At 63.6% G+C, this 55699-nt stretch carries 51 protein-coding genes; 27 read left to right on the forward strand and 24 right to left on the reverse strand.

What is annotated here, in order from left to right:
• On the forward strand, nt 1-316 hold a 316-nt coding region (locus tag DOM57_RS13475), incomplete at its 5' end, for a Spy/CpxP family protein refolding chaperone (protein ID WP_110649720.1).
• A gap of 220 nt (nt 317-536) precedes the next feature.
• Here the strand turns inward: DOM57_RS13475 and mqo are convergent.
• Nucleotides 537-2141, reverse strand: a complete 1605-nt coding sequence (gene mqo, locus DOM57_RS13485; protein ID WP_110649722.1) for a malate dehydrogenase (quinone) — start codon at nt 2139-2141, stop codon at nt 537-539.
• A gap of 298 nt (nt 2142-2439) precedes the next feature.
• On the opposite strand from mqo, the gene DOM57_RS21825 reads away from it, so the two are divergent.
• The 7 genes from DOM57_RS21825 (at nt 2440) to ku (DOM57_RS13515) (ending at nt 9185) form a co-directional block, all read left to right on the forward strand.
• Nucleotides 2440-2616 carry a hypothetical protein gene (locus DOM57_RS21825; protein ID WP_162619539.1) on the forward strand — a complete coding sequence of 59 codons (177 nt, stop codon included), beginning with the start codon at nt 2440-2442 and terminating at the stop codon, nt 2614-2616.
• Nucleotides 2617-2735: 119 nt separating this feature from the next.
• Complete coding sequence (locus tag DOM57_RS13490; protein ID WP_110649723.1) at nt 2736-3272, forward strand: gamma carbonic anhydrase family protein; 537 nt, start codon at nt 2736-2738, stop codon at nt 3270-3272.
• 73 nt (nt 3273-3345) lie between these two features.
• A complete protein-coding gene (locus DOM57_RS13495) occupies nt 3346-3672 on the forward strand; it encodes a thioredoxin family protein (RefSeq protein WP_110649724.1) in 327 nt (108 codons plus the stop codon).
• Between the two features lie 39 nt (nt 3673-3711).
• Nucleotides 3712-4644, forward strand: coding sequence for a DUF808 domain-containing protein (locus DOM57_RS13500; RefSeq protein ID WP_110649725.1), 933 nt, complete (start codon nt 3712-3714; stop codon nt 4642-4644).
• A 104-nt stretch (nt 4645-4748) separates the two neighbouring features.
• The gene (ligD, locus tag DOM57_RS13505; RefSeq protein WP_110649726.1) at nt 4749-7346 is read left to right on the forward strand and encodes a DNA ligase D; all 2598 of its coding nucleotides are present in this window, start codon (nt 4749-4751) and stop codon (nt 7344-7346) included.
• Between the two features lie 2 nt (nt 7347-7348).
• Entirely contained in the window at nt 7349-8125 is a 777-nt protein-coding gene (ku, locus tag DOM57_RS13510) for a non-homologous end joining protein Ku (RefSeq protein WP_110649727.1), read from the forward strand.
• Nucleotides 8118-9185: a non-homologous end joining protein Ku gene (gene ku, locus DOM57_RS13515; RefSeq protein ID WP_110649728.1), complete on the forward strand. Its 1068-nt coding sequence runs from the start codon at nt 8118-8120 to the stop codon at nt 9183-9185. The genes ku (DOM57_RS13510) and ku (DOM57_RS13515) overlap by 8 nt, the downstream gene beginning before the upstream one ends.
• Here ku (DOM57_RS13515) and DOM57_RS13520 read toward each other — a convergent pair.
• Nucleotides 9179-9751, reverse strand: a complete 573-nt coding sequence (locus DOM57_RS13520; protein WP_110649729.1) for a gamma-glutamylcyclotransferase — start codon at nt 9749-9751, stop codon at nt 9179-9181. The genes ku (DOM57_RS13515) and DOM57_RS13520 overlap by 7 nt on opposite strands.
• Before the next feature lie 151 nt (nt 9752-9902).
• On the opposite strand from DOM57_RS13520, the gene DOM57_RS13525 reads away from it, so the two are divergent.
• Nucleotides 9903-10553 (forward strand): hypothetical protein, encoded by a 651-nt coding sequence (locus DOM57_RS13525; protein ID WP_110649730.1) that lies wholly within the window; start codon nt 9903-9905, stop codon nt 10551-10553.
• A gap of 24 nt (nt 10554-10577) precedes the next feature.
• Here the strand turns inward: DOM57_RS13525 and DOM57_RS13530 are convergent, their stop codons facing one another.
• Nucleotides 10578-11801 (reverse strand): uracil-xanthine permease family protein, encoded by a 1224-nt coding sequence (locus DOM57_RS13530; protein ID WP_239496226.1) that lies wholly within the window; start codon nt 11799-11801, stop codon nt 10578-10580.
• Between the two features lie 248 nt (nt 11802-12049).
• Nucleotides 12050-12481: a YkvA family protein gene (locus tag DOM57_RS13535; protein ID WP_110649732.1), complete on the reverse strand. Its 432-nt coding sequence runs from the start codon at nt 12479-12481 to the stop codon at nt 12050-12052.
• Between the two features lie 469 nt (nt 12482-12950).
• On the opposite strand from DOM57_RS13535, the gene DOM57_RS13540 reads away from it, so the two are divergent.
• Both DOM57_RS13540 and DOM57_RS13545 read left to right on the forward strand, forming a co-directional pair.
• Entirely contained in the window at nt 12951-14225 is a 1275-nt protein-coding gene (locus DOM57_RS13540) for a Zn-dependent hydrolase (protein WP_110649733.1), read from the forward strand.
• 2 nt (nt 14226-14227) lie between these two features.
• Nucleotides 14228-15643 (forward strand): amidase, encoded by a 1416-nt coding sequence (locus DOM57_RS13545; RefSeq protein WP_110649734.1) that lies wholly within the window; start codon nt 14228-14230, stop codon nt 15641-15643.
• Nucleotides 15644-15699: 56 nt separating this feature from the next.
• On the opposite strand, the gene DOM57_RS13550 is transcribed toward DOM57_RS13545, so the two are convergent.
• The 3 genes from DOM57_RS13550 to DOM57_RS13560 are packed head-to-tail and all read right to left on the reverse strand — an operon-like array spanning nt 15700 to nt 18770.
• The gene (locus tag DOM57_RS13550; RefSeq protein ID WP_110649735.1) at nt 15700-17268 is read right to left on the reverse strand and encodes a DHA2 family efflux MFS transporter permease subunit; all 1569 of its coding nucleotides are present in this window, start codon (nt 17266-17268) and stop codon (nt 15700-15702) included.
• A complete protein-coding gene (locus DOM57_RS13555; RefSeq protein WP_162619540.1) occupies nt 17255-18406 on the reverse strand; it encodes an HlyD family secretion protein in 1152 nt (383 codons plus the stop codon). The genes DOM57_RS13550 and DOM57_RS13555 overlap by 14 nt, the downstream gene beginning before the upstream one ends.
• Nucleotides 18399-18770: a MarR family winged helix-turn-helix transcriptional regulator gene (locus DOM57_RS13560; protein WP_204352973.1), complete on the reverse strand. Its 372-nt coding sequence runs from the start codon at nt 18768-18770 to the stop codon at nt 18399-18401. Before DOM57_RS13560 ends, DOM57_RS13555 begins: the two co-directional genes overlap by 8 nt.
• Nucleotides 18771-19330: 560 nt before the next feature.
• Between DOM57_RS13560 and DOM57_RS13565 the strand changes: the two genes are divergently transcribed.
• Together DOM57_RS13565 and DOM57_RS13570 are read left to right on the forward strand one after the other, a co-directional pair.
• Nucleotides 19331-20617, forward strand: coding sequence for a 2-hydroxycarboxylate transporter family protein (locus DOM57_RS13565; RefSeq protein ID WP_110649738.1), 1287 nt, complete (start codon nt 19331-19333; stop codon nt 20615-20617).
• A 36-nt stretch (nt 20618-20653) separates the two neighbouring features.
• Nucleotides 20654-21841, forward strand: a complete 1188-nt coding sequence (locus DOM57_RS13570) for a mandelate racemase/muconate lactonizing enzyme family protein (protein WP_110649739.1) — start codon at nt 20654-20656, stop codon at nt 21839-21841.
• A 17-nt stretch (nt 21842-21858) separates the two neighbouring features.
• Here DOM57_RS13570 and DOM57_RS13575 read toward each other — a convergent pair whose 3' ends face one another.
• A complete protein-coding gene (locus tag DOM57_RS13575; protein WP_162619541.1) occupies nt 21859-22860 on the reverse strand; it encodes a LacI family DNA-binding transcriptional regulator in 1002 nt (333 codons plus the stop codon).
• Nucleotides 22861-23167: 307 nt separating this feature from the next.
• Between DOM57_RS13575 and DOM57_RS13580 the strand changes: the two genes are divergently transcribed.
• The 3 genes from DOM57_RS13580 (at nt 23168) to DOM57_RS13590 (ending at nt 25153) form a co-directional block, all read left to right on the forward strand.
• On the forward strand, nt 23168-23731 hold the full coding sequence (locus tag DOM57_RS13580; RefSeq protein ID WP_110649741.1) for an isochorismatase family protein: 564 nt from the start codon (nt 23168-23170) through the stop codon (nt 23729-23731).
• Nucleotides 23731-24690 (forward strand): GlxA family transcriptional regulator, encoded by a 960-nt coding sequence (locus tag DOM57_RS13585; protein WP_110649742.1) that lies wholly within the window; start codon nt 23731-23733, stop codon nt 24688-24690. Before DOM57_RS13580 ends, DOM57_RS13585 begins: the two co-directional genes overlap by 1 nt.
• A gap of 121 nt (nt 24691-24811) precedes the next feature.
• On the forward strand, nt 24812-25153 hold the full coding sequence (locus DOM57_RS13590) for an antibiotic biosynthesis monooxygenase family protein (protein WP_110649743.1): 342 nt from the start codon (nt 24812-24814) through the stop codon (nt 25151-25153).
• A gap of 92 nt (nt 25154-25245) precedes the next feature.
• Here the strand turns inward: DOM57_RS13590 and DOM57_RS13595 are convergent, their stop codons facing one another.
• From DOM57_RS13595 to DOM57_RS13605, 3 genes are all read right to left on the reverse strand, one after another.
• Entirely contained in the window at nt 25246-26325 is a 1080-nt protein-coding gene (locus DOM57_RS13595) for an alpha-hydroxy acid oxidase (RefSeq protein ID WP_110649744.1), read from the reverse strand.
• Between the two features lie 122 nt (nt 26326-26447).
• Nucleotides 26448-27551: an NAD(P)/FAD-dependent oxidoreductase gene (locus DOM57_RS13600; protein WP_110649745.1), complete on the reverse strand. Its 1104-nt coding sequence runs from the start codon at nt 27549-27551 to the stop codon at nt 26448-26450.
• A gap of 64 nt (nt 27552-27615) precedes the next feature.
• A complete protein-coding gene (locus DOM57_RS13605) occupies nt 27616-29223 on the reverse strand; it encodes an ABC transporter substrate-binding protein (protein WP_110649746.1) in 1608 nt (535 codons plus the stop codon).
• Between the two features lie 426 nt (nt 29224-29649).
• Here DOM57_RS13605 and pgm point away from each other — a divergent pair, with 426 nt between their 5' ends.
• Nucleotides 29650-31314, forward strand: a complete 1665-nt coding sequence (gene pgm, locus DOM57_RS13610) for a phosphoglucomutase (alpha-D-glucose-1,6-bisphosphate-dependent) (protein WP_110649747.1) — start codon at nt 29650-29652, stop codon at nt 31312-31314.
• 6 nt (nt 31315-31320) lie between these two features.
• Here the strand turns inward: pgm and DOM57_RS13615 are convergent, their stop codons facing one another.
• From DOM57_RS13615 to DOM57_RS13625, 3 genes are read right to left on the reverse strand one after another with little or no spacing between them, the layout of a single operon-like run.
• The gene (locus DOM57_RS13615; protein ID WP_110649748.1) at nt 31321-32769 is read right to left on the reverse strand and encodes an NAD-dependent succinate-semialdehyde dehydrogenase; all 1449 of its coding nucleotides are present in this window, start codon (nt 32767-32769) and stop codon (nt 31321-31323) included.
• 45 nt (nt 32770-32814) lie between these two features.
• The gene (gene stpA, locus DOM57_RS13620; RefSeq protein WP_239496227.1) at nt 32815-34155 is read right to left on the reverse strand and encodes a glucosylglycerol 3-phosphatase; all 1341 of its coding nucleotides are present in this window, start codon (nt 34153-34155) and stop codon (nt 32815-32817) included.
• Nucleotides 34156-34206: 51 nt separating this feature from the next.
• Complete coding sequence (locus DOM57_RS13625; protein ID WP_110649750.1) at nt 34207-34821, reverse strand: deoxynucleoside kinase; 615 nt, start codon at nt 34819-34821, stop codon at nt 34207-34209.
• Nucleotides 34822-35042: 221 nt separating this feature from the next.
• Here DOM57_RS13625 and DOM57_RS13630 point away from each other — a divergent pair, with 221 nt between their 5' ends.
• Nucleotides 35043-36062, forward strand: a complete 1020-nt coding sequence (locus tag DOM57_RS13630; protein ID WP_110649751.1) for a CNNM domain-containing protein — start codon at nt 35043-35045, stop codon at nt 36060-36062.
• A gap of 24 nt (nt 36063-36086) precedes the next feature.
• Here DOM57_RS13630 and phnE (DOM57_RS13635) read toward each other — a convergent pair whose 3' ends face one another.
• From phnE (DOM57_RS13635) to phnD, 4 genes are read right to left on the reverse strand one after another with little or no spacing between them, the layout of a single operon-like run.
• Entirely contained in the window at nt 36087-36887 is an 801-nt protein-coding gene (gene phnE, locus DOM57_RS13635; RefSeq protein WP_110649752.1) for a phosphonate ABC transporter, permease protein PhnE, read from the reverse strand.
• A complete protein-coding gene (gene phnE / locus DOM57_RS13640) occupies nt 36884-37690 on the reverse strand; it encodes a phosphonate ABC transporter, permease protein PhnE (RefSeq protein ID WP_110649753.1) in 807 nt (268 codons plus the stop codon). Before phnE (DOM57_RS13640) ends, phnE (DOM57_RS13635) begins: the two co-directional genes overlap by 4 nt.
• Nucleotides 37687-38478 (reverse strand): phosphonate ABC transporter ATP-binding protein, encoded by a 792-nt coding sequence (gene phnC / locus DOM57_RS13645; RefSeq protein ID WP_110649754.1) that lies wholly within the window; start codon nt 38476-38478, stop codon nt 37687-37689. Before phnC ends, phnE (DOM57_RS13640) begins: the two co-directional genes overlap by 4 nt.
• A gap of 55 nt (nt 38479-38533) precedes the next feature.
• The gene (gene phnD / locus DOM57_RS13650) at nt 38534-39454 is read right to left on the reverse strand and encodes a phosphate/phosphite/phosphonate ABC transporter substrate-binding protein (protein WP_239496228.1); all 921 of its coding nucleotides are present in this window, start codon (nt 39452-39454) and stop codon (nt 38534-38536) included.
• Here phnD and DOM57_RS21830 point away from each other — a divergent pair.
• The 3 genes from DOM57_RS21830 (at nt 39453) to DOM57_RS13660 (ending at nt 42286) form a co-directional block, all read left to right on the forward strand.
• The gene (locus DOM57_RS21830) at nt 39453-39686 is read left to right on the forward strand and encodes a hypothetical protein (RefSeq protein ID WP_162619538.1); all 234 of its coding nucleotides are present in this window, start codon (nt 39453-39455) and stop codon (nt 39684-39686) included. The genes phnD and DOM57_RS21830 overlap by 2 nt on opposite strands.
• A gap of 137 nt (nt 39687-39823) precedes the next feature.
• Nucleotides 39824-41023, forward strand: a complete 1200-nt coding sequence (gene zigA, locus DOM57_RS13655; RefSeq protein WP_110649756.1) for a zinc metallochaperone GTPase ZigA — start codon at nt 39824-39826, stop codon at nt 41021-41023.
• Nucleotides 41024-41185: 162 nt separating this feature from the next.
• Nucleotides 41186-42286 (forward strand): NADH:flavin oxidoreductase/NADH oxidase, encoded by a 1101-nt coding sequence (locus tag DOM57_RS13660; RefSeq protein ID WP_110649757.1) that lies wholly within the window; start codon nt 41186-41188, stop codon nt 42284-42286.
• Nucleotides 42287-42439: 153 nt separating this feature from the next.
• Here DOM57_RS13660 and DOM57_RS13665 read toward each other — a convergent pair whose 3' ends face one another.
• The 4 genes from DOM57_RS13665 to DOM57_RS13680 all read right to left on the reverse strand — a co-directional run bounded on the left by DOM57_RS13665 (nt 42440) and on the right by DOM57_RS13680 (nt 46626).
• Nucleotides 42440-43135 (reverse strand): SDR family NAD(P)-dependent oxidoreductase, encoded by a 696-nt coding sequence (locus tag DOM57_RS13665; RefSeq protein WP_110649758.1) that lies wholly within the window; start codon nt 43133-43135, stop codon nt 42440-42442.
• Nucleotides 43136-43202: 67 nt separating this feature from the next.
• The gene (locus DOM57_RS13670) at nt 43203-44483 is read right to left on the reverse strand and encodes an aspartate aminotransferase family protein (RefSeq protein ID WP_110649759.1); all 1281 of its coding nucleotides are present in this window, start codon (nt 44481-44483) and stop codon (nt 43203-43205) included.
• On the reverse strand, nt 44480-45574 hold the full coding sequence (locus DOM57_RS13675; RefSeq protein ID WP_110649760.1) for a phosphotransferase: 1095 nt from the start codon (nt 45572-45574) through the stop codon (nt 44480-44482). Before DOM57_RS13675 ends, DOM57_RS13670 begins: the two co-directional genes overlap by 4 nt.
• Nucleotides 45574-46626: a histone deacetylase family protein gene (locus DOM57_RS13680; protein ID WP_110649761.1), complete on the reverse strand. Its 1053-nt coding sequence runs from the start codon at nt 46624-46626 to the stop codon at nt 45574-45576. Before DOM57_RS13680 ends, DOM57_RS13675 begins: the two co-directional genes overlap by 1 nt.
• Before the next feature lie 175 nt (nt 46627-46801).
• Between DOM57_RS13680 and DOM57_RS13685 the strand changes: the two genes are divergently transcribed.
• Together DOM57_RS13685 and DOM57_RS13690 are read left to right on the forward strand one after the other, a co-directional pair.
• Complete coding sequence (locus DOM57_RS13685; protein ID WP_110649762.1) at nt 46802-47488, forward strand: GntR family transcriptional regulator; 687 nt, start codon at nt 46802-46804, stop codon at nt 47486-47488.
• Nucleotides 47489-47698: 210 nt separating this feature from the next.
• Nucleotides 47699-48970, forward strand: coding sequence for a cation:proton antiporter (locus DOM57_RS13690; RefSeq protein ID WP_110649763.1), 1272 nt, complete (start codon nt 47699-47701; stop codon nt 48968-48970).
• A gap of 220 nt (nt 48971-49190) precedes the next feature.
• Here the strand turns inward: DOM57_RS13690 and DOM57_RS13695 are convergent, their stop codons facing one another.
• Nucleotides 49191-50060 carry an aldo/keto reductase family oxidoreductase gene (locus DOM57_RS13695; protein ID WP_110649764.1) on the reverse strand — a complete coding sequence of 290 codons (870 nt, stop codon included), beginning with the start codon at nt 50058-50060 and terminating at the stop codon, nt 49191-49193.
• Between the two features lie 135 nt (nt 50061-50195).
• Here DOM57_RS13695 and DOM57_RS13700 point away from each other — a divergent pair, with 135 nt between their 5' ends.
• The 4 genes from DOM57_RS13700 to DOM57_RS13715 all read left to right on the forward strand — a co-directional run bounded on the left by DOM57_RS13700 (nt 50196) and on the right by DOM57_RS13715 (nt 55057).
• Nucleotides 50196-51095, forward strand: a complete 900-nt coding sequence (locus DOM57_RS13700; RefSeq protein WP_110649765.1) for a LysR family transcriptional regulator — start codon at nt 50196-50198, stop codon at nt 51093-51095.
• A gap of 103 nt (nt 51096-51198) precedes the next feature.
• Nucleotides 51199-52131 (forward strand): LysR substrate-binding domain-containing protein, encoded by a 933-nt coding sequence (locus tag DOM57_RS13705; RefSeq protein ID WP_110649766.1) that lies wholly within the window; start codon nt 51199-51201, stop codon nt 52129-52131.
• A 147-nt stretch (nt 52132-52278) separates the two neighbouring features.
• Nucleotides 52279-53544, forward strand: a complete 1266-nt coding sequence (locus DOM57_RS13710) for a metal-dependent hydrolase family protein (RefSeq protein ID WP_110649767.1) — start codon at nt 52279-52281, stop codon at nt 53542-53544.
• Between the two features lie 124 nt (nt 53545-53668).
• Nucleotides 53669-55057 carry a sodium:solute symporter family protein gene (locus tag DOM57_RS13715; RefSeq protein WP_204352976.1) on the forward strand — a complete coding sequence of 463 codons (1389 nt, stop codon included), beginning with the start codon at nt 53669-53671 and terminating at the stop codon, nt 55055-55057.
• Nucleotides 55058-55122: 65 nt separating this feature from the next.
• On the opposite strand, the gene DOM57_RS13720 is transcribed toward DOM57_RS13715, so the two are convergent.
• A partial coding sequence (locus DOM57_RS13720) for an IS630 family transposase (RefSeq protein WP_110649769.1) occupies nt 55123-55699 on the reverse strand: 577 nt, incomplete at its 5' end.

The following is a 55699-nucleotide window of genomic DNA, read 5'->3' on the forward strand; positions in this document are numbered from 1 at the left end:
CATGATGGGCGGCTATGGTTGGGATGCCCAAGGTTATAACCTGAGTGATCAACAACGCAGCCGACTACGCACCATCCAACAGCAGTTGATCAAGCAGCAGACGCCATTGATGCAACAGATGGTCGCGCATCGGGGAGAGCTACAGTCCCTCTATATGGATCCCACTACCGAGCCCAAAGCGATCAGCGATGAATACGGTCAGTTATTTTCGCTACGCCAGAAGATGATTCAGAACATGCTGGAAGCGCGCAAACAAGCCGCAGACGTGCTGGGCCAAGGAACCTCCCAACATCAGGGAGAATCTCAAGGCCAGTAGATGTGTAGCATCGGCGCAGGTACGCGCCCCCCTCATCCTGCCCGTTCCCGTCTGCTCGATAGCAGTAGCGCGGCCAGTGCCAGAGTGGCGACACCGACCGCACCATTCGGAGTCTACAAGACGTCGGGGCTCGGGCGTGAGGGTGGCCGCAACGGTTTCGATGTATACGAAGGGCGGCATTCTGGCCGCCCTTCGTGTTATCGAACATCCCCGGGATAGGTTAGCTGCCGCTGGTTTCCGGCTCGGAGTGTGACGCTGGCGTCGTGGTCAGGTCCGGCTCGGTAAGTTCCAGCAGCTCGCGGGACATGGCGCGGACGTCATACAGAAGCTGCGGGTTCTCGGCCAGTGCCTTGCCGTAGGAGGGAATCATCGCTTTCAGCTTGGCCTGCCATTGCTCGCTGGCGACCTGTTCGGGGAAGACCCTTTCCAGCAGTTTGAGCATGATCGAGGGCGCCGTCGATGCGCCTGGCGAGGCGCCCAGCAGGGCGGCGATCGTGCCTTCCGCGCCGCTGACCAGCTCGGTGCCGAACTGCAGCGTACCGCCCTTGCCCTCGATGTCCTTGATCGTCTGCACGCGCTGGCCGGCGGTCCACAGCTTCCAGTCCTCACGCCTGGCTTCGGGGTAGTAGTTTTGGAGTTCCTTGAACTGGCCGCTTTCGGACATGCGAAGCTGACTGATCAAGTAACGCACCAGATCCATGTTGTTGAGACCCACCTTGGTCATCGGCCACAGATTGTTGGGCGTGATCGAACGCATCAGGTCGGTCCAGGAACCGTTCTTGAGAAACTTGCTCGAGAAGGTCGCGAAGGGACCGAACATGATTGCCGGCGTACCGTCGAGGATGCGCTTGTCGATATGCGGCACCGACATTGGTGGAGAGCCGGCCGGTGCCATGCCATAGACCTTGGCGTCGTGCTTGGCGACCACGTCCGGGTTGGTGGTGTAGAGGAACTGTCCGCCAACAGGGAAACCACCGTATTGCCTGGCTTCGGGGATACCGGACTTCTGCAGTAGTGGCAGCGCGGCACCACCGGCACCGATGAACACGAAGCGCGCGTTGACGCTGCGTTCGTTGCCGCCGCCATGGGTGTCGGCGACGGTGACCTTCCAGGTGCCATCCGGGTTGCGCTTGAGGTCGCGTACCTGGGTGTTGACCGAGAGGTGGAAATTGTCGTGGCGCGACAATGAATTCATCATCTGGCGGGTGATCTCGCCAAAGTTGACTTCGGTGCCGATCGCCATGCGGGTTGCCGCCACCGGGTCCTGCTGGTCGCGGCCGGTCATCACCAACGGGATCCACTCCGCGATCTTGGCGGGGTCGTCGGAATATTCCATCCCGGCGTAGAGCGGATTGCCGTGCATCGCTTCGAAGCGCGCCCGCAGATATGCGACCCGCTCCTGCCCCCAGACGAAGCTCAGATGCGGCACGGTGTTGATGAACGACCGGGGATTGGAGAGGACGCCCTCGCGGACCTGGCTGGCCCAGAACTGGCGCGAAACCTCGAACTGTTCGGTGATGCCGATGGCGCGCTGGATATCGACGCTACCGTCCGGTCGAGATGTGGTGTAGTTCATTTCGGCGAAGGCCGAGTGACCGGTGCCGGCGTTGTTCCAGACGTTGGAACTCTCCTCGGCGGCCTTGTCCAGGCGCTCGTAGAGATGAATCGTCCATTCCGGTTGCAGAGTCTGCAGCAGGGTTCCCAAGGTGGCACTCATGGTGCCGGCCCCGATGAGAACCACGTCGACGCTTTGGGTGTCGCCGGATTCCGCTCCTGTCTGGGTAGCAGGCAGGGAGCAGAGCGTAATGCCATGACGCAATTTCATGAAGGTTCTCTGTCTGATGGATACGGACAGGCGCGAACGCGAATACGCACATAGTTTAATGACGTCGCACTGCTAGTGCCATGCTTGAGCGTCATAAACCTGACAAGAACATGTTGCGAATGGCTTTCTTCGGGCGGCGAACGTAAACCTCGAACCACGATTCGGCATGTGATTCAGGCGTCGCACGGCGATAGACGGATTCGACTACTGGACCCTTGACGCCAGCAATTTCTTTTAGCATGCTAAGTATGTGTTGCGGCAAAACGCCGCAGGCATGTCATTTGCCCAAGGAGTAGTTATGAAAGCGCTCAACAAGCTGTTTTCCATGTTGGCCGCTATCGTCGTCTCCGCCGTGTTGCCGTTTTCCATGGCACCGGAGAGCGAGGCTAGCCAGCACCAGAGTTCCTACAGCAGCGCCGATGTCGCCTCCTCGGTTGCGGGAGAAGAGGAGAAGCAGGACAGCGAGTCGGCTTAGGCCGTACGAAAATTACCTGCGCCTGCCCGGTCGAAATCTCATTTGGCTAAAGTCGGCTGGTCGCAGGCTCCGACGCGGGTGAGGATGGAAATGTTTTCCATGACTGCGGAGATCCGTCCATGCCCGTCTACGCCTACCAAGATCTCACTCCTAGCCTGCCGGAGGGCGATCGCTACTGGATCGCCCCTGGCGCCCATGTCATCGGCCAGGTCGAATTGGGGCGCGATGTCGGTATCTGGTTCAACGTGGTGATCCGGGGCGACAACGAACGGATCATCGTCGGTGACGGCAGCAACATCCAGGAAGGCTGCATGCTGCATACCGATCCCGGCTTCGTGCTGCGTGTCGGGCGTGGCTGCACCATCGGTCACCACGCCATCCTGCATGGCTGCACTCTGGGCGACAACACCTTGATCGGTATGGGCGCGACGGTGTTGAACGGCGCCCGAATCGGCAACAACTGCCTGGTTGGCGCCAATGCCCTGGTGACCGAAGGCAAGGAGTTCCCCGATAACTCGTTGATCGTCGGCGCCCCGGCCAAGGCCGTGCGCACGCTCGATGACAAGGCCGTGGAAGGGCTCAAGGCTTCGGCGGCACATTACGTCGAGCGCTGGCAGCAATTCTGTGAAGGATTGAAAGGCATCGATATCGATTGATCCCTCCATGGCTTCCGTAGGGCGAACGAGTTTGCGTCTACACTGGGAGCAGCATCGTCCCGGGGAGCCAGAAATGAATCACGACTACACCACCGATGAACCCGGCCGTGACGAGCTGCGCGCGATGCGCGGCCCTGTCGTGGTCGAATTCGGCGCGCCCTGGTGCCCCTGGTGCCAGGGCGCGCAGCCGCTCATCGCCCAGGCCTTCGAAGGGCACGAAACGCTTGCCCACTACAAGATCGAGGATGGCAAGGGACGCCCGCTGGGGCGTTCGTTTGGCGTCAAGTTATGGCCGACATTGATCTTTTTGCGTGATGGCGAAGAGATGGCCCGGCGCGTGAGGCCCGAGTCCGCGGAAACGATACGCGAAGCGCTGGCACAAATCATAACGGCCGAGTAATCGGTTACGCTGCGCCTTTTCCCGGACAGGAGAGTCTCCGTGGCAGCAGGAAGCCTACTCACGCTACTCGACGATATCGCCACCCTGCTCGACGACGTCTCGTTGATGACCAAGGTCGCCGCCAAGAAGACTGCCGGCGTGCTCGGCGACGATCTGGCGCTCAATGCCCAGCAGGTCACCGGCGTGCGTGCCAGTCGCGAACTGCCGATCGTCTGGGCCGTGGCCAAGGGGTCGCTGCGCAACAAGCTGATTCTGGTGCCGGCGGCATTGCTGATCAGCGTTGTCGCGCCCTGGCTGATCACGCCATTACTCATGATCGGCGGCGCCTTTCTCTGCTACGAAGGGGCGGAGAAGCTCGCCCACAAGTTCCTGCACGCCGACGGCGAGCAGCATAAGGAGGAGGTGCGCAAGGCCGCACGGATGGACTCCAAGGAGGAGCGGCTGGCGTTCGAGAAGGAGAAGATCCAGGGCGCGGTACGCACCGATTTCATCCTGTCGGCGGAGATCATCGCGATCACGCTCGGTTCGGTGGCCGCCGCCGCGTTCACCCAGCAGGTGGTAGTGCTGGCGATCATCGCCGTGGCCATCACGGCGGCGGTCTATGGTCTGGTCGCGGCCATCGTCAAGCTCGACGATCTCGGCTGCTATCTCAACGAGCGCAACTCGGGCGCTGCGCAGGCGATCGGACGTGGCATTCTATGGGCGGCACCCTACTTGATGAAGCTGCTTTCCATCGTCGGCACCATCGCCATGTTCCTGGTCGGCGGCGGCATTCTCACCCATGGTATTCCCTTCCTTCATCACGCTATCGAAGACCTGGCCGAAATGCCGGAAGACATTCCCGGGATCGGCGTGATCGTCCAGCCGCTGACGCCAATGCTGCTCAATCTCGGCTTTGGCATCTTGGCCGGCGCGATCGTGCTCGGCGTTGTCGCGTTGATCAAGAAACTGCGTGCCGGCATGGCCCGCTGAAAAACTTCCGTCGACGCTGAATCGCTCTTCGTTAACCCCGGTACGCGTGTCGTCCGTTGCCATTCGTCTACGCTGAAAAGTGTTTCAGGCGAAGGAGGCAACGGATGGCTGACCTCGAAACCTACCGCCGCAAGCGGGACTTCTCGCGCACGCCCGAACCGCGTGGTCGCCGTGGCAGGCGTGGCAAGACCTCGCGTTTCGTGATCCACAAGCATGACGCCAGCCGGTTGCACTACGACCTGCGCCTGGAGGAGGGCGGCGTGTTCCGCAGTTGGGCGCTGCCCAAGGGCCCCAGCCTCGAACCGGGGGAGAAGCATCTGGCCGTTCAGGTCGAGGATCACCCGCTCGACTACGGCGATTTCGAGGGTGTCATCCCCGAGGGCTACGGTGCCGGCACGGTGATGATCTGGGATCGGGGCGAGTGGCGTGTTACCGGCAAGCACGACGCCGGCCAGATCGATCTCGAACTCGACGGCGACAAGCTCAAGGGCGCGTGGACGCTCAAGCGCATGCAGGGGCGCGAACGCGACGGCAAACAGTGGCTGTTGATCAAGCGGCACGACGAGGGCGAGGCCCGAGTTCCCAAGCGCCTGGACGACGTCAGCGTCGACTCGGATCGGAGCATGGCGCAGATCGCCGAGGCGGCAGCGGGCGGCAAGCGTTCCTCGGAGGACACCAAGCGTTCCTCGACCAGTAGGACGTCGAAGCGCAAGGCGTCGCCCCGAACGGGCGCCAGCGTCGGGATTGCCGGCCTCGAGCGGATCGAGGGCGCGCGTCAGGGCCGCTTTCCCACCAATCCCGCCGCGCACCTGGCGACGCTGGTCGATGAGACGCCAACCGGCGATGCCTGGTATCACGAGATCAAGTTCGACGGTTATCGCATCCTGGCGGGGCTCGATCGCGGCAAGGTGCGTCTGCTTACCCGTAACGGACACGACTGGCGCGATCGATTCCCCGAGATCGCGGCCGCGCTGGAGGCGCTGCCGGTAGAGAAGGCGCTGTTCGACGGCGAAGTGGTGGCGCTCAGGCGCGACGGCATCAGCGATTTTCGGCGCCTGCAACGCGCCTTGAGCGAGGAGCGCACCGGTTCGTTGATCTACCAGGTATTCGACCTGCTCTACCTCGACGGTTTCGACTTGCACGAGGTGGCGCTGGGCGAGCGCAAGGCAGTGCTGGCGAAGCTGTTCGAGGCCTTGGCGCTACCGAACGGCACCAGGCTGCGCTATACCGATCACATCGAAGGCCAGGGGAGGGCGTTTTTCGAGCAGGCGAGCCGAAGCGGGCTCGAGGGCGTGATTTCCAAGCGTATCGATTCCCCCTACCGTGGACGACGCAATCGCGATTGGGTCAAGGCGAAGACCGAACGCCAGGCCGAGTTCGTCGTCGGCGGCTATACCGACCCGCAAGGCTCGCGCTCCGGTTTCGGCTCGCTGTTGATCGGCGCCTATGACGACGACGGCAAGTTTCGCTATTGCGGCCGCGTCGGCGCCGGTTTCTCCCATGCCCAGCTCGATCAATGGCAGCGGTCGCTCGCGCGAACGACGCGCAAGACCTCGCCCTTCGTCGAACGCGACATTCCCGATCTCGGCGCCACCCACTGGGTCACGCCGCGCTGGGTGATCGACGTCAACTTCAGCGAATGGACCAATGACGGTCGTCTGCGCCATCCCCGCTATCGCGGGCTGCGCGAGGATCGCGATCCGCGCGACATCCACTTGAGTCAGCAACAGGCCACGGGGGTCTCCATGTCCGTTTCCAATGGCAAGCCCGGTGACAAGTCTTCGCAAAAATCGGCGTCCCAGGGCGGGAGCCAGGTTGCCGGCGTCACCCTGACCCACCCGGATCGAGTGCTGTTCGAGGATGCCAAGATCACCAAGCAGCGCCTGGCGGAGTTCTACGCCGAGCATGCCGAGTGGATTCTGCCGGGGCTGGCCGAGCGCCCGTTGACGTTGCTGCGCTGTCCCAGCGGTATCGGCGGCGACTGCTTCGTGCAGAAGCATCCGAGCGACACCACGCCCGGCAACCTGCCCAGCGTCCCGATCCGGGAGAAGTCGGGCACGCACGACTATCTCTATGTCCGCGACGCCGTCGATCTGGTCGCGCTGGTCCAGCTCGGGACGATCGAGTTCCACGTCTGGAACAGCCGCATCGACGATCTCGAGCGTCCCGATCAGCTGGTCTTCGATCTCGATCCCGCGCCGGAGTGCAAGTGGAAGGCCGTGATCGACGTGGCGCGCCAACTGCGCGAGTCGCTCGAAGCGCTCGGTCTGCGGGCCTTCCTGCGCACCACCGGCGGCAAGGGCCTGCATCTGGTGGTTCCGATCAAACCCCGTGCGGACTGGGACACCGCCAAGGCCTTCGCCGAGGCGGTCTGCGAGCGTTGCGCCGAGAAGAACCCTCAGGGACTGACGCTCAACATGTCCAAGCAGGCGCGTCGCGGCAAGGTCTTTCTCGACTACCTGCGCAACGGCCGCGGCGCCACGGCGGTGGCCTCGTACACGGTGCGGGCCAAACCCGGCGCCACGGTCGCCACGCCCGTTCGCTGGGAGGACCTGGGGGCATCGCTCACCGCCGACCGCTATACGCTGGACAACCTGCCGCGGCGTCTCGCCTCGCTCAGGCGCGACCCGTGGGAGGGCTTCGATCAAGCACGCCAGGCGCTGACCAAGAAGCGCTGCCGCGATGCCGGAATGGAGATCTAAACATGGCGGCACGGGCAATCTGGAAAGGCGTGATCCACATCGCCGAAGAGCGGGTTCCGGTCAAACTCTACGCGGCGGTTTCCGATCGCAACGTGCATTTTCGACTGCTCGATCGACGCCGGCATCGTCCGGTGCATCAGCAGATGATCAACCCGCAGACGGGAAAGAGCGTGCCCCGGGAAGATCGACACAAGGCCGTGGTGGCCGACAATCGCGACAAGATCCTGTTCGACGAGGAGGAACTGGCCGAGTTGGCGCCGCCGCCTTCCCGTGACATCCAAGTGATGCACTTCCTCCCCGCCGGAACGATCGATCCGCAGTGGTACCAACGCCCCTATTTCCTGGGGCCGGACGGTGACGATGAGGCCTTCGACGCGCTGGCGGCGGCGCTCGCCGACAGTGGAAGAGAAGGCCTCGTGCACTGGGTGATGCGTCACAAGGCTTATGTCGGCGCGCTGCGCGACCGCGACGGGCATCCCGTCCTGATCGCCTTGCGCCATCTCGACGAAGTCGTCGATGCCGCTGCGCTGGAGCCGCCGGGCGGGGGCAAGCTCAATGCCGGAGAAGTGAATATGGCCACCGAACTGGTCAATATGTACGCCGCCGACTTCGAGCCCGAGACCTATCAGGACGAGTATCGGCAACGTCTGGAATCGCTGGTGGAAGCCAAGCGCCGAGGCAAGCGGGTCAAGGTCAAGCGTCGCCGTCGTCAGGCGCCTTCGGACGATCTTGCCGCTTCGCTCAAGGCCAGCCTGGCCCGGGAGCGTCGACGTGCCTAAACACGAGGAACGCGGTTTTCGCGGACCCCGCCCGTTCTGGTCCGGCACCATCGCCTTCGGTCTGGTCAATCTGCCCGTCGGGCTCTACCCCGCGCAGCACTCGCGGGAGCTCTCGTTGCGTGAAGTGGACGAAGACGGCACCCCGCTCTCGCGACGCTTCTTCAGCGAGCACGGGCGCAAGCCGCTCAAGCCGCGCGAAGTGGTTCGCGGCATCGAGGTCGCCGACGACCGCTATGTGGTCGTCGAGGAGCAGGAGATCGAGGACGCCGCGCTCGAGCATCGCCGCGAGATCGAGCTGAGCCGGTTCGTGGCGATCGACGAACTCGATCCGTTCTATTTTCGACGCGCGTACTTCCTGGTGCCGGACAAAGGAGCGCTCAAACCCTACCGTCTGCTGGCCGAGGCAATGGAGCGGGCCGGTCGGGCGGGCATCGCGACGCTGGTGATGCGCGGGCGGGAAGCGCTGGTGGCGATACTCGCCGAAGGCGGCATCCTGCGCGCCGAGGCGCTGCGCTTTCATGACGAACTGCGTTCGCCGGAGTCGGTCGGGTTGGAAGAGCCGGAGGAACCGCCGAGCCAGCGCGAGCGCCAGCTACGTCAGGCGATGGAACGCCTGAACGCCAAGACGCTCGATCCGGACGAACTGATCGACCCGCACATGACGGCGCTGAAAAAGCGCGTGCGCCAGAAGCGGCGGCGTCACGAGGACGTGATTCCCGCAAGCCAGGACGACAGGGAAGCAGCAAACGACGAAGACCAGGACAGTGCTGAAGTCATCGACCTGATGCAGGTATTGAAGCGCAGCCTGAAGCGTGGACGTGTGGAGCCTTCGGACGATCGCAGCCGAGACAACCGCAGCCAGAAAAAAGCGGCCCGTAACGGTTCGTCGCGCCGACGGCAATCGTCGAGCCGGTCATCGAAATCGCCGAAAGCGTCGCAAGCGGAACTGTCGCAACTCTCGCGGGACGCGCTCTACGAACGCGCCCAGGCGCTCGATATCCCCGGCCGCAGCCGCCTGAGCAAGGCCGAGTTGGTCGAAGCGATCCAGTCGCGTCAGTAGATCGCTTCCATCGCCAGCAGTTCGCGCTCCAGCGAAAAGACATGGGGATCGTCGAATTCCAGCTCGCGCAGCGCCGCGGCCAGGTTGAGCAGATAGTCGCGATTGGGACCGCTGGGACCGTGGGAAACGGCGATCTGGCGTGCGATCTCGGCTTCCGGGGCCGGCCCGAGCCAGGCGGCGTTGTCCTTCCGGGCCAGATAGACCACGCCCTCGGCCCGGCTGCCGTCGTCGAAGGTCATGTCGGTGACGACGCGCAGATAGCCATTCTTCTCCCGCACGTCCAGGGGCTCGAAGACGCTGGGCGCAATGCGGTAGGCCATGCCGTGGCAGACCGCATCGGGATCGCGAACCAGCGTGACGACACGGCCCGGGGCCTCGAGCGTGCCGCGATGATCGTGCGAGCCCTGCCAGAAACGTCGCGTCCAGCCGCGAATCGAGGCCGGACGGCGTTCCAAATAGTCGAAGTCGGCCTTCCAGATCAGCGAGCCGTAGCCGAACAGCCATACCGACTCGTGATTGTCGAAGTGGTTCATCAGACGATTGTGAGCGGTGGTATCGAAAGACATGTCGTTAGAAGCCGTGCAGAAGAACGCCAGTTTGTCAGCAGCCCCGACAATATGCGGTGTGGCCGAGGCGTTCACAAGTCACCGGTGTTTGACGAAATGCCCTGATCTGCCACTGTGAAAAGGCAATGCCAAGGCAAGCTTGGGAGACATCATGGCCAGCCAGAAACGGATTGTCGAAACGCTGCTGGAGCGTCACGGCAAGACTTTCGCCAGCGAACTCGGCGTCGACCTGCGCAAGAACACCCCTTCGCCGCTGTTTCGGTTGCTCTGCTACGCGTTGCTGACCAGTGCGCCGGTGGGCGCAGATCTGGCCATGCGCGGCGCCAAAGCGATGGTGAAGGCGGGTTGGACGACAGCGAAGAAACTCGAGGCGAGCGATTGGGAAACCCGTGCCCGGGTGCTCAACGAATCCGGCTATGCCCGGGTCGACGAGAAGACCGCCAGCCAGCTCGAAGAGATGAACACGCGATTGCTCGACGAATACGGCGGCGACCTGCGCAAGCTTCGAGACGCGGCGAACGGCGATCCCAAGACGCTGCGCAAGCGACTCAAAGCGTTCAAGGGCATCGGCGGCACCGGCGCCGATATCTTTCTACGCGAGGTCCAGCTGGTATGGGACGAGTGTTATCCCTATGCCGACAAGGCGGCCCTCGCCTCGGCGGAAAAGCTCGGGCTCAAGGCGGATGCCGGCAGACTGGCTCAAAAGGTGTCGCGTGAGGACTATCCTCGACTGATGGCGGCGCTGGTACGCTGCAAGCTCGCCAAGGATAGCCAGGATGTGCTTGCCGCCGCCCGTCAGTGACGGCCGTTATCGCCAGTTTCGAGTTCAATCGGCGGCCGCTTCGGCGGCCTCCCGGGGCAGGATTAGATTGAGCACGATCGATACCAGCGCGCCGGGGATCAGGCCGGATTCCAGCAGCACGCCGATCTGCCCGGGCGCGCCCGCGTAGAGCCCGTTCTGGGCCGGCAGGCCGATGGCCACGGCCAGCGAGACGCCGACGATCAGCATGTTGCGCTTGTTGAACGCGGCATGGGAAAGCATCTTCACCCCCGCGCTGGCGATCATGCCGAACATGATGATCACCGCGCCGCCCAGCACCGCGGCGGGGATCGCCGACACCACCGCACCGAGCTTGGGAATCAGCCCCGCCAGCACCAGGAAGCCGCCGCCAATGGCGACCACGAAACGGCTGGCGACGCCGGTCAGCGCGACCAGCCCGACGTTCTGGCTGAAGCTGATCTGCGGGAAGGCGCCGAATAGCGCGGCGAAGCTGCTGGAGAGACCGTCGGCCATCACGCCGCCGGAGAGTTCGCGCTTGGTCGCCTCGCGTTCGGCGCCGCCGATCGCGGTGCCGGAAATATCGCCGATCGACTCGGCGCAGGTCACCACCGCCATCAGCGCGATGGCCAGAATCGCCGCCGGGTCGAAGCTGAGGCCCATCTGCAGCGGCAGCGGCAACTGGAACCAGCTCGCCTCGCCGACCTTGGAAAAGTCGAGCAGACCGAACGGCGCCGCCGCCACGCAGCCGACGAGGATGCCGATCAGCACGGCGGCTTCCGACAGAAATCCGCGGCAGAACTGATGAAACGCGACCGTGACCACGAACACCAGCGCGGCCAGCAGCAGATGATGCGGCGCGCCGAAATCAGCGGCACCGACGCCACCGCCGACGTAGGCGAAACCCACCGGCAACAGCAGGATGCCGATCAGCAGCACGAAGGTGCCCGAAACCACGGGCGGGAAGAACACGCTCAGGCGCTTGTAGAAAAGGCCCACGACCGCCATCGCCAGCCCGCCGATCAGGGCGCCGCCAAAGACCGCCGGCAATCCCTGGCTGGCGGCGATCGGAATCATGACCGGCACGAAACCGAAGCTGGTGCCCATGACGATCGGCAGGCGCGCCCCCAGCGGGCCGATGCCCAGCGTTTGCACCAGCGTGGCGATACCGGCGACGAACATCGCCATCTGCACCAGGAACACCGTATCACTGCCGGAGAGGCCGGCGGCACCAGCGATGATCAGGGGCACGGCGGCATTGCTGACGAACATCGCCAAGACATGTTGTATACCAAGTGGAATGGCTTTTCGCAGCGGCGGAAAGTAATCGACATCACGAAGTCGCGCGGAATCCGGCGCTGGTGAATGCGTATTGACATCTGATTTTGTTGAGGAATTGGATTTATCTGCAACGGCTTCCTGACTCATGGACGACTCCGGGTGGCATTATTCTTGTCTCTAGGATGTCGGTTACTGTAAAAGCTTTTTGTGTACAAAAAAATACCCAAGTCCTGGAGGACTTAGTCTGCCTCCGGTTTTGGCCACCAGCGGGACAACGCCTCGTCGGCCCGGCGTTTGACGTCCTCATCGATATAGATCGAGACCGCCACCAGCGCGGCCGCCAGCACGCTGGCGTCATCGGTATAGCCGACGCCGGCGATGAAGTCGGGAATCGCATCCAACGGCGAGACGAAATAGCCCAGCGCGCCGACGATGGTCGATTTGGCCCAGATCGGTACGTCGGGCCGCTTGAGCACGTAATAGAGCTGCAGCGCCTTGAGCGCGACTTCGCGCCCGGCGCGCTTACCGAAACGGGTCAGCTTGCGCCAGAAACGCTCTTCGCTATAGGCGCTGCGGTGGGTGTTCACATCCTTCGTGTCGACATCATCGTTCGGCAGATGAATGGCGTCGTCGTGGGGCAGATCGTCGGGGGAGCGAGAAAGCGGTGACATCGTGTGGCTCCGTCGTGGCGGGCAGTCGTTCTGACTTCTCATGCACAGTCTAGCTAGCGCGGCTGGAGCGGCACAACGCCGTTGGCCCGGTTCCCGCGTCAGTACATCGGCGGCGCCACTCGGACGCCTGCTTTGTCGCTTGTGGCGAAGCGGCGTAACGATTTTACTAGGGCCTGTTCATACTATTCACGCGGCCACGACGGAGCCGGTTTTTTCGTGAGGCTAGGCGCGAGCCTCGGGTTTTGGTGGTTCCAAGCGCTTGGCTCGTAACAACGCCTCGCGGAAAAACCGGCCCGTCCCTTCGGGTTGCGCGTCAAATACGCCCAGGCTTCGTTGCGTGACTGGATAAGGAAACCACCCTTATCGGCGTCCCGCGCCTTGCCTGAACGCATTTGACGCAGCAACGCGGCTCGCGGCGCATAGGGTGAACAGGTCCTAGACAGTGCATCAGGGATAACAAGGATAAGGAATGACAATGGTAACTACCGAGATGCTCCAGCCTTTGCCCGCCATCGACGGCGAGCGGCTATGGCAGACACTGATGGAACTGGCCACCATCGGCGGCACGTCCAAGGGCGGCTGCAATCGCCAGGCGCTGACCGACCTCGACCGCCAGGGCCGTGAACTGTTGACCCGTTGGTGCGAGGCGGAAGGGCTGACGGTGCGCTTCGATGCCATCGGCAACATCTTTGCCCGTCGCCCCGGGCGCAATCCGAATGCCGATCCGATCGTCATCGGCAGCCATATCGATACCCAGCCCACCGGCGGCAAGTACGACGGCTGTTTCGGGGTGCTGGCGGCACTAGAGGTGATCCGTACCCTGAACGCCCACGGCATCGAGACCGAGCGGCCGATCGAACTGGTCTCCTGGACCAACGAGGAGGGCTGCCGCTTCGCGCCCTGCATGATGGGCTCCGGCGTGTTCGCCGGCCAATTGACGCTGGAAGACGCGTTGGCGCGCACCGACGCCGATGGCGTCACCGCCGGCGAGGCGCTGGCGGCGATCGGCTATGTCGGCGACGATGCCAGCCGGCCGGCCCGCTTCGCCGGCTATCTCGAAGCGCATATCGAGCAGGGGCCGATTCTCGAGGATACCGGCGACACCATCGGTGTGGTTACCGGCGCGCTGGGGCTCAAGTGGTTCGACGTGACCGTCACGGGGATGGCTGCGCATTCCGGATCGACGCCGATGCATCTGCGCCGCGACGCATTGCTCGGCGCCATCCGGGTGGTCGAAGCGGTCGAGCGCATCGCCCTGGCGCACCAGCCCGATGGCCGTGGCACCGTCGGTGCGTTCCAGGTCTCGCCCGACTCACGCAACGTGATTCCCGGCCAGGTGACGCTCAGCGTCGACTTCCGCCACAGCGATGGCGAGGTGCTGGCGGCCATGATGAGCGAATTCCGCAGCACGCTCGACACGATCGCCGACGAGGCCGGACTGGAGATCGCCGTCACGCCGACTGCCGACTATCCGCCGCAGCACTTCCATCCCGCCTGCATCGCCGCCGTGCGTCGGGGCGCCGAGGCGGGCGGTTATGCCCATCGCGACATCGTCAGCGGCGCCGGACACGATGCGGTATTCGTCAGCGATGTCGCGCCGACGGCGATGATCTTCATCCCCTGCGAGAAGGGCATCAGCCACAACGAGGCCGAGTACGCCAGCCCCGAAGACGTTGCCGCCGGCGCCAACGTACTGCTGCACGCCACCCTGGAATTGGCCGGCCGCGCAGTCGAGGGAGTCTGAGCATGTCCGAGTCGATCTCCAGCACCGGATTGGCCGACTTGAGTGCGGTCGAGGCACTGACGCTGTTCGCGCGCGGGGAACTCTCCCCGCTGGCGCTGACCCGGGATTGCCTGGCGCGGATTGAGCGTCACAATCCGGCCGTCAACGCCTTCTGCCATGTCGATACCGAAGGCGCGCTGGCCGCCGCGCGGGCTTCCGAGGCGCGCTGGCGGCGCGGCGAGCCGATGGGGCCACTCGACGGTGTTCCCGCGACGATCAAGGATCTGACCCTGACCGCCGGCATGCCGACCCGCAAGGGCTCGACCACGACGCCGGCGGGCGGCCCCTGGGAGATCGATGCCCCGTTCACCGCCCATCTGCGTGCCGCCGGCGCGGTGCTGCTGGGCAAGACCACGACGCCGGAATTCGGCTGGAAAGGCGTCACTGACAACCCGCTTTACGGTATCACCCGCAACCCCTGGAATCCCGAGCTGACCGCCGGCGGCTCTTCCGGTGGCGCTGCGGCAGCGTCCGCGCTCAATCTCGGCCTGCTGCATCAGGGCAGCGATGCCGGCGGTTCGGTTCGCATTCCCTGCAGTTTCACCGGCACCTTCGGACTCAAGCCCACCTTCGGCTGGGTGCCCCAATGGCCGGCCAGCGCCATGACCACGCTGTCGCATCTGGGACCGATGACCCGCAGCGCGGGTGACAGCGCGTTGATGCTCTCGGTGATTGCCCATCCCGATCCGCGCGATGGCTATGCCGGCCCGGCCTGTCCGCTGGACTGGTTGGCCGAGCCGCCGGCCGATCTTCAGGGCATGCGTATCGCCTACAGCCGCGACCTGGGCTACGTCTCGGTGGCGCCGGAGATTCTGCGCGCGGTGGATGCCGCGGTCGAACGGCTAAAATCGCTGGGGGCCGAGGTGATCGAGACCGATCCCGGCTTCGCCTCGCCCAAGGCGACCTTCGATACGCTCTGGCACGCGGGCGCCTCGCGCTTGCTGGATGGCCTCGACGCAGCACAGCGCGAGGCGCTCGATCCCGGCCTCAGGGCGATCGCCGAGCACGGCAAGACGCTCTCGCTTACCGACTATCTCGTCGCTCGCGAACAGCGGGCGGCGCTCACGGCACACATGGCCGAATTCCACCGCGAGTTCGATCTGCTGGTGACGCCGACGCTGCCGCTGGCACCGTTCACCGCCGGGCATGACGTACCGCCGGGCAGCAACTATGTCGACTGGGTCGACTGGACCCCGTTCAGCTATCCCTTCAACCTCACCCAGCAGCCGGCCGCCTCACTGCCCTGCGGTCTCGATGACCAGGGATTGCCGGTAGGACTGCAACTTGTCGGCCCACGCTATCGCGACGACCGGGTGATGGCGGTGGCGCGCCTGCTCGAAACGCAACTGCCGAGACTGGTGCCGCCGATGGGTGCCTGATTTCCAGCCCATCTACCTCGGCGGCTGGTTGCCTCGACGCATCCTTGCATGCTCGTTCAGCCGCCTTGTCGCCTGCCTTGACGCATGAACCAGGCTGGAACGATGGCGATGAAGAACACAATGGCGACGATATAGAAACCGTCCTGATAGGCCAGCAGGCGTGCTTTCGGCAGGAGTACCGATTCCAGGTAGGCCATGGCGCCCGGTGGTGTTCCGCCGGAAAACCGATCGCCAAAGGGGTTGCCCCAATGCGAAAGCAGTAATGTCAGGCGGTTGATCGCCTCGATTCCGGCGGGATTTTCCGGGGTCAATGCCTGTGCCAAGGCATCGCCATGGAAAACCGTACGCTGTTCAACCAGTACCGACAGCAGGTTGACACCGAAGGCGCCGCCCAACTGTCGCACGAAGTTGAGACTGCCGGACCCCTGCGCCAACTGATCATGCGGCAGTGCACGCAAGGCGCCGGCATTCAGCGCGGGCAGCATCAGTCCGAGTCCCACGCGCCCGAACAATACCCACGTCGCTAATGTCCAGAAAGGCGTGTCGACGTCGACGCTTCGGGATAACCAGCATGAGCAACCGAAGATTGCCAGTCCGGCAACGACCGGCATATGGGCGGGTAGACGATCGCTGAGTTGCCCGGCGATGGGAAAAACGATGGCCAGGACGAACCCGGCCGGCATCAACAGCAGTCCCGACCGGGTCGGCGTATAGCCCTGCACGGTTTGCACGAACAGCGGCACGATGTAGGTCGAGCCATAGATACCGGCGCCTAGCGCGAACGCGACCAGGCAGGCGGCGGTAAAGCGTCTATTGGCGAACACCCGTAAGCTGAGCAGGGGATGCGCCGTGGTCAGTTCCCAGATCACGAACCCCGCCGTGGCGAGCAAAGCCGCGGCGAACAGCGCCAGGATCGTATTGGAGCTCCAGCCGTCTCGCTGACCGTTGGAAAGTCCTGACAGCACGGTGGTCAATGCGACGACCAAAAGACAGAAGCCGATGAGATCGAAGCGTCGATCGTGCCCGGCGGTTTGATCGTGTCTCGGGAGGAAGAAGCACGCCGCGACGATCCCCGCGATGCACACCGGCACTACGACCAGGAACACATCACGCCAGCTGTATTGGTCGACCATGATTCCGCCAAGGGTGGGCCCCAATGCCGGAGCTAGCACGATTCCCACCCCGTAGATACCCATCGCCGTGCCGCGCTGCTCGATGGGAAAGACCTGCGAAATGACTACCATCGCCAATGGCTGGATCAGTCCCGCTGCGCTTCCCTGCATCACGCGGGCAAGGATCACCTCGCCGCCATTGCTACTCGCCGCCCCCAGCAGGCAGCCAAGAATGAATAGCACCAGGGCGGCGATGAATGCGGCACGATACCCCAGTCGATCCAGCGCCCAGGCCGTCAACAGCATCGTCGCGGTCATTGCGGCGAGAAAGCCGGTCGATAGCCACTGCACCTGGTCCTGGCCCAGGCCGAAAGCGCCCATGATGTCGGTCATCGCCACGTTGACGATCGTTGCCGTTGCCGTGGTGGAAATGGTCCCGAGCATCACCGTGGCGGTGGCCAGCCATTTGTAGGCCGGCCCATAGCGCGCCGAAAGCGCCTCAATCGGCGACATCGATGGATACCTCGACCATCAGCCCTGGTTTGAGACGTGCGTCATGCCGATCCAAGGCTATCCGTACCGGCACACGTTGGGTCACCTTGGTGAAATTTCCCGAAGGATTCGGACTCGGCAGCAGAGCGAACTGGTTGGTTGCGGCATTACCGACTCGCAATACCTTGCCGCGCAGATCGAAATCGGGATAGGCATCGACGCTGATGCGCACGGGCTGGCCGACCTCGACGTCGCCGATCTCGGTTTCCTTGATATTGGCTTCGACCCACACCTCGTCGGGATTGTGAATCATCATGACCCACTGACCGGTCTGGACGTAGTCACCGGCGTCGGCCATGGTCTTGTCGACCACGCCGTTCACCGGCGACTTCAAGACCCGGTCCTCGAGTTCCTGACGCAATTGATCCGCCTGGGCCACGAGCGACTTACGCTGTTGGCGTTGAACGTCGATCTGTCGCGTCAGCACATCTATCTGTCCGAATTGAGCGGCGGCATCGGCAAGGTCGGCACGCCGGGAGACCAACTGAGCCTGCGCCTCGCGCAATTCGTCCTGGTGCTGCAATAGTGTGCTGTGCGCGTTATCCCAGGCCTGTCGGCTGATCGAGCGGGACTTGAGCAATGCATCGATACGGTCGAAATCCGCTTGCGCCAGAGTCACCTGGTGCTGCGCGCTTGCCACGACCGCTTCGGCGGCATCGACTTGAGCCCGTGCATCGTCGACGCCGGCCTGGTTGGTTTTACGCGTCGTCTCGCGCTGGGTCATGTATTGCTGGATCTGGGCATCGGCGGCGGCAATGCTTGCCTCCAGGGCGGCCAGTTGCAGGCGGGTGGCGCGCATGTCGAGACTTGCCAGGGTTTCGCCCTTCTCGACACGGTCGCCTTCCATTACCGGCCTGCTCATCAGCCAACCGTCGACCCGGCTGGCAATGGTGACCATCTCGCCCTCGATACGCGCATCGTTTTCCTCGACGTGTCCCTGGCGCCATTGCATCCAGTGCCAGCCATAAAGGCAGAGCGATATCAGCACGATCACCGCGAGCGCCAAGGCGATGGCATGGCGTCGTGTCAGCTGGCGCGGATGGTAAAAACGCGAGCGGGGGGAAAGGACAGTCTCTTGCGCGGAACGGTCGTCATCCATCCTCATCCTCCCGTTCCAGCTTTGCCAATTCATCGAGGATCCGCTCGAGCACCCGCTGGGCGGCGCCAATGTCCTCGTCGCTTAATCCTGCGAGCACACGCTTGCGCACTGCCTGAGAAACCGCTTCGACACTGGCCACCGTTGTTTTCCCTGAAGGGGTCAGATGCAACACCTTGACCCGTCGGTCCTGTCCTTCGCGACGATCGACCAGCCCTTCGCGTTGCAGCGTGTCCAGCAGGCGAACGATCGAGGAATCATCCAGTGCGAGTGATCTGGCCAGATCCTTCTGGGGCATGGGAGCTGGTGCCCGAGCCAACTGCAGCAGCGGTAGCCAGGTCGCCTGGGTCAAACCAAATGGTTGCAAGCGCCGATCCACGCAGCGCCGCCACTGGCGCGCGGTTCGCGCTACCAGCGGGCCAAATCCACTGCGAAGGGGAGCATCGTCGGAAGTCATCGCGTAGACCTATGTTGCGTACAATCGATATCGGTAGCTTAGTAATTGTTTATATAACAACTAATGGCAAGCCATCAATTGTACGCTCCCGTCTCGTTGACCTTTCCAACCCCGCCGGGTGCGGCAAGGCAGCCTTGCGTGGATGGATCACCGCTTAGACATTGGTCGTAACATCCGATAATGGGGGGCTTTGCGGCTGCCACTGCAGGGAAACCCTATGTATCTGTTTTACAAGTCTTAAAGGGCTGTGGGTCAGGCGATGCGGTATGGTTGGATAATCTCGAATGTCACTGACGTAAACGGTGGGTATGAATTAACGGTTGATCTCCAAATGCGTTCTCATCTAGCTTGATATGGAAACGGTTCCATATACTCGTATTCAGTACTACTGTGCCGGCTATTTTACGGCCTTTAGACGAGGTATATGGATGCATTCCCAATGGGTTGTCCTTTGAGATGAGGAGGGCGCTATGGCGACGGAAGCTGCGCTCGTTCAGGACGAGAAAAAGAGCGATTTAACGCTATTCAGCATGCCGCTAGTTTGGTTCTTTTTGCTGTTTTTGGTGACTACGACTTCTGTCTATACGGGGACCATGCCCGGTGGAATCGTAGGCAGTCTGATATTCTTGATATCGTTGGGCGCTATTCTGGGTTGGGTTGGTGATCGAACCCCCATCATTCGTTCGTTCTTCGGTGGCGGTGCCATCGTGGCTATTTTCGTGCCCGCCATCATGGTCTATTTTCACTTGATCCCTCAGAAGACCCTGGATGTCGTTAACGATTTCATGGTTGGTGGTGGGTTTCTCAATTTCGTCATTGCTGGCCTGATAACCGGAAGCATTCTCGGCATCAATTCCAAGGTTCTCGTCTACGCAGGCGTACGCTATATCATTCCGTTGCTGGCGGCGGTTGCCGGTTCGGCCTTGCTCGCCGTTATCGTGGCGGCCATCGTGGGCTTTGACTTACGCGAGGCGGTCATGGTCATCGCGCTACCGATCATGGGCGGTGGCATGGGTGCCGGAGCCGTGCCGATGTCACAGATGTATGCCTCCGCCCTGGGACACGATCCCGCCTATTACATCTCCATTCTGGTACCCGCGTTGGCGTTGGGTAATGTTTTCGCGCTGATCATGGGTAGCGTACTGAATATGATCGGCAATCGTTTCCCGAGTCTGTCGGGGAACGGGAAGGTATTGAAGAATTTCGAATACGAAGAGGATAAGCGGGCGCCGCTGGATGTAGGAAAAATGGGCGCTGGATTGGTGCTTTCCTGCGGGTTTCTCGCACTGGGTTATATTCTTCATATCTTCATTCCGATCCATCCTTATGCGCTGATGATTCTGTCTGTCGCACTCATCAAGGTCAGCAACATCGTTCCACAATCCGTCGTTGATGGTGCGAAACAGTGGTATGAGTTTTGTATCCGTAATTTCGTGATCGTCATTTTGACCGGAATCGGCATCGTCTATACGGATATTGGCGCCGTCCTGGGGACGCTGAGCCTGAGTTATATCCTGATCATTTTCGGGGTCGTTGCGGGCGCCGCGCTGGGAGCCGGAATAGCCGGAAAGCTGGTGGGTTTTTATCCCATCGAGGCTGCAATCACGGCAGGATTGTGCATGGCCAACATGGGCGGGACGGGAGACGTCGCCGTACTATCGGCAGCCAATCGCATGGAACTGATGCCTTTTGCGCAGATATCGTCGCGGTTGGGTGGAGCGTTGATTCTATTGATCGCTGGTTTCCTCCTATTTTAAATCGTTTTCAATTCCGGAATTCATAGAGAATTTTTCATGAAAATCACCGATGTCGAAATATTGCCGGTCAATCGCTTCTTGTATGTCCGGATCACGACGGATGAAGGACTGACAGGGATTGGGGAATCGGGAGCCTGGGGATTTCTCGACGCATCCGCACAGGCCATGGAGACCTTCAAGCAATATCTGATCGGCAAGGATCCGCTGCATATCGAGCACCATTGGCAATATCTCTACCGCTCGTTCCACTTCCGGGGGGCGGCGATCATGGGCGCCATCAGCGCGATCGACATCGCCCTGTGGGATATCGCCGGGCAGTGGTTCGATGCGCCGATCCATACGCTGCTGGGCGGGCCATCCCGTCACAAGGTCCGCGCCTATTACCACGTCAGCGGCGAGACGATCGAGGAACTGATCGATGAATGCGTCCAGGCCAAGGCGCAGGGTTATAGTGCGGTGGGGCATTTATCGCCTTTCCTGGACGAGCCCCGGAGCAAGCCCTACTTCATGCCTTACGCGCAGATGATCAACGAAGCCGCCGACCGGGTGAGAATGCTGCGCGAAGCCGTGGGCGACGAGGTCGATCTTTGCCTGGAGTTGCATCGCCGCATGAAACCCGGCGAAGCGATCGCCTTTGCGCAAGCGGTGGAGCCTTGGCGCCCATTCTTCCTGGAAGATCCCATTCCCCCCGACAACTTCGATGCGATGGGGCTGGTGGCCGGCAAGACCACGGTTCCCATTGCCACGGGGGAACGGATCCATACGATCCAGGAATTCCAGATGCTGATGTCGCGCAATGCCATGACCTATGCCAGAACCAGCGTCTGTTTGTGCGGCGGCATCACGGGGACGCGCAAGATCGCCGCCATCGCCGAGTCTCATGGCGTGCAGATCGTCCCGCACAATCCGCTGAGTCCCGTCAGCACCACGGCCTGCCTGCACCTGTCGGTCGCCGTGGACAATTTCGCCGTCATGGAATTGCCCGACCACGATACCGTCTCGGCGACCGAGCGCTACACCAGCAGCGACTCCGTCGGCCAGGGCTCGTTCAAGCAGAGCGACATGGTGACCTGGGTGCCCAGGGCGGAAAACGGCTTCATTGCCGCGCCCGAGCGGCCGGGGCTGGGTATCGCGCTGGTCGATGACGTGACCGAGCGATTCCCCTATCGGCGGCGGGAAGTGAATACCCGGCTGCATGTGGATGGTTCCGTCGTGGATCAGTAAACCATCGCGAGGCTGGCTCAGGCGCCGGCTTCGTCAGCCAGCCTCTTGACCGACTCGCGCTTTTCCAGCCAGGTGGGCAAGAGGACGCTTTCGGCCTTGGATGCCGGATGATTGATGCGATGGAGCAGGAGATCGACGGCTTCCGTCGTAAGCGCCTCGAAATCGCGATTGACGATGGAGATCGCCGGTGACAGCAGGCGAGTCACATCGGTCTCGTCGAAGCCGATGATGGAAACGTCCTCGGGATAGCGCAGGCGGCGCTTGCGTAGATAATCCAAGGCGCCGATCAGGGCGCGGTTGCTGCCGACGACGATCGCGGTAGGCGGTGCGTCGAGTGCCATCAGCTTCGCCATGGCGTCATAACCGCTAGCCACATCGTGGCGCACGGTGGCAACCCGTTCGGATGCCAGCGCCAGCCCATGCCCGGCCATGGCGGCCTCGATCGACTTGCGGCGCTCCCGCCCGGGTAGCGTCGTTCGATCCGTGATCAGTAGCCCAATGCGGCGATGGCCCATCTCGACGAGATGATCGACGGCCTGTTGGCAGCCGGGCCGTTGATCGCTGGCGACCACCGTGGCATTCCCATGTACCAGCGCGCGGTTGAGAAGCACCACCGGCACTTCCATCGTCTCGATGAGTTCTGCCGTCCGGGGCGAGGCATCGTCGTTCAGTGTCGCCATGATCCCGCTGGCACCTTGGTGGGCCAGCGTTTGGAAGAGCTGTGCTTCCAGTCCCGGATCGTCGTTGGTGACACCGAGAAAGAGCTGATAGTCGTTATCCAGAAGCAACTGCTGGGCCTTCTGGACGATGGCAGCGAACATCGGATTGGTGATATCGCTGACGATGACACCGATGCTGCGTAATCGGTTCGAGCGCATGCCGCTGGCGATGAAGCTGGGCTTGAAGGAGAGCGATTCGATGGCCTTGAGAACCCTTTCGCGGGTTTCTTCGCCGACGTAACCGCTGTCGTTGATGACCCGTGAGACCGTTCCCATGCCCACGCCGGCCGCTTTTGCCACATCACGAATCGTGGGTGCTCGTTCCTTTTTCAATATTCTTCGACCTCGTCCCGTTTCCTGATGATCTGCCATGCTGGCCGTTTTTATAGTGCGGTGGCCGCTGGAATGGGTCAAAGGCATTGTTGATTGGCTACGATCACGAAGAGTTAGGGGCGCGCATGTAGCGTTTCCAGCATCCAAGCGTTCCAGATGGCATCAAGCTGAGAGGTTTGGCCGAAATCGTCCGCTTTTGCGTATGCCTCGTCCTCGTTGCCACATTTGGCGGACGCTAGCATGAGTCTCCACATTGAAACTGGAGTATCTCGCAATGTCCGATATGGCCCTACTGTTGATTGATGTTCAGGCTTCGTTTACGGCCAAGAATTACTGGGACGAGGCATTGGCCGAGGTTTGGCGTCCGCGCCAGCGCCGGCTGCTCGATCTGGCCCACGAGGCCGGCCTGCCGGTGATCCGTATCCTGCACGAGGAGCCGGGCAGCATGACGCCCTTCGATCCCGACTCTGGTTTGGTACGTCCATTGATGGGGTTCGAGGATGATGTCGCAGTGACTTTTCACAAGCGTGCGCACAATGCCTTCACCGATACCGGGTTGGAACGCTGGTTACGGCTTGCCGGCATCAAACGCCTGGCCATCAGCGGTATCCGTACCGAGCAGTGCTGTGAAACCACCGCTCGAATCGGTTCGGATCTAGGCTTCGAAATCGATTTTGTCAGTGAGGCGACGCTGACCTTTCCCATGACCCGAGCTGGTCGTCAATGGAGCGCCGAGGAGATTCATGCTTGCACCGAACTGGTGCTGGAAGGGCGCTTTGCGCGTATCGTTGATATTGCAACCTTACAGCGTGAGTGGCTGGCAACGGAAACGGCTTGATGCCCGAACCTTCTCTAGTGATTGGCGTGTTGATGCTGCCGGGGCAAGTGCCCCTGGATCTGGCCGGGCCATTACAGGTATTGCAGAGCGCCGTGCAGCAGGGCGCGGCCTTGCAAGTGCGTTATTTCGGACCGACACGGAGCTTGGCATGGATGGGGCCCTTGCAGCTCTCCGGTATCGAACCGTTGCCTCATGAGCCCATATCGCTCGATTTATTGCTCGTGCCGGGTCAATATCGCCAATGCCTTGATTCGGCGACGCGGCAGACCGCCGTGATCTGGCTGCGCGAGCAAGCCGCAAGCTGCCGAACGTTGATGGCGGTGTGTTCCGGCGCCTTGTTGCTGGCGCGCGCCGGCCTGCTCGATGGCCGGCGTTGTACCACTCACCATTCATTGCTCGATGAGTTGCGGAAGCTGGCTCCCAACGCCAAGGTGCGCGGTGATTGCATTTTCACCGAGGATGGCAATTACCTTACCAGCGCTGGTATTTCCACTGGTATCGATACCATGTTGCATTGGCTGACCCGCACCCAGGGGCATCGCATGGCTCTGCAGGTAGCACGCGAACTGGTGCTCTATTGGCGACGCAGTGGCCAAGAGCCGCAGATCGGCGCTTGGCTGGAAGGGCGCAACCATGTCGATGCGCGTATTCATCGTTTGCAGGATGCGCTAGCGACCCGGTTGGATCGACCCTGGGCGCTAAAGGAGATGGCGAATCAGGCCGCGATGAGCGAGCGCCACCTGCGACGACGCTTCACCGAGTTGACCGGCATGTCGCTGAACGATTATCTGGCGCGGCTGCGTCTGCAACTGGCGCGCCAGCTCATGCACGAGACTGACTGGAGCCTGGCGCGAATTGCCGAAGCGTCGGGGTTTGGCGAGGAGCGGCAACTCAGGCGCGTCTGGCAGCGCTTCGAATCAGGCACTCCCTCGGCATGGCGGCGCTTGACGCAGCGCTGAAAATGCCCTTTCCAGCCGCCTGGCGCAGACCAGGCGTATCGTGTCGAATGGCGTCGATGACGACACGGCACCGGGCGTTTTTCACGTCGATTATTTTTCACACCCGCCATGGAGAATAGCAATGTCCGTCCTGGCCAAGACGCCGAAGCCCCCATACTACTCGGTCATCTTCACCTCGCTGCTGAGCGGCGACAACGAAGGCTACGCCGCCATGGCAACGCGCATGCTTGCGCTGGCCGAGCGTCAGCCCGGCTTCCTGGGCGTCGAGTCGGCCCGCGAAGCGCTTGGCATCACCATCTCCTACTGGACCGATCTCGAGGCCATCCGGGCCTGGAAGCAGGATATCGAACACCAGCAGGCGCAGCGGCTGGGGCGCGAGCGCTGGTATTCGGCCTATCGGACCCGTATTGCCCGGGTCGAGCGCGATTACGGTCTGGATGACGAGACGCTGGCCCGGCGCTGACACTGGATAGTTCAGTAGTCCAATTGACGGGCGCGTCTGGCTGATGGCCGAAGACCATTTTCGGCGCATTCCGATGTGGTATGGCGGTCAAATCAACACAAGACGTGTGGTCCCAGCTCCGAAACGCGGGAGCAACCGAGGTGGCCGAGAGTGGTCCAGAATTCTTGGCGCAGGATCCTGAGCACGGCTCGTACTCCCGCTTCGCCATCGGCGGCCAGCCCCAGCGCCACGGTTCGGCCCAGTGCCACCGCATCCGCGCCCAGGGCCAACGCCATGGCAATGTCGCTGCCACGGCGGATACCGCTGTCGAAGACGATGGGGACATCGTTGCCGGCGGCACGCCGAACCTCGGCTAGCGTCTCGATCGCGGCGGGCATCCGGTCGATGCTGCGGCCGCCGTAGTTCGAGACATACAACCCTGCCGCGCCAGCCCGGAGCGCGGCCTCGGCGTCCCGGGCCGAGGTGACGCCCTTGACGATGCAGGGCAGCGGCGAGGCGGCCATGACCCGCGCGGCCTGTTCCCAGTTCCAGCGGGGACGGGTGAAATCCAGCTGCTCGGCCAGTGCCGCCGGGTCCGATAGGCCGGGACCGAAGTTGGCAGGTCCGGTTTCACCGCGGACGGTGAAACGGTCCTCGGTCATCCGTTCGCGCCACTGGCGGATCGGCGAGTAGGTGACGCAGATATGGGTGTAGCCCGCATCCCGAGCCCGGCCGATCAGTTGCAGTACCGCCTCTTCCTCGCCGACGAAAGTCACCTGGAAGATGGCCGGCGCCGGTGAGGCGGCAGCGACCGTCTCCAGCGAATGGGCGGCGGCCACCGGCACCATTTGCCGGATGCCCTCGGCCGCGGCCGCCCGGGCCACGGCCAGGTGCCCTTCGGGATGGAACAATGCCTCGCCGCCGCCGAAGGGGGCGACATAGGCGGGGAAGGATAGCTCATGGCCCAGTACTCGGGTCGCTGTCTCGGGATTCGTGATCCCGGCGAACAGCGGCGTGGAGAAGCGCAGTCGGTCGAAGGCGGCGGTATTGTCGCGCAGCGTCACCTCGTCGCCGGTGCCGCAGTGTAAATAGTTCCACGCCACCTCGGACAACTGGCGGCGCGCCTCGCGCTCGATGCCGCGCAGGGTGGTGAATCTCTCCGCGGTGGCATAGCGGTCGTCGACACGTGTCATCGGCTCAGTCCTCTCTGTACGCGGCGGGCGCCTCCAGCCGGTATGACCGGCCAGCACGGCGATGTATACGGTTACGGCAAACGGCGCCATGCATGGCGACGTTGCGGAAACGGAAATGGGGATCAGGCACCGGGAGCATAGGCTTCGATGGGCAGTTCCGGCTTCTCGCCGACTAGGGACTGGGCGAGAAGCCGGCCAGCGAAGGGGCCGATCGAAATGCCGCCTGCGCCAAGGCCGTTGCCGAGCGCAAGGTTGTCGAATCCGGGGACTCGGCCGATGATCGGCCGGACGCTGGAAGCGGCGGGGCGGAAGCCGATGCGGGTCTCGATCAATTCGGCATCGGCAAGTCCCGGTGCGATATCGAGTCCCGCGCCCAGCACCTCGAACTGGCCTTCGGCGGTTACGCGGTAGTCGAAGCCGGAATCGTCCTCGCGGGTGGCGCCGACGACGATGCGGCTGTCGTCGAAGGCCAGCATGTAGTAGCTGTTCATCGGCAACAGTACCGGCCAGTTGGCGGTTGCCGTGCCCGCAAGTCGCAGGTGGACAATCTGTCCCTTCTGTGGCTTGACCGGATGCATCAATCCCAGGGGACGCAGAATCTGCGCCGCCCAGGCGCCAGCGCAGACGACGATTTCGTCGGCCGCGATCTCGCGCCCGGTACTGTCCAGCGCACGCGCCCGGCCGCCATGGGTCGACAGGGTTATGTAGTCGTTGCGATAGCGCGCCCCCATCGTCACGGCGGCCCTGACCATGGCCGCCGACAGCCGGCGGGCATCGACCCGGGCGCCGCCCGCGATGTGAATGGCCTCCAGCCCCTCGCGCAGGGGCGGGAAAAGCGCTCGCGCCTCGGTGCTGCCGAGCCGGCGTATCTCGCCCGCTTCGGGCGCGTCGGCGGTCCGCGCAGCGATTCGTTCACCCGCGGCGGCGAACTCGGCGGGATTCTCGGACACCACCAGCGCACCGACCCGGCGATAGCCGAGATCGGTCTCGCCCCGCGCCTCGAGACCCGCAATCAATTCGCCGTAATAGCGGGCGCCGGCGGCATACATGGCGTACCAGTCGGGGTCGGTCAACCGTGTCGCCCATGGGCAGACGATGCCCGCTCCGGCCAGTGTCGCCTTGCCCGGATGGACCTCGTCGACGATTTCGACCTGGTGGCCGCGACAGGCAACGTCGTAGGCGGTACTCGCGCCGAACATGCCGGCGCCGATGATCAAGAATTTCATTGTGCTTCCATTCTGGTTCATGGGCGCCTGGTAGCGAGCGCCAGTCGAGGTTCGGAACCGATGATCATTCGACCGTCACGCCGGATAACCGCGTCGAGCCAAAGATCGCCGGGACGTAACCCTTGACTTGTTGCGAGACGGCAGTGATGGCGTCCGCGCCGCCGAGAATGACCGCCGGTACCTCTTCGTGCAGCCGCTCCTGCGCCTGGTGGTAAAGCGTCGCGCGTTCCTGCTGATCGGTAATCCGGCCGGCCCGGTTCATCGTTTCTATGAACTGGTCGTCGCACCAGGCCCCAATGTTGGAAGGACTGGGCTGTCCCTCGGCGTTGCAGGTGAAATAGTTGTTGGGAATCTGGCTGGGATCGGGGAAGTCGTAAATGCCGCCGAACATGCCGACCGGGGCCTCTCCTGCCCGTGCGCGATCGAGATATTCGGCCCATTCGTAGGTCACGATCTCGGCCTCGACACCGATCTTGGCCCAGTCGGCCTGAATCATTTCCGCGGCGCGGCGCCCACTCGGCATGTAAGGGCGCGCGACGGGAATGGCCCAGATCTGGGTCTCGAAGCCGTCGGGATAGCCGGCTTCGGTGAGGAGTTCCCTGGCATGTTCCGGGTCGTAGGGGTAGGGCCCGATGTCCGTCGCCGATCCCCAGAGTGCCGGCGGGATCACCGCGCCCGTCACGTGGCCCATGCCGTTGTAGACCGACTGCACCAGGGGCTCGATCTCGATCGCCTCGGCCAGCGCCCGGCGTACTCGCTTGTCCTGGAACGGCTTCTCGCGGAAGTTGAAGGTAATGAATCCCGACGAGGCCACGGGCGTCGCCACCGCGTCGATGCCCGGTGCCTCCTCGATGGTCTCGCGATCGGCGAGGTTGGGATAGAGCGCCACCTGGCATTCACCGGCCAGGGCGCGTTGCAGGCGTGTCGATGCATCGGGGGTAATGGCCAGCACCACGGTGTCGACCATCGGCGTGCGGTCGGCGATACCTTGCTCGGCGCCCCAGGTCTGGGCGAAGGGCAGTAGCCGGACCATCGAGTCCTGCTGATAGGCTTGCAGCTCGAACGGGCCGGTACCGATGGGGTCGCGGTCGAATGCCTCGGGGGTGCCGGCCTTCATCATCGCATCGGCATATTCGGCCGAGGTCATCGCCAGCGAGCCGTGGGCCAGGATACCGATGAACGGCGCCAGGGGTTCCTTTAGCTTGAAGGCAACGGTGTAGTCATCGATCTTTTCGACGCTGGCCAGGGCATCGGCCAGTTTGGTATCGAAAGTGATGTAGATGCCGCCGCTCACCTTGGCGTAGGGATGACCGGGATCCATCATTCGCTGGAAGGTGAACATGACATCATCGGCGTTGAAATCCCGCGTCGGACTGAAATCGGCATTCGACTGCCACTTCACGCCATGACGAAGGTGAAAGGTGTAGGTCAGCCCGTCCTCCGAGATGTCCCAGCTTTCCGCCAGCGCCGGCTCGATGTCGGACGACCCCTTCTTGACCGAGACGAGGCCGTCGTAGATCTGCCCCAGCACGTAGGCCGTGGTACCGCTCGATGTCAGTTCCGGGTTGAAGGTGTCGGGCGAGCCCTCGATGCAGACCGAAAGCATGTCGGCGTGGGCTATCGGGGCAACCGAGAAGAGTGCCGCGAGAACGAGGGTTTTTCTTGTAATCATGCGAACTCCCTATCGAATGTAACGAGAACCGCACTCGGCCCCCGGAATTCCAGAACAGCGTCGGGCGGGAGCCATTCCTGGTACGGGAACGCCATGTTTTATTAGCCTTTTCGCTACTATGAATGCCAAATAATCGTTGCTCCGTAAACTATTATCGCAACTCATCTGTAATGCCCCGGCGAATATTCGCCAACTCGAAGCCTTTCATGCCTATTGGCAACGGAGGCGGTTGCCCCGCCATGCTGCGGAGCCGCGAGCGTCGGTCGATGGCGACGCCGTGCCCACCACCTGCCAATAAAGGAGAGAATCCGCAAACCAGGATGGCGTGGCTCAATCTTGCTTGTCGGGCAGAGATAATGGTCTGCTATAAGAACTCTGGCTTTTCCACAGGATCATCGCCCACAGAACCATCGAAAGGAACCGACGATGAGCATCGACCCCCAAGCAGGACGCTTGCCCGACGAACACAGCCTCGCCAACCTGCCGCGCCTGGTTTCGCGCTATTACAGCGAGCATCCGGATCCCAGCGATCCCGGCCAGCAGGTCGCCTTCGGCACTTCCGGACATCGCGGTTCGTCGTTGAAGACCAGCTTCAACGAGTGGCACATTCTCGCCACCACCCAGGCGATCTGCGAGTACCGTCAGGCGCAGGGCGTCGATGGGCCGTTGTTCATCGGTATGGATACTCACGCGCTGTCGGAGCCGGCCTTCGTCTCGGCGCTGGAAGTGCTGGCGGCCAACGGCGTCGAGACGCGGATCGATGCCGGTTGCGAGGAGACCAGCGGCGAGGTGGGTTATACGCCGACGCCGGCAATCTCCAACGCGATCCTGGTCTACAACCGGGGCCGGTCCAGCGGTCTGGCCGATGGCATCGTCATCACGCCGTCGCACAATCCGCCGGTGGATGGCGGCTTCAAGTACAACCCCACCAATGGCGGCCCGGCCGATACCGGGGTGACCAAGTGGATCCAGGAGCGCGCCAACGCGCATCTGGCCGACGGTCTCAAGCAGGTCAAGCGTATCGATTACGCCAGGGCGATCGAAGCGCCGACGACCCAGCGCTTCGACTTCATCGACAGCTATGTCGGCGGCCTCGACCGGGTGATCGACATGGCCGCGATTCGCGATTCCGGCCTCAAGTTCGGTGTCGATCCGCTCGGCGGCGCCGGCGTGCACTACTGGCCCCGGATCGCCGAGAAGTACGATCTGCCGCTGGAGGTGCTCTCGACCACGGTCGATCCGACCTTCCGCTTCATGCGCGTCGACTGGGACGGCAAGATCCGCATGGATTGCTCGTCGCCCCACGCCATGGCCGGGCTGATCGAGAACAAGGACCGCTTCGACGTCTCCTTCGCCTGCGATACCGATCATGATCGTCACGGCATCGTCGCCCGTTCCACGGGGCTTCTGAATCCCAATCACTATCTGGCCGTGGCCATCGAGTATCTCTTCACTCACCGCCCGAACTGGGGCGACAAGGCGGCCATCGGCAAGACCCTGGTGTCGTCGTCGATGATCGATTACGTCGCCGAAGGATTGGGCCGCAAGGTGATCGAGGTGCCGGTGGGCTTCAAGTGGTTCGTCGATGGGCTGATCGAAGGCAGCCTCGGTTTCGGCGGCGAGGAGTCCGCCGGCGCGTCGTTCCTGACGCTCGACGGCAAGCCCTGGTCGACCGACAAGGACGGCATCATCCTCGGCCTGCTCGCCGCCGAGATCACCGCCGTGACCGGCAAGGACCCGGGCGAGTGCTATCAGGCGCTGACCGAGCGCTTCGGCGCGCCGGTCTACCAGCGCGTCGACGCGCCGGCCAATCGCGAGCAGAAGGCCAGGCTCGGCAAGCTCTCGCCCGAGCAGGTCACCGCCGACACGCTGGCCGGCCATCCGATCACCCGCAAGCTGACCGAAGCCCCCGGCAACGGGGCGGCGATCGGTGGCTTGAAGGTGGTCACCGATGCCGGCTGGTTCGCCGCGCGCCCCTCCGGCACCGAGGATGTCTACAAGATCTACGCCGAAAGCTTCGAGGGTGAGGAGCACTTGAAGCGCATCCAGCAGGAAGCCAAGGCGCTGGTCGACGAGGTACTGGCGGGGTAGGTTTATTTACCCCATATGGGTGACCAGCTTGGTGGTGAGGTAGGCTTCCAGCGCTTCGCTGCCGCCTTCGGAGCCGTAGCCGGAATCCTTGATGCCGCCGAACGGCAGTTCGGGCAGCGCGATACCCAGGTGGTTGATGGTCAGCATGCCCGCTTCCAGCCGGTCGCTGAGCGCCTGGGCGGTTTTCGACGAGGCGGTGAAGGCGTAGGCGGCCAGGCCGAACGGTAGACGGTTGGCCTCGGCCAGTGCCTCTTCCAGGTCGTCGAACGGTACCAGCAGCGCCAGCGGGCCGAACGGTTCTTCGTTCATCGCGCGCATCTGCGGCGTCAATCCGGTCAGCACGGTCGGTTCGAAGAAGTAACCGGGGCCGTCGCTGCCCTTGCCGCCGAGTTGAACGGTCGCGCCCTGGCTGCGGGCATCTTCGATCAACGCTTCCAGTGCCGGACGACGGCGCTCGTTGGCCAGCGGCCCCATGGTCACGTCGGGGTCGAGTCCGTTGCCGACCTTGACCTCGCGGGCCAGGGCGACGAAGCGCTCCAGGAAGGTTTCGAACACGCCGCGTTGGATCAGGAAGCGGGTCGGCGAGACGCAGACCTGGCCGGCGTTGCGGAATTTCGAACCGGCGAGCAGCCGCGCGGCCTGCTCGACATCGGCATCGTCGAAGACCAGTGCCGGCGCGTGGCCGCCCAGTTCCATGGTGGCGAGCTTCATGTGCTCGCCGGCCATGGCGGCCAGTTGCTTGCCGACCGGGGTGGAACCGGTGAAGGTGACCTTGCGGATCGTCGGATGAGGAATCAGGTAGCTGGAGATTTCCGCCGGTACGCCGTAGACCAGACCGATGACGCCGGCTGGTACGCCGGCATCGGCGAAGGCGCGAATCAGCTCGGCCGGAGAGGCGGGCGTCTCTTCCGGCGCCTTGACGATGATCGAACAGCCGGTGGCGAGCGCCGAGGAGAGCTTGCGCACCACCTGGTTGATCGGGAAGTTCCACGGCGTGAAGGCCGCGACCGGGCCGACCGGCTGACGCACGACACGCTGCTCGACGCCGGCTGCCCGCGCCGGCACGATGCGCCCGTAGGTACGCCGACCCTCCTCTGCCAGCCAGTCGATGGTATCGGCGGCGGCCAGGGTTTCACCGCGTGCCTCGGCCAGCGGCTTGCCCTGTTCCTGGGTCATCAGCCGTGCGATGCCATCGGCGCGTTCGCGCAGCAGTTCGGCCGCCTTGCGCATGATCTTGTAGCGCTCGAACGCGGAAGTGGCGCGCCAGACCTGGAAGCCACGTTCGGTGGCGGCCAGGGCCGCGTCGAGATCGGCGGTGGTGGCGTGTGCAACCCGGCCGATCACCTCGCCGGTAGCCGGATTGACCACATCGATCTGGCGACCGTCGCTGCCTTCGCGCCATTCGCCATCGATGTAGAGTTTTACGTCGGAGTAGGATTGTGTTTCGAGTGGCATTCTTCGAGGTTCCTTATTGATGTGTTGTATGTCGCCGTTCAGCCATCATAACCGTTCGGCGCCGGTTGCGGAGCCGTGCCTTGCCCGACGTTCGGCCAGCGCGCAGAAGAAATCGATGTACTGGATGTGGCCGCCGGGGAAGATCACGTCCAGGCGCAGCGGATCGTCGGCATCGGTAATGCCTTCCAGACCCGGCCAGGCATCGACGTTCGGGTCCTCGGCGTGGCGCGCGAGCCGTTCGGCATCTACCCCGGCGCGGCGTACCTCGCCGCCGCTGCTGTCGACGTAGAGCACCCGGTTGCCGCTGTCGAACGCATCCCCTAGCTGCTGGACCAGAGTCAGAAAGCCGCGATCGCTGCCGCCGCGCAGACGCTCCACCCGGCCGTCGGCTTCGTGGGTGAACGAGGTCACCGTATCGCCGACGCCGACGATCGTCGGCATCAAGGCGGGGTCGAAATGCTCGCGCGCGAGCTGCAACAGCGCGGCGTGATCGCGTGGCGCCTCGCGGGCGTTGAAGGCTTCGCCCAGCGGGTAGTGGCCGGTATGGCGGTGATAGTAACGGTTCAGGATCACCAGCACGCCGACTTCCTTGACGGCGCCACGCAGCATCAGTTGGAAGTCCGTCGTGCCTGCTGTCTTCGTGCCGGCGTTGTCGTCGCCGTCGCTCTCCCGCAGGCGCTCGTTGCCTTGCGCATCCCGGCCAGCATTGGGGGCATAGTGGATGAAAAAGGCGTCGTCGAGGCCGGCCTGGCTGGCGGCTTCCAGGCGATCGCGCATGAAATCGGCAACGGCGATCTGCAGCGCTCGATAGCGAGCGGGAGCGTCCCGCCAATGGCGGTAGAAGACGTTGAGATTGAGCGTCGGCGAGGCCAGGTTGTCGAGCACGGCGCTGGCGATCAGGTCGCGCTTCGCTTCCGAATCCACGCAGTAGGGTGGCCTGGACAGCAGGTCGTCGAGGAAAGCCTCGGCCCGGGCCGGGAAATCGCGCAGGAAATCGAGCTCGGCCTGGCTGACGCCGGGGTGGGAAACGTTGCCGAAACGATCCTGCCACTGCACGCCGCCGGCGCCGAGCCCGGGTAGATAGCGGCCCTGTTCGCCAGCGCGATCGGTGGTGTCGAACAGCGATTCGACGATGCCGTTGACGCCACGCGAGCCGATGTGCTCGCCGTTGGTCAGTACATAGAAATGACCATCCAGGTCTCGCGCGGCATCGAGATAGCGACGCTCGAGGCGGCGCGTCAGCGGATCGCCGACCAGCCCCATGCACACCCCGTCGAGATCCTGAATGATCAGCAGGTTGTCGATCGCGGCCAGCTCCGCGATCAGCCCCGCGTGGTCCAGGGAAAACGCTTGTTCATTGATCATGGCGACTTTTGGATCGTTCATGGCGACAGTATATCGAGCCGCACCGCCGAGCATAGCCCGGCCGGGCAGGCGTCAGTCGGGTGCGCGCTGGTGTGCCCGGCAAATATGCTGCCAGAGCGCGGTCAGTTGCGCCGGCGAACCGGGCTCGACGCGGCTGGCCTCGACCGCCAGCACCGGCACGTGCAACGTGGCGAGGTGGTCTCGATACAGCCGGTGAAGGTCGCTCAAGTATTCGGCGGTGATCGCCGCCTCGAAGTCGCGTCCACGCTCGGCGATGCGCGTCAATAGCGTCGGCGTGTCGGCGTCGAGATAGACGATCAGCGTTGGCTGGGAACCGCCGGCCGGCATCGCGTCGGCGATCTCGCGGTAGAGCGCGAGCTCGCGCCCCTTCAGCACCAGTTCGGCGAAGATGCGATCCTTGAGCAGGGTGTGGTCGGCGACCGTTATTGTCCCTGCCGCGGGCGTCAGCGCCTCGAGCTGACGATGGCGCGACACCAGGAAATCGAGCTGAGCCGGCAGCGCCCAGCGTTCGGGATCGGCATAGAAATCGGCCAGAAAGGCGTTGCGCTGATAATTTTCCAGGCTCAGGCGCACCGTCTCTCGTGTCTGCTGGCGAAGATACGCCGCCAGCTGGCGGGCAAGCGTGGTCTTGCCTGCACCGATAGGGCCCTCGATCGCGATGTGCATGTCCCTGCGCCTTCCGTGGTGAGCCTTCAGCATAGTCCAGGCGGCCGGCGGGCCGCTTGCCCGGCGGTCGGGCGCGACTAGTCTGTTAGGGTCTGTTCACGCTATTCACGCGGCCACGCGGCCACGCGGCGCATGGGGTGAACAGGCCCTGGGATCGGTGATTTGACAGCCATCGCCCAAGCCTGGATAAAAGACCTTCACTGTTCATATAGCGGCCCCATATGCTTCTGCTGACGGCATTCGTCGTTCTCTCGATCGGTTTTTCCTTCCTCTGTTCGGTGCTGGAAGCCGCACTGCTTTCGCTGACGCCGAGCTACATCGCCCAGCTCAAGGAAACGCGCCCGCGCCTCCACGATTCGCTCAACGATCTCAAGTCCAATATCGACCGGCCGCTGGCCGCGATTCTGACCCTCAACACCATCGCGCATACCGTCGGTGCCACCGGCGTCGGTGCACAGGTGGCGGCGATATTCGGCGAGGCCCACGTGGCGATCGCCTCGGCATTGATGACCTTCGCCATTCTGGTGTTCTCCGAGATCATTCCCAAGACGATCGGGGCGACTTACTGGCGCGCCCTGGCGCCGCTGCTGCCTCGGTTGCTGCGCTTCATGGTGTCGACGCTGCTGCCCTTCATCTGGCTTTCCGAGATGATCACCAACCGCATCGCCAAGTACGAGAAGGATGTCGACATGCGTGGCGAGATCAAGACGCTGGCGCGTATCGGCCTTGAGGAGAAGGCCCTCGATGCCGACGAGACACGCACCATCGTCAATATTCTCAACCTGCACGAAATTCCGGTGAAGAGCGTGATGACGCCGCGCACCGTGTGTGAAACGGTGAGGCCGGACATGCGCGTGGCCGAGTTCGATCAGCGCTACGGCAAGGCCCAGTTCACCCGCTATCCCGTGATGGACGGCGCCGAGCGGGCGCTGGGGTACGTGCACAAGGCGGACACCTATCACACCGAGGATGAGCAGACGCTCAAGGCGATCATGCACCCGATTGCCGAAGTCGACGAGAGCGACAGCGTCGAGCAGGTCTTCACCGCGATGCTCAAGGATCACAACCACATGCGGGTGGTCTACGACGAGCACGGCAGTTGGGTCGGCCTGATCACCATGGAGGACGTGATCGAGACGATTCTCGGTCAGGACATCGTCGACGAGACCGACAACGTGCGTAACCTGCGCAAGTACGCCAAGCAGCGCTGGCTGAAGCGGATTCGTCCCGATGCCTCCTGAGGCCGCTCGGGCGGTGCGGGGCGCTCAGATCACCTTGCGCCGCAGCCAGGCGGCGACCAGCTCGCCCAGAACCACCAGCACGATGATCGCCAGCAGCACCGTCGCCACTATTTGCCACGCCAGGGTATCGATGGCGCCCTGCAGGATCACGCCGATGCCGCCGGCGCCGACCAGCCCCAGCACCGTCGATTCACGCAGGTTGATGTCCCAGCGCAGGATACTGACCGCGAAGAAGGTGGGAACGACCTGCGGTACGATGGCGTAGAGCACCACCTTGGCGCGCGACGCGCCGGTGGCCTCCAGCGCCTCGACCGGGCGGCGGTCGATCTCCTCGATCGCCTCGCCCAGCAGCTTGCCGAGAAATCCCAGCGAGCGAAACATGATCGCGATGATGCCCGCCAATACCCCCGGGCCGAAGATCGCCACGAACAGCAGTGCCCAGATCAGCGTGTTGACCGAGCGGCTGGAGACCAGGATGAAGCGCCCCAGCCACAGCGTGAAGCGGTTGGGCGTGGTGTTCTGGGCGGCGATGTAGGCGATCGGCAACGACAGCAAGACCGCGGCGAACGTCGCAATGGTGGCGATGTTGAGCGTCTCCACCAATGCCCACAGGATGGCGTCGAGTCGGCTCACGTCCGGCGGCACCATGCGTGAGAACAGATCGCCGACCTGGGCTGGCGCGTCCCATACCCAGGGCCAGATAATGTCGATGCTTTCCACCGACCACACCACCGCCAACACCACGATCATCAGCGTGGCGAAGCGTCTCCAGCGCTGCGCCGGGGTATAGCGCGTCCACGTCCGTTCGGCGACGCTCGTACTCATCCGATGTTCCTCCTGATACGACCGCTGACCGCCTCGCTGATCAGGATCACGCCGATGATCACCAGGGTGATCGCCAGGGCGAAATCGTAGTCGTAGCGACCGAAGGCGTTCATCAAGGTGGCGCCGATGCCGCCGGCGCCGACGATGCCCACCACTGCCGAGGCGCGCAGGTTGCTATCGAGTTGATAGATCGCCAGGCCGATCTGGCGCGGCATGACCTGCGGCAATACCGCGAACTGCAGCACGCCGATATAGGGCGTGCCACTGGCGCGCAGCGCCTCCACCTGGCCCCAGTCGATCTCCTCGATGCGCTCCGCCAGCATCTTGGCGACGAAACCGATCGAATAGAGCGTGAGCGTCAGGATACCGGCCACCGGTCCGAAGCCCACCGCCTTGACGAACAGGATCGCCACGATCACCGGATGGAAGCTGCGGGCGACGATGATGATCGCGCGGCCGAGCAGATAGATCGGCTTGGCGGCGACGTTGCGCGCCGCCATGAAGGCGATCGGTACGCTCAGGGCCAGGCCCAGCAGCGTCGCCAGAATGGCAATCTGCAGACTCTCCAGGAAGCCGTCGATCAGCAGTTCGTAGCGCGAGAAATTGGGCGGCACGGCGCCGGAAAAGATGCGTGCGGCTCGAGTGAAGCCCTGGCTGATGCGCTCGATATCGAACGGCAGCGTCGAGACCGCCCAGATCGCGTAGACCACGAACCCGACCACCAATCCCCAGCGCAACCAGGGGTTGGCGATGAATGGCGGTTTGCGCCAGGTGCGCGTGGTGATGTGTTCGGCGTGGCTCATGACGTGGCCATCCGCCAGGAACCCGCGGCGGCTTCCTGCCGCTCGGCCGCGGGCGTGCCGCTGTAGACCGCGTCCATCGCCGACTGGTCGAGATCGTCCGGACCGCCGTCGAAAATCAGCTTGCCGAAGCGCATGCCGACGATGCGCTGCGTATATTCCCGGGCCTCGGCGACATTGTGGATATTGATCAATACCGGTAGCGAAAGCTCCTGGGAGAGCGACTGCAGCAGTTCCATGATCTGACGCGAGCTGACCGGGTCGAGCGATGCCGTCGGTTCGTCGGCGAGCAGGATTTCCGGCTGCTGCATCAGCGCGCGAACCACGCCGACGCGTTGGCGCTCGCCGCCGGAAAGCGCATCGGCGCGCTGGTTGGCATAGTGGGCGATGCCGACCCGCTCCATCAGATGGTAGGCGCGTTCTATGTCCTCGGCCGGATACTTGCGCAGCGCCGCGCGCCAGTAAGGCAGGTAGCCGAGGCGGCCGCACTGGACGTTCTCCATCACCGTCAGTCGATCGACCAGGTTGAAGCCCTGGAAAATCATGCCGATGCGCCGTCGCGCCTTGCGCAGTTCCTCGCGCTTGAGCCGGGTCAATTCCAGGCCGTTGAGTTCGATGCTGCCCTCGCTGGGTTCGACCAGGCGGTTGATGCAGCGCAGCAACGTACTCTTGCCCGCTCCCGAAGCGCCGATGATCGAAACCACCGACTCGCCGGGCACGTCGAGATCGAGCCCGCGCAGCACCGGTTCTCCGTTCCCGTAGCGCTTGACCAGATTGCGGATTCTCAGCATGCGTTGTTCTCCTCGCATGACGGTCGGCGGCGGGCCGCCGCCGACCCTCGCCGATTCACTCGACGTTTTCCTGGGAGTAGACGACGCCGTTGGCATCCTGGATATCGCGAATCACCTCCCAGTCCTTCTGATACGTCACCGGGACGAACTTGGTCACGCCGTCGAACTCCTCGCCGAGTTCGGTGCCCTCCATGTCGAAGCTGAAGAACGCCTCCTTGATCTTGTCGATCAGTTCGGGCTCGAGATTGTAGGCGTAGGTATAGGAGGTGGTCGGGAAGCGCTTCGACTCGAACACGACCTTGACCTCGTCGGGGTCATAAAGACCGCGTTCGGCCATGCGATCGACCACTTCGGAGGCCACCGGCGCGGCGTCGTAGTCGCCGGCGACCACTCCCAGCATCGACTGGTCGTGCGAGCCGGAGTAGACCACTTCATAATCCTCGTCCGGGGTGATGCCCTGCTTGGGGAACAGCGCACGAGGCGCGAGATTGCCGGAATTGGAGGTCGGCGAGGTGTGGGCCACCCGCTTGCCCTTGAGGTCGCTCAGTTCGTCGATGCCGCTGTCCTTGCGAGTGTAGACCTGCAGGGTATAGCCGAACTCGCCGTCGTCGCTGCCCATGATCGCGAACGGGACGGCGCCGGCAAGGTTGACCGCGAACGGCGTCGGGCCGGTGGAAAAACCGGCCACCTGGATGCGGCCGCTGCGCATCGCCTCGATCTCGGCGGCGTTGGACTGGACCGCGTAGAAGCGCACGTCCTTGCCGGTGACCTCGCTGAGGTGCTCGATGAACGGGTCCCAGATGTCGGCATAGATGGCGGGGTCCTCCACCGGGGTATAGGCGAAGACCAGCGGGTCGGGATCGAGGTACTGCGACGGATCGGTCGGCGCGTCGGCCACCAGGTCGCCGTCGGCGTCGCAGTACATCGGCGCCAGATCGCCACGCTGCGAACACTCCTCGGCGGCGGACGCCGACATGGCGATACCGCAACCCAGGGCCAAGGTGGTCAAAAACGAGAGAGGCGAGCTTGGAGAAAGCGACGTGGATCGCGAGGAACGTCGTTGCATGGCGTTGGCTCCTGAAACGGAGGTCGTTATTGGCGACATCGACTACGCGATTTGTCTGTCGGTCAGGGCCGTGGTCGATGTCATGGTTTTGTCACAGTGTGCGCAAAATCCGTCGCGAAGCGCATTCGACTTTCGCTATTGAGCATCATCCATGTTCGTTTCCGAGCAGAGAAACGGGTTGGCGACAATATTGTTATGTTATAACATATTTAATGTTCTAAGGCGGGAACCTCCGCTTGTCCTGCCGGTTCGACCGGTACCTGATTGCAGGAGATTGTCATGAATCCGTTACCCGTGACCGTGCTGTCCGGCTTCCTGGGGGCCGGCAAGACTACGGTACTCAATCATCTGCTCAACAATCGCGACGGTCGCCGTATCGCCGTGATCGTCAACGACATGAGCGAAATCAACATCGATGCCGCCCTGGTCGAGCGCGAAATCGGCTTCAATCGTGCCGAGGAAAAGCTGGTCGAGATGAGCAACGGCTGCATCTGCTGCACGCTGCGTGAAGATCTGCTGGTCGAGGTGAACCGGCTGGCCGACGAGGGGCGCTTCGATTATCTGGTGATCGAATCCACCGGCATCTCCGAGCCGCTACCGGTGGCGGAGACATTCACCTTCGAGGACGAGAACGGCCGCAGCCTGTCGCAGGTGGCGCGCCTGGACACGTTGGTCACCGTGGTCGATGGCGCCAATTTCCTCTCGCAGTATCACGAGGCCGAGTCGCTGGCCGACGCCGGGGAGAGCCTCGGCGAGGAAGACGAGCGCAACGTCGCCGACCTGCTGGTGGATCAGATCGAATTCTGCGACGTACTGCTGATCTCCAAGTCCGACCTCATCGACGCGGACGCACTCGACGAGTTGAAGGCGGTCTTGCGGAGCCTCAATCCCGATGCCGAGATCGTGGCCATCGAACATGGCCGGGTGCCGCTCGGCAAGGTCATCGACACCGGCAGATTCAGCTTCGAAAAGGCGCAGCAGGCGCCGGGCTGGCTCAAGGAGATGCGCGGCGAACACGTGCCGGAAACCGAGGAGTACGGTATTTCCAGCTTCGTGTTCGAGGCGCGGCGTCCCTTCCATCCGCGGCGGTTCTTCGAGGTTCTTCATGGCGATTGGGGCGGCGGCAGGCTGCTGCGTTCCAAGGGCTTCTTCTGGCTCGCCAGCCGGCCGCAGTTCGCCGGCCAGTGGAGCCAGGCCGGCGGGATCGCGCATCACGGCTTCGCCGGCCTGTTCTGGCGCTCGGTGCCGGAATCCCGCTGGCCGCAGGACCCCGAGGCGCGGAAATGGATCATGGCCAAGTGGCAGGAACCGTTCGGCGACATGCGCCAGGAACTGGTATTCATCGGCCAGGGGCTCGACGCCCAGGACATTCGACGACGACTGGAAGCGTGCCTGCTGTCGGAAGAGGAGATGGCGCGCGGCAAGGAATACTGGCTGACGCTCGAGGACCCGTTCCCGGATTGGGGCATGGCCGCCTGATTTCCCGGCTCTGTGGTCTGGTCTCCACTAGAGTTTCCCCGGTCCCCTCGAAAGAGTCGGGCCGGGGTTTTTTTTTGGCCGCCCGGCCCGATTCGCGCCATTGCCAAGAAATTATTAGCCGGCTACATTTTGTGCCATTCCAACCTCTCTCAGGAGCGTTCCATGGCAACACCGAAACTCTTCACGTCGCTGAAGCTCGGCCAACTCGAACTTGCCAACCGCATCGTCATCTCGCCGATGTGCCAGTACTCCGCCGACGGCGAGGGCAGCATGACGGACTGGCACACCATTCACCTGGGACATCTCGCGCTTTCCGGGGCGGGGCTTATGATTATCGAAGCCTCGGCGGTATCGCCGGAAGGACGCATCACGCCCTGGGACGTGGGCCTCTATTCGGACGCCAACGAGCAGGCGATGGCACGCACCCTCGAGGCGGTGCGAGCCTATTCGCCGATGCCGGTCGGTATCCAGCTCGCCCACGCCGGGCGCAAGGCATCCTGTCAGGCACCCTGGAATGGCGGCGCGCAACTGGGGCTGGGCGAAGGCGGCTGGGAAACCATCGCGCCTTCCGCCGTGCCGTATCAGCAGGACCAGCGCCCGCCGCAGGCAATGAGCCGCGAGCGTATCGAGCAGCTCAAGGTGGACTTCATCGCTGCCGCGAAGCGCGCCGACCGGCTCGGCATCGAGCTGATCGAGATCCATGCCGCCCACGGCTACCTGCTGCACGAATTCCTGTCGCCGCTCTCCAACCGGCGCGACGACGAATACGGCGGCAGCCTGGAGAACCGCATGCGCCTGGTGCTCGAAGTCTTCGACGCGGTGCGCGCCGCGTTTCCGGCCGACAAGCCGGTAGGCATTCGCATCTCGGGCAGCGACTGGGTCGAAGGTGGCTGGGATCTCGAACAGAGCGTCGAGCTGGCGAAGGCGCTGGACGCGCGTGGCTGCAGCTTCATCGACTGCTCCGGCGGCGGCCTCGACCCGCGCCAGGCGCTCGACGTCGGCCCCAATTATCAACTGCCGTTCGCGCGTCGCATCAAGCAGGAGGTCGACATGCCGGTGATTGCGGTCGGCCTGATCACCGAGCCGGAGCAGGCCGAAGGTATCGTCTTCAGCGGCGAGGCGGACGCCGTCGCCTTGGCACGCGGCATGCTCTACGATCCGCGCTGGCCGTGGCACGCCGCCGCCAGGCTCGGCGCCAGCGTCCACGCGCCGAAGCAGTATCTGCGCAGCCAGCCGCATACGCTCAAGCAGCTGTTCGAATGAGCCGGTAACAACGCCTTCGAGCGCCGCGCTGATCGCATCGACCACGCCCCGTATCGCTGCTGCGATACGGGGCGTGATGTATTCGGATGCGATGTTGTTTGGCGCCCTTTCTCTCGGTCCGCCTCACCGTTCAATGCTTTCCGCTCTCGAACGCTAGACCGTGTCCTCGATCCGCCAGTTGACCGGCACTTCGGCGATGCTGGCCGATGGTGGCAGTTCCAGCAGCAGGCGAACGATGCGTGCGACATCCTCGGGCTGGGTGACCTCCTCGGCATCGATATCGGCGCCAGCGGCCATGTCGGTGGCGACGAAACCGGGGCAGATCGCGGTGGCGCGCACACGCGTCTCCGCACTGCAGTGACGCAGGCCGTGGACGAACGCCTGTGCCGCGAACTTGCTCATGGCGTAGAGCCCCGACCCCGCCGAGCGCACCCGCTTGCCCGAGAGCGACACGATCGACACCACCTTGCCGCGTTCGGCGGCGACGAGGTGGGGCCAGGCCTGCTGCGTCAGTAGCATCGGCGCCTTGGCGTTGACCGCCATGACCCGGTCGAATTCGTCGCTGTCCGCTTCCAGCACCGAGGCGCGGCTGAGAATGCCGGCGTTGTTGACCAGCGCATCGATGCCGCCGAACACGCGTACCGTCTCCTCGACCCAGGACCGGGCGCTCTGCGAATCCAGCGCATCGTAGTGGCAGACCAGCCAGTCATTGCGCTCCGGACGTTCTGCGGGCTCGGTCCGACAACCGAGGCTGACGCGCCAGCCGGCGGCGTGAAGGGTCTCGGCGATGGCGGCACCGATGCCACGATTGGCACCGCTGACCATGACCACGGGGGCGTCGTTGGACATCTCTGGTTCCTCGAGTTGAGACGGTCTGGGGCGGGCCGAGTGACAGGCCGCCGGCTTCCCGGTCAGCCTAGCGGGGCGTTGCCCATCCCGCGAGCGAAGCCGCCAGCGCGTCGCTCAGTCTGTCCACGTGTTCCCGGGCGAATACCAGCGGCGGGCGGATCTTGAGCACGTTGCCGTGGGGGCCGGTGGCGCTGATCAGCACACGGCGCCGACGCAGCCCATCGACCAGGGTCTGTGCGCCTGCAGCGTCCGGGCGACCTTCGGCATCGAGGACATCGACCCCAGCCAGCAGACCGCTGCCGCGCACCTCGCCGAGCCGCTCGCTCGCCCTGGCCAGCTCGTCCAGGCAGTCGTGCAGGTAACGTCCGACGCGGGCGGCGTTGTCGATGACGTCCTCTTCTGCCATCACCTCCTGTACCGCGAGTGCGGCAGCGCAGGCCACCGGATTGCCGCCGAAGGTATTGAAGTAGCGCGCGACCTCGCCGAAGTGATCCATCACGTCGCGTCGCGCCACGACTCCCGCCACCGGATGACCGTTGCCCAGGGGCTTGCCCAGCGTGACCAGGTCGGCCGTGACGCCATGACGTGCAAAGCCCCACATCGTGCCGGTGCGGCCGAGTCCCGCCTGTACCTCGTCGGCGATGTAGAGTCCGCCGGCACGACGGATCGTCGCCACCGCCGGGGCGAGGAATTCGACCGGATCGGTAACGATCCCGTCGCTGGAAAACACGCCGTCGAGCAGCAGGGCCGCGGGACGAATGCCGTGAGCGACGAGATCGTCGATCGCCGCCTGCACGCCGGCGGCGAAGCGCTGCCCCATGGCAGCTTCACCGTCGCCGCAGTCGACCGGTGACGGTACGGTCCTGACGGCATCGCCTAGCCTGACGCGGCTGCCCAGCGACGGCGAGGCCTCTGCAATCGCCTGGGTCACGCCGTGATAGGCGAATTCGGTAACGATCAGCCCCTCGCCGCCGGTGAACGTGCGTGCCATGCGCAGGGCCAGATCGTTGGCCTCGCTGCCGGAGCAGGTGAACACCATCTGCGCCAGCGGCGCGGGAAGCGACTCGGTCAGACGCTCGGCGCAGTCGAGTATCGTCTCGTGCAGGTAGCGGGTGTGGGTATTGAGCGTGGCCGCCTGACGGGCGATCGCCTCTACCACGCGAGGATGGCAGTGGCCAACGCAGGCGACGTTGTTGTAGGCGTCCAGGTGCGGCGCGCCATGGCGGTCGAAGAGCCACACGCCGTCACCGCGTACCGGATGGAACGGCTCGTCGTAGAACAGCCGGTAGGAGGCACCGAGCAGACGGCGGCGGCGTTCGAGTAGGGTGTCGTCGTAAGGGTCCGTCATGCGTGCGGGCCTCCCGCGATGGTGGCGTCGTCGAGCGCCGCTGACAGGCGGCGTTCGAATGTCGCGGCCGGCAGGCTGGCGCAGTGGCGCAGAGCCCGCCACGAACCGGCGGTATTGCGCAGCAGATAGGCGGCATTTTCCGGATGCCGGCTGGCGCGGTAGGTCGAGACGGTGATCGCCATGGCGAGCCGCGTCTCGACCAGACCGCGCAGCAGTTCGACCTCCTCGGCACGCAGCGCCGACTGCCGATGATAGCCGGCAATCAGCGCCAGCGAGCCGGCCAGCGGATCGTCGGGATCGTTCATCTGGTACGCCGCAGCGACGGCCAGGTCGACGATCCGGGGGGCGAAGAGCATGTCGCCGAAGTCGATGATCCCTGCCGGCCAATCGGCAACGCCGTCGATCAGCGATTTCGGGTCGAACAATACGTTATGGCCATTGAGATCGTTGTGGATCGGCTGGCGTGGCAGCCGGGCCAGACGCGGTCGCAGCCGGTCGCGGAAGTCGCTCAGGTGCTGGCGGATCAACTCACGCTCCTCGGCCTCGACCAGGCTGTTGGTCTGCGGCATCAGCGCATCGGCACGCTGCAGATCCCAAGGCATGGGCTGATCGGCCACCGGATGCTGGAAGTCGGCGAGCGCGTCGTCGATACGCGCCAGCCAGACGCCCAGCGTGCGACGGAAGGTCCGTGACGGCACCCGCCCGGCCAGCGGCGTTCCCGCCACGAAGGTCGACAGGCGCACACGGCTGATCCGGCCGTCCTCGAGTCGATGGGGCGGCGCCGGATCACCATCGAGGGCGTTCACCACGCGCGGAATTGGCAGGGTCGGATCGCGCTCGGCCAGCCGCGTCAGCGCACGAACCTGGAAGTCCGTCACCGTCTCGCGCTCCGCCGGATGGGTGAACTTGAGCAGATAGCGGCGGCCGTCGGCAGCGGTGGCGCGGAAGTTGCGATCGCGTTCGCCGGCCAGCGGCTCGAGCGTGGCTTCGAGGCCGAAACGCGCTTCGAGCAGCTGTCGCGCGGTAGTGAGGGAAACCTCCAGCGCTGGTGCGTCCAGCACGTCTTCGTCCGGACTCGCTCGGTCGGTCATCACGCAAATCCCGCCAGGGCGCTTGCCAGATTGTCGCCCAGCGCATCGGAGAGATAGCCGCCTTCCTGTATGAGCACGGTGGGCAGGCCGAGCTGGGCGATGCGCCGGGTGATGCGTTCGAAGCCTTCGGTGGTCACCGCCACGCCCTGGTAGGGATCGTGTTCGTAGGCATCGAGCCCCAGCGATACCACCAGCGCCCCGGGGGCAAACGCGGCGATGCGCTCGCAGGCGCGATCCAGCTCGCGCAGATAACCCACGGTATCCAGCCCCTTGGGCAGCGGCAGATTGAGGTTGTAACCCTCGCCCTCGTGGCGTCCGGTCTCGTGAGCATGGCCAGTGAAGAATGGCGTCATGAAATGCGGGTCGGCATGCAGCGATACCGTCAGCACGTCGGCGCGCTCGTAGAAGATGCCCTGGTTGCCGTTGCCGTGATGGACGTCGATATCGAGTATCGCCACGCGTTCGTGATGTCGGCGCAGATCGCAGGCCGCGATGGCAGCGTTGTTGAGATAGCAGAAGCCGTTGGCGCGTTCGGCATAGGCATGATGTCCCGGCGGCCGGCACAGCGCATAGGCGACCTGATGACCAGGCTGAACCTTATCTGACGGAGCATGGCCCGCGGATACGTGCGCTGTGGCGCTCAACGCGCAATTGGCGGCGCCGATCGCGGCCCGCCAGGTGCCGGCGCCGACCGACGCGGCCATGTCGCCCAGGTGAAAGCCGACCCGGCCGACCAGGTGGTCGGGATAGGTGCAGGGCTCGCCGGGGAACGGATGGATGTTGGCGACGACCTCCTCGGGGTTACGATCTTCCAGCTCGAGCCAGCGGGCATGCACGTGCTCGAGAAAGTCGAGATAGCGCGGCGTGTGCACCGATTCCAGCGGTTCGCGGCCGAAGGCGGCGGCGGGCATGAGCGTATGGCCGGCGCGCCTTGCCGCTTGCTCGAGACGCTCGGCGCGCTCCGGCTGCTCGTTGCTGCGCTGGACCTGACCGCGAACGACGAAGAACTGCGGGTCGTGATCGTGATGGGTATCGCTCGTGAAAACGTGCACGCGTGACTCCTGGGTCGTCGTTGTCGGTCCGCTATCGCTATTCAGATGCATGATGCATCATATTGGCAGTGAGCTTACGCCGAGTGGCGTCAGGAACCAAGTCATGGTGATGATGGCTGGGCATGCGCCAGGGTTCGCGGTAGCGTAGCGTCGGTTTCCCGCTTCGAGAGACGATATGGATCACCGGTTCGATCGCGTCGAGCATGCTTCGCTCGGCGGCAATGTCTACGCCCACCTACGCGATTCGCTGATCAGCGGGCAGCTCAAGCCCGACGACCGCCTGCGTATCCGCGAGCTGGCCGATCAGTTCGGCACCAGCGTCACGCCGGTACGCGATGCGATCTTGCGTCTGTGCAAGGAGCAGGTGCTGGAGATGCGGTCCGCCCGCGACATTCGCGTGCCGGTGATCGACGTCGCGCAGTACGACGAAATCTATCGGCTGCGACTGGAGCTTGAAGGAATGGCAGCAGCGCTGGCCGCGGCGAACATCGAGGCAGCCGGCATGGAAGCACTGACTCGGCAGGTGGAGGACAATCATCGGGCGATCGCCGCCGGCGATATGGCCAAGGCGATGAAACTCAACCAGCAGTTTCACTTCGCCCTGGCGGCACTGGCCGAGTCACCGTTGCTCGAGCGCTTTATCGACAGCCTGTGGATGCGCGCCGGGCCGGTGATCGCTCTGGCCTATCGCGCCTTCTCCGAGCGGGTCGCGATCCAGCACCATTGGGAGGTGCTGGAAGCGCTGGAACGGCATGATGCCGACGCCGCCGGCGCCGCGATCCGTCGCGATATCGAAGATGGCTACGAAATGATGACCCGATTCCTGACCACGATGCAGTCGGATCTCGATAAACGACGTTAGCCCGGCACCGTTTTGCGAGTGTCGATCAGGCGCTATCTTCGAACGCTCGCGCGCCGGCGGCCGTGCTATTCCTCGGACATCAGGCTGGCGCCGTTGCGCTCGGCGAACACCTGTATTCGAGGCCGTTTCACCAACGGCAACTACAGGCGGGCACAGCCGTATCTCAGCGACTATGTTGTGACGACGCAACCAGACAAGGAGAACAGTCGCATGGAGGCGAACATTTTCGTCGTCGCGCTGGCCGTACTGGCCTTTGGAATGCTTGCCGGTCGGTTGCAGAGTTCCCCGCTTACCATGCCGATAGTGTTTACTACGGCGGGCATCGTGCTTGGGCCGGGCGTTCTCGGCATCATCCACTTCGATGTCCACAATGAGACGATCAGCGCGCTGGCCGAGGCGGCGCTGGTCGTCGTGCTCTTCACCGATGCCTCGCGCATGGATCTGCGCAAGGTACTGAAAGAGCATACGCTGGCCCTGCGCCTGCTCGGCTTCGGATTGCCGCTTGCCGTCCTCGTGGGTACCGGGGCCGGCCTGCTGCTGCTGCCGACCTTGTCGATTGCGGCAGTGGCCCTGCTCGCCGCAACGCTGGCCCCCACCGATGCAGCGCTTGGCCAGGCATTCGTCGGCAACCAGACCGTGCCACAAAGAATTCGCCAGACGCTGAACGTGGAGAGCGGGCTCAACGATGGCCTGGCCGTCCCGTTCATCACCGTGCTGCTCGATGTCGCCCGCCACGAGACCGGCTCGGCGCTCGGCTATGTCGGGCTGTTCGTCTCGTTGGTCGGTATCGGTATTGCCGTGGGCGTCGCGGTGGGCTGGCTTGGCGGGCGCATTCTCGAATGGAGTGCCTCGCGCGACTGGGCCACGGATACCACCCAGCGGCTCGCGACGATCTCCCTCGCCGCCGTGGCGTTCGCCGGCAGCGAGCTGCTGGGAGGTAATGGTTTCGTTGCGGCCTTCAGCGCAGGGCTGGTGGTCGGCACGTCGGCACGTTCGCTGCTGCCCCGCACCACCGGCTTCGCCGAGGCCGAAGGGCAGCTGCTCACTCTGGTTACCTTCCTGCTGTTCGGGACGATCATGGTCATCGACGTGCTCGGCGACGCCAGCTGGCGTGTCATCGTGTATGCCCTGATCAGCCTATTCGTCGTACGCCCCATTGCCGTCGCGATCTCGCTGCTCGGCACCGGGCTTTCGCCGGCCAGCGTGGGCTTTCTCGGTTGGGCCGGGCCGCGCGGTCTGGCCTCCATCGTCTATGCGGTACTCATCGCCGAGACAGCCGGGGTACCCGGCGCCGATCTCGTCTTCATCGTCGCCGCCTGGACCATTTTGCTCAGCATCTACCTGCACGGACTCTCATCCGCACCGCTGAGTGCGCGCTATGGCGCTTACACGCGTCGATCACGGGACCAGAGCTCGCCGGAGCATCAGGATTCTGCCGGGCTTCCCCTGCGCTTGCCCGCACGAGGCGATACGTCCAGGTGAAGGATCCGTTGTCATGACGACCGGCGCGCACAGAGCTGAGCCAGCAGCCGCTGGCAATCCTGATGGTGTCAGTCGGCGAGCGCTGGTCAATGATTCTCCGTCACGTTGACCAGAATCGTGCGGATGCCGGCAGCGCGCCCGCCTTCGAGGTCCAGCGGGCTGTCGCCATCATGAGCAGATCCGACGGCGCTGCCGGCCGCCGTCGCCGACGCCCGCTGTTTTATTCGCCTCCGATACGATCCAGCAATGCCATCTGGGCATCGGGTATTTCCAGCGCCACCGCGTGAATGTTTTCCTGCAGATGCTCGGGCGACGAGGTGCCGGGAATCAGCAGAATATTGGGCGAACGCCTGAGCAGCCAGGCCAGCGCCACCTGCATCGGCGTCGCGTCGAGCGTCTTCGCCACCTGGAAAAGCGTGTCCGACTGCAACGGCGTGAATCCGCCCAGCGGGAAGAACGGCACATAGGGAATGCCGTCCGCGGCAAGCTGGTCGATCAACGCATCGTCGTCACGATTGGCCAGGTTGTACTGATTCTGCACGCAGGCGATAGGGACGATCTTCTGCCCGTCCGCGACCTGTCTGGCGGTAACGTTGCTCAGCCCGATGTGCTTGATCAACCCGCGCTCGCGCAGCTCCGCAAGCGTCGTCAACGGCGCTTCCAGCGAGCCTTCCGCCGGGCCGTGAACGTCGAGCATGCTGCGCAGGTTCACGACTTCCATCTGCTCGAGGCCCAGGTTGCGCAAATTGTCTTCCACCGCCCGGGTCAGCTCGGCCGGTGACATCGCGGGCAACCAGGCGCCTTGTTCGTCGCGTCGGGCGCTCACCTTGGTGACGATGCAGAGATTTTCGGGATAGGGATGCAGCGCCTGCTTGATCAGCTGGTTGGTGACGTGGGGGCCGTAGAAATCCGAAGTGTCGATATGATCAATGCCCGCGGCGATCGCGTCCTTGAGCACCTGCACGGCACGGGTCGGATCCCTGGGCGGGCCGAACACGCCGGGACCGGCGAGCTGCATGGCGCCATACCCCATGCGTTTGACCCGGCGGTCGCCGAGGGCGTAGGTGCCGGCTTTGTCGATGAGGGACATGCGTTCACTCCTTGCGAAGGCAGTGTTTTGGAAACGGTGCTTGGAGAACAGCGGATAGAACGACTTCATGGTAGGCCTACCCCCGCTGTGCGACTATTCTATTCAATCGAGACAGGTCGTACGGGGAAATGCACAATGAGCGCGGATCTCGCTGATCTACAGGCGGTGCTGGCCGTCGCCAAGGCCAACGGGTTTCGAGAAGCCGCGCGACTTACCGGCAGCAGTCCTTCACGTTTGAGCGATGCGGTGCGTCGGGCCGAGACCCGGCTGGGTGTTCGGTTGTTTCATCGCACCACGCGGGCGGTCACACTGACGCAGGCGGGTGAAGCGCTGGTCGCGCGGCTATCGCCTGCGTTGGCGGAAGTGGAAAGCGCGCTGGATGCGATCAACGGGTTCAAGAATCGGCCGGCCGGCACGCTGCGGCTCAACGTGCCGGTCAGCGCCTCGCGACTGGTATTGCCCTCGATTCTGCCCGCCTTTCTCAAGGCGTATCCGGAGATCCGCGTCGAGATCACGGCCGACAGCGCGGTGACCAATATTCTCGCTGCGGGATACGATGCCGGCATTCGCTACGACGAACGCCTGGAGCAGGACATGATCGCCGTGCCCATCGGCCCACGCGAGCAGCGTTTCGCGCTGGTCGCCTCGCCCGACTATCTGGCGCGTCGCGGCATGCCCGTGCATCCGCAGGAACTGCTGCAGCACGCGTGCATTCGTGGCCGCTTCACCAACGGCAACCTGCCTGCCTGGGAGTTCGAAAAGGGCGAAGAGCTGATCCAAATCGAGCCTCGCGGGCCTTTGGAAGTCAGCATTGGCGGCGGGGTCGACCTCGGCGTCGAAGCCGCACTGCAGGGCGTCGGTCTGATCATGATCTTCGAGCAGTGGGTCGAACCGTATCTTGCCAGCGGCGCACTGGTGCCGGTACTCGAATCCTGGTGGCCGCGTTTTTCCGGCCCCTATCTCTACTATTCCGGCCGTCGCCTGGTGCCCGCGCCGCTGCGGGCCTTCATCGATTTCGTTCGCGAGCGCGCCTAGCGCGACGCAATCTCGCAGAGTCTCTGTTCTCGGAAATCAGCCTCAGCGACCGAGCCGGAAGATAGCGTATCCTGTGTCGTTCTCGCTGATCGGAGCTTGTCCCATGCGCATGTCGCCGCTGCCTCCGCTGAATTCTCTGGTTGCCTTCGAAGCCGCCGTACGCCACATGAGCTTCACGCGGGCCGCGGTCGAACTGAATCTTTCCCAGAGCGCGATCAGCCGCCAGATCGTGCATCTCGAGGAGTTTCTGGGGCGGCAGCTGTTCGTGCGTCAGCAGCGTCGGCTGATTCTCACCCGCGCCGGCGAGACCTACGCGCTGCAGGTTCGGGCCATTCTGGATGACTGCGTTCACGCCACCGCCGAGGTGATGAAGAGCACCGGAGAGAACGAGCTGACGGTGGCCTGCACCGCCGGCGTGGCGCAGTTCTGGATGGCGCCTAAGCTGAGCCGGTTCCGCCGCGAGTATCCCAACGTCAAGCTGCGCCTGATCGTGCGCGACGGCGTCACCTCGCTGTCGTCGTTCGAGTTCGACATCGGCCTTTACTACCTGAAGCGAGAGACCCTGCCGGGTTTCGAGACGCACTACCTGATTCCGGAAAAGGTCTTTCCGGTGTGCGCGCCCGCTTATCTAGAGGCGTGTCGCGATCGTCACGGGCTCTCTGACGATCAGCGGCTTCAACCCGGGCATCTGCTGCAGGAGACGCTACTGACGCTGGAAGATGCTCAGAGTTTATGGATCTCTTGGGAGGACTGGTTCGGCTATCACCAGCTCGCCAGCGCATCGACGAACAACGCCGTGGTATTCAATCACTATCCGTCGCTGGTCGAAATGGCCGTCCATGGGCAGGGCGTCGTGCTCGGCTGGCAGCACGTGATCGACAGTCAGATCGAACGTGGCCTGCTGGTACGGGCGTCCGATCACTGGGCCAGCCATGGCGGCGGCTACTTCCTCGTCACGCCCGAAGAGCGGCGGGAAAACTTCGCCACGCGCTGCTTCAAGCGCTGGTTGATGGAGGCGGCCCCCGCCACCGAATGAAGCGCACGATCGATGCGTTGACCGCATGCATGCATGCGTTTTTTGCGTTTTCAGGTTCTCGAGGCGCTGGGTAGGCTCATGCCGTATTCGGATGACTATCACGACAGTACTTCACAAGCACAACATCGCCTCCCAAGAGCCCAATCCATGACCGAACTCTCCTCTTCACGCTCCTCGCAAGCCGTCCTGTTCCGTAATGCCGACGTGGTCGACGGTTCGTCGTCCGAACCGCGTACCGGCGTCCAGGTCCTGGTCGAGAATGGCCGCATCGTTCAGGTGGCTGACGAGTCGATCGACGCGCCACACGCCCGCGTCGTCGACCTTCAGGGTCGAACCCTGATGCCCGGACTGATCGACTGCCACGTGCACGTCATCGCGACGACCGCCGATCTCGGCGCCAACGCGCTGCTTCCCGATTCCCTGATCGCGGCCCGCGCCACGCCGCTCCTGAAAGGCATGTTGATGCGAGGTTTCACCACCGTGCGTGACGTCGGCGGTGCCGATCGCGGCATTCAGCAGGCGGTGGCGGAAGGGCATTTCGTCGGCCCGCAACTGGTGATCTGTGGCAAGGCGTTGTCCCAGACCGGCGGCCACAACGACTATCGCGGCTTCTATGACGAGCGCGACGATCAGTACCAGACCCGGCGTCTGGGCTCCATGGGGCGCATCTGTGACGGCGTCGAATCCGTGCGGCGGGCCGTGCGTCAGGAGATCAAGGCCGGTGCCCAGTTCATCAAGGTGATGGCCAACGGCGGCGTGTCGTCTCCCAGCGATCCCATCGATTTTCTGAGCTTCTCTGTCGCCGAGCTCGAGACGATCGTCGAGGAAGCCAGCAACGCCCAGACCTACGTCAGCGCGCACCTCTACACCGACGAAGCGATCCGGCGTGCCGTGAAAGCCGGCGTTCATTCGCTCGAGCACTGCAACCTGATCACCTTCGAGACGGCGCAACTGGCCGCCGAACGCGGCGCCATGGCGTGTCCGACGCTCGTCACCTACGAGCGGCTGAAGGCGGAAGGGGCGGAATATGGGCTCAAGCCGGAATCCGTGGCCAAGATCGACGACGTGCGCCTGGCCGGACTCGAGAGTCTGCAGACCATGCGCGAGGCGGGCCTGCCGATGGCCTTCGGCACCGATCTGCTCGGCGAGATGCAGCCGCACCAGTCCGAAGAGTTCGTGATCCGCGCTCAGGTATTGCCGCCGCACGAGGTGATCCGCAGCGCCACGCTGACCGCCGCCAAGCTTCTGCGCATGGAAGGCGAGATCGGCTGTATCGCGCCGGGCGCCCGGGCGGACCTGATCGTGGTCGACGGCAATCCGCTGGAAGACATGCGGCTGCTGACCGGCCAGGGCGAGCATCTTTCTCTGATCATGCAGAGCGGTCGCGCGGTCAAGGATCGATTGAGCCGCTGACATCGCGACGACACGCGAATGCCGGTATCGCAAGTGCCGGTATCCGAATGACGGCTTCGAGCGAATAGCGATCGAAGCCAATAACGACCGAAGCAAATAACAACCATAAAAGGAGACTGCGACCATGCAGGCATTCTTCGTCATTGCCTATATCTTGCTGATGATCGTCATCGGACTGTACTTCTCGCGGCGCAAGGTCCACGACGATACCGACTTCATCGTGGCGGGACGTTCGCTCTCCACGATGGTCCTGACTGCGACGCTACTGGCGACTTTCGTCGGTTCGGGGTCGATCGTCGGCGGTGCCAGCTTCGTGTTTCAGCACGGGCCGGGTGCGGCGATCTTCTTCTTCGCCGGCACGCCGATTGCCGCTCTGGTGGTCTATTTCCTGCTGGCGCGAAAGATGCGGCGTTCGCGGGCAACCACCATTCCCGGTCTGATCGAGGAGCGCTTCGGACCCACGGCACGCTCCATCGCCTCGCTGATCATTCTGCTGGCCTACGTCGGCATCGTCTCCTACCAGTTCACCGGTGCCGGCCAGGCGCTCAACCTGGCCTTCGGCCTGCCGGTGTGGCAGGGCGTGCTGATCGCTGCGGTGGTGATGATCGGCCTGGCGACCATGGGCGGGCTGGTCTCGGTGGCGTACACCGACTATCTCAGCGCCGTGATCATCTTCGGCAGCATGTTGATCGCGTTGCCCCTGGTGCTGACGCGGCTGGGCGGTCTCGACGGCATGCTGGAAGCGCTGCCAGCAACGCATCGCACGCTGCTGGGCGGGCTGTCGTCATGGCAGGCGCTGGGCTACTTCCTGCCGCTGTTCCTGCTGATCCTGGGCGATCAGAATCTGTTCCAGCGCTTTGCCGCCGCGCGTGATCCGGCCACGGCCAAGAAGGCCGCCATGGGCCTGGTGATCGCCTCGATCGTCTGTACCGGCCTGATCACCCTGCTGGTCTGCGCCACGCGGGTGATGTACCCCGACATCACGCCTTCCACGGCCATGATGACGCTGGCACAGCAGGGTTTGCCCACGGTCGTCGGTGGCCTGTTGCTGGCCTCGATCGTGGCGCTGCTGCTGACGACGGGGAACTCCTATCTGCTCTCGGCATCCGCCAGCCTGACGCAGGACATCCTCGGCGGTCTGCTGAAGATCCAGATCGCGCCAGGCAAGGCACTGATGGTCAACCGGCTGACCGTCGTCGGCCTGGGCGTACTGGCGTGGATCCTCGGGGCGTTCTTCCCCAGCGTGCTGGCGATGCAGATGTACTCCTACGGCATGTATGGTGCCGCCATCACCCCGGTCTTCCTGGCTGCGCTGCTATGGCCGCGGGCGACGCCGGCCGGCGCACTGGCGGCGATGATCGTCGGCGGCGTCATGACGCTGGTGTGGGAGATCGCGCTGGGCAAGCCGATGGGCTGGAACAGCGTGCTGGTGGCCATGCCACTGGCGGCGGTCACACTGATCCTGGTCAGCCTGGCTGGCAAACGTCAGCCGGCGGTATCGATGAGCAGCTGATTGCGTGCTGGGTGTCTTGCATCGTGGCATTCCGCGCTAGTGTGGTGTTTTACAAGTAAGACTCATTAATCAGGCCTGTCTTTCTGCCGATTCAGTGAGGCAGCCGCTCTGCCAACAGAGGCGATAATGTCATCCGCCGTTTTTCGCCACTGGAACGGTTGGGGATCTTCGTTGTAAATCGTCAGATAATGCCGAATCGATTTTTCCAAATCGCTTACGCTAGTGTGCGCTTGCCGCTTGATCCATTTCTCGCTGATCGTGGAGAAAAAGCGCTCCACCAGATTCAGCCATGAGGCCGATGTGGGGGTGAAATGGACATGATAGCGCGGCCTCTCTGACAACCAGGTTTTCACCTTGTCCGTCTTATGAGTCCCATAATTGTCCATGATGAGGTGAACATCCAAGCCCGCTGGCACATCCCTGTCGATGGCATTGAGAAACGTGATGAACTCCGCGCTGCGATGGCGACGCTTGAGACGTCCAATGACCTCACCCGTCGCCACGTCCAGGGCAGCGAACAGCGACGTCGTCCCATGGCGCTGGTAGTCATGGGTGCGCGTTGCAGGTTTGCCGACAGTCAGTGGGAGTCCGGGTTGGGTGCGGTTCAACGCTTGAATCTGGCTTTTTTCATCAACCGATAAC

This window comes from Salinicola peritrichatus (assembly GCF_003206715.1).
Taxonomy (GTDB): Bacteria; Pseudomonadota; Gammaproteobacteria; order Pseudomonadales; family Halomonadaceae; genus Salinicola; species Salinicola peritrichatus.

Coding starts and splice junctions, on each gene's coding strand:
- mqo (WP_110649722.1), bottom strand. CDS start 2,141: ATGAAATTGCGTCATGGCATTACGCTCTGCTCCCTGCCTGCTACCCAG.
- DOM57_RS21825 (WP_162619539.1), top strand. CDS start 2,440: ATGAAAGCGCTCAACAAGCTGTTTTCCATGTTGGCCGCTATCGTCGTC.
- DOM57_RS13490 (WP_110649723.1), top strand. CDS start 2,736: ATGCCCGTCTACGCCTACCAAGATCTCACTCCTAGCCTGCCGGAGGGC.
- DOM57_RS13495 (WP_110649724.1), top strand. CDS start 3,346: ATGAATCACGACTACACCACCGATGAACCCGGCCGTGACGAGCTGCGC.
- ligD (WP_110649726.1), top strand. CDS start 4,749: ATGGCTGACCTCGAAACCTACCGCCGCAAGCGGGACTTCTCGCGCACG.
- ku (WP_110649727.1), top strand. CDS start 7,349: ATGGCGGCACGGGCAATCTGGAAAGGCGTGATCCACATCGCCGAAGAG.
- DOM57_RS13520 (WP_110649729.1), bottom strand. CDS start 9,751: ATGTCTTTCGATACCACCGCTCACAATCGTCTGATGAACCACTTCGAC.
- DOM57_RS13525 (WP_110649730.1), top strand. CDS start 9,903: ATGGCCAGCCAGAAACGGATTGTCGAAACGCTGCTGGAGCGTCACGGC.
- DOM57_RS13530 (WP_239496226.1), bottom strand. CDS start 11,801: ATGTTCGTCAGCAATGCCGCCGTGCCCCTGATCATCGCTGGTGCCGCC.
- DOM57_RS13535 (WP_110649732.1), bottom strand. CDS start 12,481: ATGTCACCGCTTTCTCGCTCCCCCGACGATCTGCCCCACGACGACGCC.
- DOM57_RS13540 (WP_110649733.1), top strand. CDS start 12,951: ATGACAATGGTAACTACCGAGATGCTCCAGCCTTTGCCCGCCATCGAC.
- DOM57_RS13545 (WP_110649734.1), top strand. CDS start 14,228: ATGTCCGAGTCGATCTCCAGCACCGGATTGGCCGACTTGAGTGCGGTC.
- DOM57_RS13550 (WP_110649735.1), bottom strand. CDS start 17,268: ATGTCGCCGATTGAGGCGCTTTCGGCGCGCTATGGGCCGGCCTACAAA.
- DOM57_RS13555 (WP_162619540.1), bottom strand. CDS start 18,406: ATGGATGACGACCGTTCCGCGCAAGAGACTGTCCTTTCCCCCCGCTCG.
- DOM57_RS13565 (WP_110649738.1), top strand. CDS start 19,331: ATGGCGACGGAAGCTGCGCTCGTTCAGGACGAGAAAAAGAGCGATTTA.
- DOM57_RS13570 (WP_110649739.1), top strand. CDS start 20,654: ATGAAAATCACCGATGTCGAAATATTGCCGGTCAATCGCTTCTTGTAT.
- DOM57_RS13580 (WP_110649741.1), top strand. CDS start 23,168: ATGTCCGATATGGCCCTACTGTTGATTGATGTTCAGGCTTCGTTTACG.
- DOM57_RS13585 (WP_110649742.1), top strand. CDS start 23,731: ATGCCCGAACCTTCTCTAGTGATTGGCGTGTTGATGCTGCCGGGGCAA.
- DOM57_RS13590 (WP_110649743.1), top strand. CDS start 24,812: ATGTCCGTCCTGGCCAAGACGCCGAAGCCCCCATACTACTCGGTCATC.
- DOM57_RS13595 (WP_110649744.1), bottom strand. CDS start 26,325: ATGACACGTGTCGACGACCGCTATGCCACCGCGGAGAGATTCACCACC.
- DOM57_RS13600 (WP_110649745.1), bottom strand. CDS start 27,551: ATGAAATTCTTGATCATCGGCGCCGGCATGTTCGGCGCGAGTACCGCC.
- DOM57_RS13605 (WP_110649746.1), bottom strand. CDS start 29,223: ATGATTACAAGAAAAACCCTCGTTCTCGCGGCACTCTTCTCGGTTGCC.
- pgm (WP_110649747.1), top strand. CDS start 29,650: ATGAGCATCGACCCCCAAGCAGGACGCTTGCCCGACGAACACAGCCTC.
- DOM57_RS13615 (WP_110649748.1), bottom strand. CDS start 32,769: ATGCCACTCGAAACACAATCCTACTCCGACGTAAAACTCTACATCGAT.
- stpA (WP_239496227.1), bottom strand. CDS start 34,155: ATGAACGATCCAAAAGTCGCCATGATCAATGAACAAGCGTTTTCCCTG.
- DOM57_RS13625 (WP_110649750.1), bottom strand. CDS start 34,821: ATGCACATCGCGATCGAGGGCCCTATCGGTGCAGGCAAGACCACGCTT.
- DOM57_RS13630 (WP_110649751.1), top strand. CDS start 35,043: ATGCTTCTGCTGACGGCATTCGTCGTTCTCTCGATCGGTTTTTCCTTC.
- phnE (WP_110649752.1), bottom strand. CDS start 36,887: ATGAGTACGAGCGTCGCCGAACGGACGTGGACGCGCTATACCCCGGCG.
- phnE (WP_110649753.1), bottom strand. CDS start 37,690: ATGAGCCACGCCGAACACATCACCACGCGCACCTGGCGCAAACCGCCA.
- phnC (WP_110649754.1), bottom strand. CDS start 38,478: ATGCTGAGAATCCGCAATCTGGTCAAGCGCTACGGGAACGGAGAACCG.
- DOM57_RS21830 (WP_162619538.1), top strand. CDS start 39,453: ATGGCGATACCGCAACCCAGGGCCAAGGTGGTCAAAAACGAGAGAGGC.
- phnD (WP_239496228.1), bottom strand. CDS start 39,454: ATGTCGGCGTCCGCCGCCGAGGAGTGTTCGCAGCGTGGCGATCTGGCG.
- zigA (WP_110649756.1), top strand. CDS start 39,824: ATGAATCCGTTACCCGTGACCGTGCTGTCCGGCTTCCTGGGGGCCGGC.
- DOM57_RS13660 (WP_110649757.1), top strand. CDS start 41,186: ATGGCAACACCGAAACTCTTCACGTCGCTGAAGCTCGGCCAACTCGAA.
- DOM57_RS13665 (WP_110649758.1), bottom strand. CDS start 43,135: ATGTCCAACGACGCCCCCGTGGTCATGGTCAGCGGTGCCAATCGTGGC.
- DOM57_RS13670 (WP_110649759.1), bottom strand. CDS start 44,483: ATGACGGACCCTTACGACGACACCCTACTCGAACGCCGCCGCCGTCTG.
- DOM57_RS13675 (WP_110649760.1), bottom strand. CDS start 45,574: ATGACCGACCGAGCGAGTCCGGACGAAGACGTGCTGGACGCACCAGCG.
- DOM57_RS13685 (WP_110649762.1), top strand. CDS start 46,802: ATGGATCACCGGTTCGATCGCGTCGAGCATGCTTCGCTCGGCGGCAAT.
- DOM57_RS13690 (WP_110649763.1), top strand. CDS start 47,699: ATGGAGGCGAACATTTTCGTCGTCGCGCTGGCCGTACTGGCCTTTGGA.
- DOM57_RS13695 (WP_110649764.1), bottom strand. CDS start 50,060: ATGTCCCTCATCGACAAAGCCGGCACCTACGCCCTCGGCGACCGCCGG.
- DOM57_RS13700 (WP_110649765.1), top strand. CDS start 50,196: ATGAGCGCGGATCTCGCTGATCTACAGGCGGTGCTGGCCGTCGCCAAG.
- DOM57_RS13705 (WP_110649766.1), top strand. CDS start 51,199: ATGCGCATGTCGCCGCTGCCTCCGCTGAATTCTCTGGTTGCCTTCGAA.
- DOM57_RS13710 (WP_110649767.1), top strand. CDS start 52,279: ATGACCGAACTCTCCTCTTCACGCTCCTCGCAAGCCGTCCTGTTCCGT.
- DOM57_RS13715 (WP_204352976.1), top strand. CDS start 53,669: ATGCAGGCATTCTTCGTCATTGCCTATATCTTGCTGATGATCGTCATC.